This is a genomic window from Pseudoflavonifractor capillosus, assembly GCF_016902575.1.
In the GTDB taxonomy this organism is placed as follows: domain Bacteria; phylum Bacillota; class Clostridia; order Oscillospirales; family Oscillospiraceae; genus Enterenecus; species Enterenecus capillosus_A.
The window spans coordinates 57,672-111,661 of the sequence record NZ_JACSNZ010000004.1 but is presented as its reverse complement, the minus strand read 5'-3'; the positions used below and the strand labels follow the sequence as shown (position 1 = coordinate 111,661).

The 53,990-nt window shown below is 55.8% G+C and carries 65 protein-coding genes, 1 pseudogene and 1 riboswitch (2 of these 67 cut by a window edge); of the genes and pseudogenes, 26 read left to right on the top strand and 40 right to left on the bottom strand.

What is annotated here, in order from left to right:
- The 6 genes from H9X86_RS02885 to H9X86_RS02860 all read left to right on the top strand — a co-directional run.
- A protein-coding gene (locus tag H9X86_RS02885) for a DUF1576 domain-containing protein (RefSeq protein ID WP_204900075.1) crosses the window boundary here: on the top strand, window positions 1–837 show its 3' portion. It extends 504 nt beyond the left edge of the window; 837 of the gene's 1,341 nt are visible here — the last part of the coding sequence; its start codon lies beyond the left edge, outside the window; it ends in the stop codon at window positions 835–837.
- A gap of 185 nt (window positions 838–1,022) precedes the next feature.
- Complete coding sequence (locus tag H9X86_RS02880; RefSeq protein WP_204900074.1) at window positions 1,023–2,594, top strand: ABC transporter substrate-binding protein; 1,572 nt, start codon at window positions 1,023–1,025, stop codon at window positions 2,592–2,594.
- A gap of 8 nt (window positions 2,595–2,602) precedes the next feature.
- A complete protein-coding gene (locus H9X86_RS02875) occupies window positions 2,603–3,565 on the top strand; it encodes an ABC transporter permease subunit (protein ID WP_204900073.1) in 963 nt (320 codons plus the stop codon).
- Window positions 3,565–4,362, top strand: coding sequence for an ABC transporter permease (locus H9X86_RS02870; RefSeq protein WP_204900072.1), 798 nt, complete (start codon window positions 3,565–3,567; stop codon window positions 4,360–4,362). Before H9X86_RS02875 ends, H9X86_RS02870 begins: the two co-directional genes overlap by 1 nt.
- 10 nt (window positions 4,363–4,372) lie before the next feature.
- Window positions 4,373–6,028 carry an oligopeptide/dipeptide ABC transporter ATP-binding protein gene (locus H9X86_RS02865; RefSeq protein ID WP_204900071.1) on the top strand — a complete coding sequence of 552 codons (1,656 nt, stop codon included), beginning with the start codon at window positions 4,373–4,375 and terminating at the stop codon, window positions 6,026–6,028.
- Window positions 6,021–6,551, top strand: coding sequence for an FmdE family protein (locus H9X86_RS02860; RefSeq protein WP_204900070.1), 531 nt, complete (start codon window positions 6,021–6,023; stop codon window positions 6,549–6,551). The genes H9X86_RS02865 and H9X86_RS02860 overlap by 8 nt, the downstream gene beginning before the upstream one ends.
- A 52-nt stretch (window positions 6,552–6,603) precedes the next feature.
- Here H9X86_RS02860 and srtB read toward each other — a convergent pair whose 3' ends face one another.
- Window positions 6,604–7,383 carry a class B sortase gene (gene srtB / locus H9X86_RS02855; RefSeq protein WP_204900069.1) on the bottom strand — a complete coding sequence of 260 codons (780 nt, stop codon included), beginning with the start codon at window positions 7,381–7,383 and terminating at the stop codon, window positions 6,604–6,606.
- Between the two features lie 196 nt (window positions 7,384–7,579).
- On the opposite strand from srtB, the gene H9X86_RS02850 reads away from it, so the two are divergent.
- Window positions 7,580–8,035 (top strand): low molecular weight protein-tyrosine-phosphatase, encoded by a 456-nt coding sequence (locus H9X86_RS02850; protein ID WP_204900068.1) that lies wholly within the window; start codon window positions 7,580–7,582, stop codon window positions 8,033–8,035.
- Between the two features lie 91 nt (window positions 8,036–8,126).
- Here the strand turns inward: H9X86_RS02850 and hpf are convergent, their stop codons facing one another.
- The 9 genes and pseudogenes from hpf to H9X86_RS02810 form a co-directional block, all read right to left on the bottom strand.
- On the bottom strand, window positions 8,127–8,672 hold the full coding sequence (hpf, locus tag H9X86_RS02845; protein ID WP_204900067.1) for a ribosome hibernation-promoting factor, HPF/YfiA family: 546 nt from the start codon (window positions 8,670–8,672) through the stop codon (window positions 8,127–8,129).
- Between the two features lie 129 nt (window positions 8,673–8,801).
- Window positions 8,802–9,644, bottom strand: a complete 843-nt coding sequence (locus tag H9X86_RS02840) for a fumarate hydratase (protein WP_204900066.1) — start codon at window positions 9,642–9,644, stop codon at window positions 8,802–8,804.
- Between the two features lie 3 nt (window positions 9,645–9,647).
- The gene (locus H9X86_RS02835) at window positions 9,648–10,790 is read right to left on the bottom strand and encodes an amidohydrolase (RefSeq protein WP_204900065.1); all 1,143 of its coding nucleotides are present in this window, start codon (window positions 10,788–10,790) and stop codon (window positions 9,648–9,650) included.
- A gap of 188 nt (window positions 10,791–10,978) precedes the next feature.
- Window positions 10,979–11,476 (bottom strand): S1 RNA-binding domain-containing protein, encoded by a 498-nt coding sequence (locus H9X86_RS02830; RefSeq protein WP_510186719.1) that lies wholly within the window; start codon window positions 11,474–11,476, stop codon window positions 10,979–10,981.
- Window positions 11,477–11,509: 33 nt separating this feature from the next.
- Window positions 11,510–11,788 (bottom strand): FtsB family cell division protein, encoded by a 279-nt coding sequence (locus tag H9X86_RS02825; protein WP_204900063.1) that lies wholly within the window; start codon window positions 11,786–11,788, stop codon window positions 11,510–11,512.
- A gap of 211 nt (window positions 11,789–11,999) precedes the next feature.
- Window positions 12,000–12,260 (bottom strand): annotated as a pseudogene (yabQ, locus tag H9X86_RS12980) (spore cortex biosynthesis protein YabQ); the annotation flags it as partial.
- A gap of 3 nt (window positions 12,261–12,263) precedes the next feature.
- On the bottom strand, window positions 12,264–12,545 hold the full coding sequence (gene yabP / locus H9X86_RS02820; RefSeq protein ID WP_204900062.1) for a sporulation protein YabP: 282 nt from the start codon (window positions 12,543–12,545) through the stop codon (window positions 12,264–12,266).
- A gap of 54 nt (window positions 12,546–12,599) precedes the next feature.
- Window positions 12,600–13,733 (bottom strand): AI-2E family transporter, encoded by a 1,134-nt coding sequence (locus H9X86_RS02815; protein WP_346011418.1) that lies wholly within the window; start codon window positions 13,731–13,733, stop codon window positions 12,600–12,602.
- Window positions 13,734–13,817: 84 nt separating this feature from the next.
- A complete protein-coding gene (locus H9X86_RS02810) occupies window positions 13,818–14,696 on the bottom strand; it encodes a prephenate dehydrogenase (RefSeq protein ID WP_204900060.1) in 879 nt (292 codons plus the stop codon).
- 175 nt (window positions 14,697–14,871) lie between these two features.
- Between H9X86_RS02810 and H9X86_RS02805 the strand changes: the two genes are divergently transcribed.
- A complete protein-coding gene (locus H9X86_RS02805; RefSeq protein WP_204900059.1) occupies window positions 14,872–15,327 on the top strand; it encodes a PaaI family thioesterase in 456 nt (151 codons plus the stop codon).
- A gap of 51 nt (window positions 15,328–15,378) precedes the next feature.
- Here H9X86_RS02805 and H9X86_RS02800 read toward each other — a convergent pair whose 3' ends face one another.
- From H9X86_RS02800 to H9X86_RS02770, 7 genes are all read right to left on the bottom strand, one after another.
- Window positions 15,379–15,942, bottom strand: a complete 564-nt coding sequence (locus H9X86_RS02800; RefSeq protein WP_204900058.1) for a 3'-5' exonuclease — start codon at window positions 15,940–15,942, stop codon at window positions 15,379–15,381.
- 54 nt (window positions 15,943–15,996) lie between these two features.
- Window positions 15,997–16,350 carry an arsenate reductase family protein gene (locus H9X86_RS02795; RefSeq protein WP_204900057.1) on the bottom strand — a complete coding sequence of 118 codons (354 nt, stop codon included), beginning with the start codon at window positions 16,348–16,350 and terminating at the stop codon, window positions 15,997–15,999.
- Between the two features lie 2 nt (window positions 16,351–16,352).
- Window positions 16,353–17,132, bottom strand: a complete 780-nt coding sequence (locus H9X86_RS02790; RefSeq protein WP_204900056.1) for an EFR1 family ferrodoxin — start codon at window positions 17,130–17,132, stop codon at window positions 16,353–16,355.
- Between the two features lie 154 nt (window positions 17,133–17,286).
- A complete protein-coding gene (locus H9X86_RS02785; protein WP_204900055.1) occupies window positions 17,287–18,156 on the bottom strand; it encodes an NAD(P)H-hydrate dehydratase in 870 nt (289 codons plus the stop codon).
- On the bottom strand, window positions 18,149–18,421 hold the full coding sequence (locus H9X86_RS02780; protein WP_243416802.1) for a cysteine-rich small domain-containing protein: 273 nt from the start codon (window positions 18,419–18,421) through the stop codon (window positions 18,149–18,151). The genes H9X86_RS02785 and H9X86_RS02780 overlap by 8 nt, the downstream gene beginning before the upstream one ends.
- Window positions 18,418–19,761 carry a DUF2812 domain-containing protein gene (locus H9X86_RS02775; RefSeq protein ID WP_204900053.1) on the bottom strand — a complete coding sequence of 448 codons (1,344 nt, stop codon included), beginning with the start codon at window positions 19,759–19,761 and terminating at the stop codon, window positions 18,418–18,420. Before H9X86_RS02775 ends, H9X86_RS02780 begins: the two co-directional genes overlap by 4 nt.
- Window positions 19,758–20,081, bottom strand: coding sequence for a PadR family transcriptional regulator (locus tag H9X86_RS02770; protein ID WP_204900052.1), 324 nt, complete (start codon window positions 20,079–20,081; stop codon window positions 19,758–19,760). Before H9X86_RS02770 ends, H9X86_RS02775 begins: the two co-directional genes overlap by 4 nt.
- Window positions 20,082–20,246: 165 nt before the next feature.
- Here H9X86_RS02770 and H9X86_RS02765 point away from each other — a divergent pair, with 165 nt between their 5' ends.
- From H9X86_RS02765 to H9X86_RS02740, 6 genes are all read left to right on the top strand, one after another.
- A complete protein-coding gene (locus tag H9X86_RS02765; RefSeq protein ID WP_204900051.1) occupies window positions 20,247–20,630 on the top strand; it encodes a GntR family transcriptional regulator in 384 nt (127 codons plus the stop codon).
- On the top strand, window positions 20,627–21,349 hold the full coding sequence (locus H9X86_RS02760) for a hypothetical protein (protein WP_204900050.1): 723 nt from the start codon (window positions 20,627–20,629) through the stop codon (window positions 21,347–21,349). The genes H9X86_RS02765 and H9X86_RS02760 overlap by 4 nt, the downstream gene beginning before the upstream one ends.
- Complete coding sequence (locus H9X86_RS02755; protein WP_204900049.1) at window positions 21,346–21,834, top strand: hypothetical protein; 489 nt, start codon at window positions 21,346–21,348, stop codon at window positions 21,832–21,834. The genes H9X86_RS02760 and H9X86_RS02755 overlap by 4 nt, the downstream gene beginning before the upstream one ends.
- 15 nt (window positions 21,835–21,849) lie before the next feature.
- Window positions 21,850–22,587: an ATP-binding cassette domain-containing protein gene (locus H9X86_RS02750; protein WP_204900048.1), complete on the top strand. Its 738-nt coding sequence runs from the start codon at window positions 21,850–21,852 to the stop codon at window positions 22,585–22,587.
- Window positions 22,588–22,589: 2 nt separating this feature from the next.
- On the top strand, window positions 22,590–23,963 hold the full coding sequence (locus H9X86_RS02745) for a hypothetical protein (RefSeq protein WP_204900047.1): 1,374 nt from the start codon (window positions 22,590–22,592) through the stop codon (window positions 23,961–23,963).
- 101 nt (window positions 23,964–24,064) lie between these two features.
- A complete protein-coding gene (locus H9X86_RS02740; protein ID WP_204900046.1) occupies window positions 24,065–24,442 on the top strand; it encodes a desulfoferrodoxin family protein in 378 nt (125 codons plus the stop codon).
- Window positions 24,443–24,502: 60 nt separating this feature from the next.
- Here the strand turns inward: H9X86_RS02740 and H9X86_RS12445 are convergent, their stop codons facing one another.
- Genes H9X86_RS12445 through H9X86_RS02715 form a run of 5 tightly spaced genes read right to left on the bottom strand, consistent with a single transcriptional unit; the run spans window position 24,503 to window position 32,603 of the window.
- On the bottom strand, window positions 24,503–25,810 hold the full coding sequence (locus H9X86_RS12445; RefSeq protein ID WP_243416801.1) for an ECF transporter S component: 1,308 nt from the start codon (window positions 25,808–25,810) through the stop codon (window positions 24,503–24,505).
- The gene (locus tag H9X86_RS02730) at window positions 25,792–27,441 is read right to left on the bottom strand and encodes an ABC transporter ATP-binding protein (RefSeq protein WP_204900045.1); all 1,650 of its coding nucleotides are present in this window, start codon (window positions 27,439–27,441) and stop codon (window positions 25,792–25,794) included. The genes H9X86_RS12445 and H9X86_RS02730 overlap by 19 nt, the downstream gene beginning before the upstream one ends.
- Entirely contained in the window at window positions 27,414–28,304 is an 891-nt protein-coding gene (locus H9X86_RS02725; protein ID WP_204900044.1) for an energy-coupling factor transporter transmembrane component T, read from the bottom strand. The genes H9X86_RS02730 and H9X86_RS02725 overlap by 28 nt, the downstream gene beginning before the upstream one ends.
- 18 nt (window positions 28,305–28,322) lie before the next feature.
- Window positions 28,323–29,072: a DUF4430 domain-containing protein gene (locus tag H9X86_RS02720; protein ID WP_204900043.1), complete on the bottom strand. Its 750-nt coding sequence runs from the start codon at window positions 29,070–29,072 to the stop codon at window positions 28,323–28,325.
- A 24-nt stretch (window positions 29,073–29,096) separates the two neighbouring features.
- Window positions 29,097–32,603, bottom strand: coding sequence for an Ig-like domain-containing protein (locus H9X86_RS02715; RefSeq protein WP_204900042.1), 3,507 nt, complete (start codon window positions 32,601–32,603; stop codon window positions 29,097–29,099).
- A 106-nt stretch (window positions 32,604–32,709) separates the two neighbouring features.
- A riboswitch (cobalamin riboswitch) is annotated at window positions 32,710–32,899 on the bottom strand.
- Window positions 32,900–33,121: 222 nt separating this feature from the next.
- Here H9X86_RS02715 and H9X86_RS02710 point away from each other — a divergent pair.
- Complete coding sequence (locus H9X86_RS02710) at window positions 33,122–33,937, top strand: histidinol-phosphatase HisJ family protein (RefSeq protein ID WP_204900041.1); 816 nt, start codon at window positions 33,122–33,124, stop codon at window positions 33,935–33,937.
- A gap of 46 nt (window positions 33,938–33,983) precedes the next feature.
- Here the strand turns inward: H9X86_RS02710 and queF are convergent, their stop codons facing one another.
- Genes queF through queD form a run of 5 tightly spaced genes read right to left on the bottom strand, consistent with a single transcriptional unit; the run spans window position 33,984 to window position 36,829 of the window.
- On the bottom strand, window positions 33,984–34,469 hold the full coding sequence (gene queF, locus H9X86_RS02705) for a preQ(1) synthase (RefSeq protein ID WP_204900040.1): 486 nt from the start codon (window positions 34,467–34,469) through the stop codon (window positions 33,984–33,986).
- A gap of 13 nt (window positions 34,470–34,482) precedes the next feature.
- Window positions 34,483–35,172 carry a 7-cyano-7-deazaguanine synthase QueC gene (queC, locus tag H9X86_RS02700; RefSeq protein ID WP_204900039.1) on the bottom strand — a complete coding sequence of 230 codons (690 nt, stop codon included), beginning with the start codon at window positions 35,170–35,172 and terminating at the stop codon, window positions 34,483–34,485.
- A gap of 13 nt (window positions 35,173–35,185) precedes the next feature.
- Window positions 35,186–35,746, bottom strand: coding sequence for a GTP cyclohydrolase I (gene folE, locus H9X86_RS02695; RefSeq protein ID WP_204900038.1), 561 nt, complete (start codon window positions 35,744–35,746; stop codon window positions 35,186–35,188).
- A gap of 4 nt (window positions 35,747–35,750) precedes the next feature.
- Window positions 35,751–36,413, bottom strand: a complete 663-nt coding sequence (queE, locus tag H9X86_RS02690; RefSeq protein ID WP_204900037.1) for a putative 7-carboxy-7-deazaguanine synthase QueE — start codon at window positions 36,411–36,413, stop codon at window positions 35,751–35,753.
- Window positions 36,410–36,829, bottom strand: a complete 420-nt coding sequence (gene queD / locus H9X86_RS02685) for a 6-carboxytetrahydropterin synthase QueD (protein ID WP_204900036.1) — start codon at window positions 36,827–36,829, stop codon at window positions 36,410–36,412. The genes queE and queD overlap by 4 nt, the downstream gene beginning before the upstream one ends.
- Window positions 36,830–37,259: 430 nt before the next feature.
- Here queD and H9X86_RS02680 point away from each other — a divergent pair, with 430 nt between their 5' ends.
- The 3 genes from H9X86_RS02680 to galE are packed head-to-tail and all read left to right on the top strand — an operon-like array spanning window position 37,260 to window position 40,373.
- A complete protein-coding gene (locus tag H9X86_RS02680; protein WP_204900035.1) occupies window positions 37,260–37,922 on the top strand; it encodes an acyltransferase in 663 nt (220 codons plus the stop codon).
- Between the two features lie 32 nt (window positions 37,923–37,954).
- Complete coding sequence (gene glmM / locus H9X86_RS02675) at window positions 37,955–39,319, top strand: phosphoglucosamine mutase (RefSeq protein ID WP_204900034.1); 1,365 nt, start codon at window positions 37,955–37,957, stop codon at window positions 39,317–39,319.
- 34 nt (window positions 39,320–39,353) lie between these two features.
- A complete protein-coding gene (gene galE, locus H9X86_RS02670; protein WP_204900033.1) occupies window positions 39,354–40,373 on the top strand; it encodes a UDP-glucose 4-epimerase GalE in 1,020 nt (339 codons plus the stop codon).
- Window positions 40,374–40,396: 23 nt separating this feature from the next.
- Here galE and H9X86_RS02665 read toward each other — a convergent pair whose 3' ends face one another.
- The 7 genes from H9X86_RS02665 to H9X86_RS02640 all read right to left on the bottom strand — a co-directional run bounded on the left by H9X86_RS02665 (window position 40,397) and on the right by H9X86_RS02640 (window position 43,854).
- A complete protein-coding gene (locus H9X86_RS02665; protein WP_204900032.1) occupies window positions 40,397–40,981 on the bottom strand; it encodes a VanZ family protein in 585 nt (194 codons plus the stop codon).
- 243 nt (window positions 40,982–41,224) lie between these two features.
- Window positions 41,225–41,719 (bottom strand): S24/S26 family peptidase, encoded by a 495-nt coding sequence (locus tag H9X86_RS02660; protein ID WP_204900031.1) that lies wholly within the window; start codon window positions 41,717–41,719, stop codon window positions 41,225–41,227.
- Window positions 41,703–41,966, bottom strand: a complete 264-nt coding sequence (locus H9X86_RS02655; protein ID WP_204900030.1) for a PqqD family protein — start codon at window positions 41,964–41,966, stop codon at window positions 41,703–41,705. The genes H9X86_RS02660 and H9X86_RS02655 overlap by 17 nt, the downstream gene beginning before the upstream one ends.
- The gene (locus H9X86_RS02650; protein WP_204900029.1) at window positions 41,956–42,687 is read right to left on the bottom strand and encodes a hypothetical protein; all 732 of its coding nucleotides are present in this window, start codon (window positions 42,685–42,687) and stop codon (window positions 41,956–41,958) included. The genes H9X86_RS02655 and H9X86_RS02650 overlap by 11 nt, the downstream gene beginning before the upstream one ends.
- 105 nt (window positions 42,688–42,792) lie before the next feature.
- Window positions 42,793–43,029, bottom strand: coding sequence for a hypothetical protein (locus H9X86_RS02645; RefSeq protein ID WP_204900028.1), 237 nt, complete (start codon window positions 43,027–43,029; stop codon window positions 42,793–42,795).
- Window positions 43,026–43,151, bottom strand: coding sequence for a hypothetical protein (locus H9X86_RS12700; RefSeq protein WP_275961945.1), 126 nt, complete (start codon window positions 43,149–43,151; stop codon window positions 43,026–43,028). The genes H9X86_RS02645 and H9X86_RS12700 overlap by 4 nt, the downstream gene beginning before the upstream one ends.
- Before the next feature lie 499 nt (window positions 43,152–43,650).
- Entirely contained in the window at window positions 43,651–43,854 is a 204-nt protein-coding gene (locus H9X86_RS02640; RefSeq protein ID WP_087228682.1) for an alpha/beta-type small acid-soluble spore protein, read from the bottom strand.
- A gap of 205 nt (window positions 43,855–44,059) precedes the next feature.
- Here H9X86_RS02640 and H9X86_RS02635 point away from each other — a divergent pair, with 205 nt between their 5' ends.
- From H9X86_RS02635 to H9X86_RS02620, 4 genes are all read left to right on the top strand, one after another.
- Window positions 44,060–44,602 carry a hypothetical protein gene (locus tag H9X86_RS02635; protein WP_204900027.1) on the top strand — a complete coding sequence of 181 codons (543 nt, stop codon included), beginning with the start codon at window positions 44,060–44,062 and terminating at the stop codon, window positions 44,600–44,602.
- Between the two features lie 333 nt (window positions 44,603–44,935).
- A complete protein-coding gene (locus H9X86_RS02630) occupies window positions 44,936–45,346 on the top strand; it encodes a peptide deformylase (RefSeq protein WP_204900026.1) in 411 nt (136 codons plus the stop codon).
- Window positions 45,343–45,657 carry a TIGR04076 family protein gene (locus tag H9X86_RS02625; protein WP_204900025.1) on the top strand — a complete coding sequence of 105 codons (315 nt, stop codon included), beginning with the start codon at window positions 45,343–45,345 and terminating at the stop codon, window positions 45,655–45,657. The genes H9X86_RS02630 and H9X86_RS02625 overlap by 4 nt, the downstream gene beginning before the upstream one ends.
- Before the next feature lie 135 nt (window positions 45,658–45,792).
- A complete protein-coding gene (locus tag H9X86_RS02620) occupies window positions 45,793–46,242 on the top strand; it encodes a helix-turn-helix transcriptional regulator (protein WP_204900024.1) in 450 nt (149 codons plus the stop codon).
- Window positions 46,243–46,395: 153 nt separating this feature from the next.
- Here H9X86_RS02620 and H9X86_RS02615 read toward each other — a convergent pair whose 3' ends face one another.
- A complete protein-coding gene (locus tag H9X86_RS02615) occupies window positions 46,396–47,313 on the bottom strand; it encodes a LysR family transcriptional regulator (RefSeq protein WP_204900023.1) in 918 nt (305 codons plus the stop codon).
- Window positions 47,314–47,455: 142 nt separating this feature from the next.
- On the opposite strand from H9X86_RS02615, the gene H9X86_RS02610 reads away from it, so the two are divergent.
- The 3 genes from H9X86_RS02610 to H9X86_RS02600 all read left to right on the top strand — a co-directional run bounded on the left by H9X86_RS02610 (window position 47,456) and on the right by H9X86_RS02600 (window position 49,456).
- Window positions 47,456–48,037: a sugar O-acetyltransferase gene (locus H9X86_RS02610; protein ID WP_204900022.1), complete on the top strand. Its 582-nt coding sequence runs from the start codon at window positions 47,456–47,458 to the stop codon at window positions 48,035–48,037.
- Window positions 48,034–48,573 (top strand): flavodoxin family protein, encoded by a 540-nt coding sequence (locus tag H9X86_RS02605; protein ID WP_204900021.1) that lies wholly within the window; start codon window positions 48,034–48,036, stop codon window positions 48,571–48,573. The genes H9X86_RS02610 and H9X86_RS02605 overlap by 4 nt, the downstream gene beginning before the upstream one ends.
- 130 nt (window positions 48,574–48,703) lie before the next feature.
- Window positions 48,704–49,456, top strand: a complete 753-nt coding sequence (locus H9X86_RS02600; protein WP_204900020.1) for a carboxymuconolactone decarboxylase family protein — start codon at window positions 48,704–48,706, stop codon at window positions 49,454–49,456.
- A 52-nt stretch (window positions 49,457–49,508) separates the two neighbouring features.
- On the opposite strand, the gene H9X86_RS02595 is transcribed toward H9X86_RS02600, so the two are convergent.
- On the bottom strand, window positions 49,509–50,090 hold the full coding sequence (locus H9X86_RS02595) for a M48 family metallopeptidase (protein ID WP_243416800.1): 582 nt from the start codon (window positions 50,088–50,090) through the stop codon (window positions 49,509–49,511).
- A 212-nt stretch (window positions 50,091–50,302) separates the two neighbouring features.
- Between H9X86_RS02595 and yqeC the strand changes: the two genes are divergently transcribed.
- Window positions 50,303–50,977 carry a selenium cofactor biosynthesis protein YqeC gene (gene yqeC / locus H9X86_RS02590; RefSeq protein WP_204900019.1) on the top strand — a complete coding sequence of 225 codons (675 nt, stop codon included), beginning with the start codon at window positions 50,303–50,305 and terminating at the stop codon, window positions 50,975–50,977.
- Window positions 50,978–51,015: 38 nt separating this feature from the next.
- On the opposite strand, the gene H9X86_RS02585 is transcribed toward yqeC, so the two are convergent.
- The 4 genes in view from H9X86_RS02585 to yqeB are tightly spaced (at most 18 nt apart) and all read right to left on the bottom strand, a layout consistent with a single transcriptional unit that may run on beyond the window.
- Entirely contained in the window at window positions 51,016–51,996 is a 981-nt protein-coding gene (locus H9X86_RS02585; RefSeq protein WP_204900018.1) for an XdhC family protein, read from the bottom strand.
- A gap of 14 nt (window positions 51,997–52,010) precedes the next feature.
- Window positions 52,011–52,250, bottom strand: coding sequence for a putative Se/S carrier protein (locus H9X86_RS02580; protein ID WP_346011416.1), 240 nt, complete (start codon window positions 52,248–52,250; stop codon window positions 52,011–52,013).
- Between the two features lie 18 nt (window positions 52,251–52,268).
- The gene (locus tag H9X86_RS02575) at window positions 52,269–53,408 is read right to left on the bottom strand and encodes an aminotransferase class V-fold PLP-dependent enzyme (RefSeq protein WP_204900017.1); all 1,140 of its coding nucleotides are present in this window, start codon (window positions 53,406–53,408) and stop codon (window positions 52,269–52,271) included.
- A protein-coding gene (yqeB, locus tag H9X86_RS02570; RefSeq protein ID WP_204900016.1) for a selenium-dependent molybdenum cofactor biosynthesis protein YqeB crosses the window boundary here: on the bottom strand, window positions 53,405–53,990 show its 3' portion. Its footprint extends 251 nt past the window's final position; the window shows 586 of its 837 coding nt (coding positions 252–837); its start codon lies off the right edge, out of view — the gene reads right to left on this strand; it ends in the stop codon at window positions 53,405–53,407. Before yqeB ends, H9X86_RS02575 begins: the two co-directional genes overlap by 4 nt.

Below are 53,990 nucleotides of genomic sequence, written 5' to 3'. Positions count from 1 at the left end.
GTGTCCGAGTACGCCTTTCGCATCCAAAACGGTATGAATCTGTACAGTACCGGCTTTGCCTGCGGTTTGGTGGCCATGATCTTCGTGCCCATATTCAAGGCTCTGGGCCTGTCCCCCGCCTCCCATCTCATATGGTCTGGGGGAAACAATCTGGAATTTTCCATATTCCTGTCGTTGATCTGTATCAGCTTTATCCTCAGCGGTCTGTTTCCCCATCCCAAAGCCACCCTGATCGGCTACTGGAAACTGCTGCACACCTCAGGCCGTGCCCCCAGCGACTATCTGCGTGTATTTGGTCATGGGCCAGTATTGGTGAACATGGGAATCAACGGACTATTTGCCATGGTGTATATTCTGGTAACCGGCGGGGATTTGAATGGGCCAACTCTGGGCGGCATCTTCACCATCATCGGGTTTTCCGCCTACGGCAAGCACCTGTTCAACATCGCCCCTGTGATGATCGGTGTGCTGCTGGGCAGCACCTTTCTCCATGTCTCAGCCAACAATGAATCCTTGCAGCTTGCTTCCCTGTTCGGCACCGCCTTGGCTCCCTTTTCCGGTGTGTTCGGCTGGCCTTTCGGTATTTTGGCCGGAGTCATCCACTCCGCTGTGGTGCTTCAGGCCGGGCTGCCCTTGGAGGGCATGAATCTGTACAACAACGGCTTCTCCGCTGGGCTGGTGGCCCTGGTACTCTATCCTGTTGTCACCTCCCTGTTCCGTCACCGCCGACCCACCCTCCAAGACGAGGATCTATTTGAAATCTATGAGGATGACACCCCACAATCTCATGAAATCCTCACCGCTCACACCTATGATGGCATGGAGGACCCTGTTTGACATTGACAGAAATGTACTGATTTGATACAATGTATAAGATTGCCGAAGCAATCCGTGGGCTGTCAGAAGACGCCTATACTTGCACCACTCTCTACAATCACATTGGATGAACCAGAAGTTCATCAGGAGCACCAGCAGGTGCTCTTGATGAACTTTTTTTGTTACATTTACTCAGGAGGCTCTCTATGAACGCAAAACCCGTCATCCCCCTCGCTTGCGCCGCCGCTCTGGCCTTGTGCGCTGGCTGCACTTCCCCATCCACATCAACGTCCCCTGCTGCTTCCGGCACTGCGTATTCTGTGCCCACCCTCAAACTGGAGGGTGGCACCGACTGGGGTGCTCCCAACCCGTTTCTCTGTCAGCCCCGGGGACCCGGCACAGCCAAAATGAAGTTGGTGTACGCCAGCTTGCTGGAAAAGGACGAGAAGGGTGACGTGCCCTGGCTGGCAGAAAGCTGGAATGTGAATGGCAATGACTACACCTTCACCCTATTTGAAGACGCTGTCTTTCAGGATGGGGAAGCCCTCACCTCCGATGATGTGGCATTCACTCTGGACTACTACAAGGAACATCCCCCCGTGTCCAATCCTTTGGGCGTAGGCGAGGAGTTTATGGTAGACCACTACACAGTGGTGGATGACCATACCATCACCCTCACTGTGACCGAGCCAGACGCCGACACGCTTTCTAGCCTGGGCAGTTTTGTCATCCTGCCCCAGCACATCTGGTCTGAGGTGGATGATCCCTACTCCTACACCGGAGAGGGCTACCTGGTGGGCAGCGGAGCCTTCTGCTGCACCCAGTACGACGGGGCCACCGGGCTGTACGAGTTCACCGCCTACGAAGGCTGGTGCAATGGGAAACAGGGCACAGAGAAGATCCAATTCATCCCTGTCAGCGATCCCCTGCTGGCCTTTGATGCTGGAGAGTTGGACATCACCTCCCTCCCTGCCGATTTGAAAGATGCCTACCTCAGTGACCCCAACATAGGCCTGGTGGACAAAGCCAACGATATGGGCTACAAACTGCTCATCAACTACGAAAAATGCCCAGAGTTTCTTCAGCTTTCCTGCCGTCAGGCAGTATATGCCGCCATTGACCGTCAGAGTGTGGTGGACAATGTATTTCGTGGCGCAGGAACCGTGGGCAGCGCAGGCTATGTCCCCCAGGGCAGCATCTACTACAATGAAAATGTTGTGAAGTATGAATATAATCCCCAACAGGCCCAGGCAGTGCTGGGCAACCAAGGTCTATCTGTCACCCTCCTGTGCGGCAGCGATGCCGATGACCTGGCCATTGCAGAAATCATCAGAAACGGCCTAACCCAGGCTGGTATGACAGTCTCTGTCGCCTCCTACGACTCCGCCACCCGGGATGAGAAAATCAATCAGGGCAGCTACGAGTTTGCCTTGGTGGGCAACGGCGGTTGGGGCAACAATCCCCCCACCTATATGCGCACCCTCTTTTCCGACATCTCCAAGTTCTCCGGCACCAACCCCCACTCCATGGGTGCCATCGGCTATTCCAATGAAGAGATGACCCGTCTGGCGGAGGGGCAACAGGCCGAGACTGATTTTGACCAACGAGTTGAAATGTTCCAGGAGCTGGAGCTGCTGGTGAGTCAGGAGATTCCCATCCTGGTCATTGCCAACCAATCCACCTATTCCATGTATCGAAAGGACTATTACGACGGATGGATGAAAACCTACGCTTACCAACAAGCCGAACAAAACCGACTCTCCTACATGGAGCGCTGACCTCCCCTGTGGTACGCCGCATTGTGATGCTCCTTGCGTCCTGTACGGTCATCTATCTACTCAATTTCTTCATTCCACGCCTCATGCCCGGAGATCCCTTTGATTACACCGCTTCAGGCTCTGGTCAGGATGTGAGTGATGTCTATACGCAAGAGCAGAAGGAATTGCTGCGGGCATACTACGGCCTGGACCAGCCATGGCTCCAGCAGCTGGAGAACACGCTGGTGCGCAATCTCCACGGGGATCTGGGCCAGAGCATCCACTATAAACGCCCGGTGTCCGACATTCTTCTGGAACGTCTGCCCTGGAGCCTTTGGATGATGGGGTGTTCCCTGGTCTTGAGCCTCCTGTTGGGGGTAGGACTGGCCCTTTTGTGCGTGGGCACTGGGAAAGGCCGCATGGTTTTATCTCCAGTGCTCTCCACCCTGGCAGAAATCCCGCCATTTCTCACCGGAGTGCTGCTGCTGTTCCTGGTGGCAGCCCAGGTGCCCTGGATCCCTTTGTCCGGAGCAGTGACTCCCTTCGCCCAGTACGCCTCCCTTTGGCAGCGGCTGGGCGACATTCTCCTCCACAGTCTCATGCCCATTCTGGCTCTAACCCTGGTCACTTTCCCCAAGTTCTTTTTCACCGCCTGGGCCAGCTTTTCCTCCGTTCTCCATCAGCCCTACATGACAAACGCCAAGGCCAAGGGTCTGCGGCGGCGGCGAGTGTGGATCTTCTACCTGCTCGCCAACAGCATCGCCCCCATTGTCGCTCGTCTCTTTCTCTCGGTGGGAACCACTGTGGGCGGCACCATTCTGGTGGAAAATGTCTTTGCCTATCCGGGCCTGGGCACAGTGTTGAGGGAGGCCGTGACCTACCGGGACTACCCCATGATCCAGGGTGTGTTTCTTCTCTCTGCCCTGCTGGTACTGGTGAGCCTGACCCTGGCCGATCTGTGTAACCACACCACAGAACAGGAGGTGGGCTGATGAAAAAGTCTCTTCTCCTCCCTCTCATTCTCTTTATCGGGTTGACCCTCATCTTTCTCTGGGGGGTTACCTTCTACCCCTTTGATGCTGCACTTCCCTCTGGAGCCTCCCTCCAGCCCCCCTCTGCCGTCCACTGGCTGGGCACCGACAACCTGGGTGTGGATGTGTTCGCTCAAATCTCCGCCGGGTTTTTCCGTAGCGTGGGAATTGGAGCCATGACCGCCTTGTGTACGTTCTTGCTGGGAGGCGGGCTGGGAATTACCGCCGGTCTGGCAGGCGGATGGGTGGACAATGCCATTGGCCTGCTCATCCAGGTGTTCCTCTCCATTCCACAGTTGCCTGTGATGATCGTCCTGGGGGCCTTTCTGGGCCAAAATACCTGGAACGTCATTTGGATCCTATGCCTGTTTTCCTGGGCGCCGGTGGCCCAGGTACTGCGAGCAAAAACCCGCAGTGTATGTCACAGGCCCTATGTGGGCATGGCAAAGCTGTACGGCGGCGGACGGTTCTACCTGATGCGCACCCATCTGGCGGGAGATCTGCTCCCGTTGCTGTCTGTTTCAGCCCTGGGCGTGGTGGGAAAATCCATTTTGCAGGAGTCCTCTCTTGCCTTTCTCGGCCTATCTGACCCCCTGGCCCGCTCTTGGGGGCTGATGATTGCCCGAGCCACCCAGTTTCCCGGCATTTACCGCACCGATTTTTGGCTCTGGTGGCTGCTGGCACCGGTGGTGGCCATGGTGCTGTCCACACTGCTGCTGCGCCTGATGGTGCAAGCCATTCAATTACCCAAGACTTAGGAGGAATACCGTGCTGCTGCAAGTCCATAACCTCTCTGTATCCTACCCACAATTCCATCTGCATCCCCTGAGCTTTCACATAGCACAAGGGGAAATTCTCTCCGTCATTGGAGAATCCGGCAGCGGGAAGACTTCCCTCATCCAGGCCCTATCCGGTCTGCTTCCTCCGGAGGGCAAAGCCAGTGGGCAGGTGCTCCTTCACGGGACAGATTTTCTGGCCATGAGGGAAGCCCAGCGCCGTAAGCTGCGCATGAAAGTCCTCTCTGTGGTCTTTCAAAACTCGGTGGAATGGCTCAATCCCAAGCTGACCCTGGGTCAACACCTGAATGAGGTGTTGGCCCAGCTCTATCCCCCGGATATCTGTGCCACAAAAGCCCGGGAACTGATGGCACTGGTGGGACTGTCACCGGATGATCTGTCCCTCCGTCCCCACCAGTTGTCCGGTGGCATGGTGCAAAAATTTCTACTGGCCAATGCAGTTTCCCTGGACCCAGAGCTGGTTTTGCTGGACGAGCCCACCGCCAGCCTGGATCCAGACTCCTGTCAAACTGTTCTCTCCGTCATTCAACGCTTGCGCAGCTCCCTGGGCACCTCCTTTCTGGTGGTAACCCACGACATGGGCTTGGCCCGCCGACTGGGCGGGCGCACCATGGTGCTCTATCAAGGGCATGTGGAGGAAACTGGGCCAACCCAGGACATTCTGGAACGGCCCAGGCATCCCTATACCCGGGGCCTGCTCCAGTCTGCCGTATCTCTCAACCCCCTGCGAGATCTGTGGGGCATTCGTCCTAACACCACTCAGGAGGCGCAGGGAGGCCACTGCTGCCCCTTTTATGGGCGGTGTACGCAAAGCGTTTCCCTGTGCAAGCAGAGTGCCCCTGACCTCATCCATCAACCGGATGGCCGGGCACTTGCCTGCCATCGGGGCGGCATTGTGCCTCTGCTCTCCTGTCACGGTCTGTCTCATGCCTACGGGACAACCCAGGTGCTCTCAAACATAAACCTCACTCTATACGCCGGAGAGATCGTGTCCCTGGTGGGCCACTCTGGAGCCGGAAAGACAACCCTGGCTCACCTGCTGTGCGGTTTGCTTCCCCTCCATGCCCCCGGCACCATCCGGTTTCAGGATCAAGACCAGGATCTGCTCCACCTCCATCGACAGCCAGGTGGCATCCAGATGGTGCTTCAAGACAGCCAAGCCGCCCTCAACCCCCATATGACGGTGGCAGATGCAGTATCCGAGCCAATGCGTCTGGCCAGAGTATATGATCCCCAGAGAATGGCCAGAGCTATGGAGGACGTGGGACTGTACACCTGTGACAGCTTCTACCGGCGTAAGGTAGGGACTCTGTCCGGAGGTCAGCGGCAGCGACTGGCCCTGGCCCGAGCCCTCACCATGGAGCCAGCAGTGCTGTTGGCAGACGAACCCACTTCCATGCTGGATCCCTCCGCCAAGGCCAATCTGCTGCGAATGCTCAAAGGATTGCAGTATCGCCGTGGGTTTTCCATGCTGATGATTACCCATGACCTGTACAGCGCCTGCAAAATCTCTGATCACATCTATCAACTGGAAGGGGGAACTCTGCACCCGGTGGAGCCCACTCAGTTTCTTCTCAGCAAATTAGACTCTATCATTTCCATCAAGGAGGACACCCATCATGAATAATCAAACACTCTGGGACGCCTGTGTGGCATTTCATGGCCACGCCTGTGGCGGCCTTACCATCGGCTACAAGGCCGCTCTCTACGCTATGGAGCTGCTGGGGCTGAACCGTTCAGAGGATGAGTCTGTGGTGTGCATTACGGAAAACGATGCCTGCGGCGTGGATGCCATTCAGGTCATACTGGGATGCAGCATGGGCAAAGGAAATTTGCTCTTTCACCTCCGGGGCAAGCAGGCTTTCTCCTTCTATGAGCGCAACGGCGGGCGATCTGTGCGGCTGGTTCTGCGACCCACCCCCGACTTCCCTGACAAGGAGAGTAAATTTGACTACTTGCAAAGCACACCTGCATCAGAGCTGTTCGATGTGAAAGAGACGGTGCTCTCCTTGCCGGAGCGTGCCCTCCTCTTTGCCTCAAAACCTTGCAGCTGCTGTGGAGAACTCACCGCCGAGTCCATGCTGCGGCTGGAAAATGGTCGTCTGGTATGTCTGGACTGTGCACATCCATATCGGAGATTTGACATATAAGTGAAAAGCGGCTTGCGTCAGGCACACACCTGGCTCAAGCCGCTTAATTATCTCAATCTACATCCGCCTGTCGCAGCACACCGTGCAGAATAAAACGGGCATTTTCAAAGGCGGTGCTGCAAGTAGACAAAGTCACCACCCGATCTCCCACCTGAGGTTGTACCAGACTGGTAAACGCAGATCGCTGTTGCTGATCCTTTACCCAGGAATCAAAGTTCCCCTGTGTCAGATTCAGTTCCCAAGCGTTGGAGTCCACACTGCTGACATAGCCTGCGAAAAATTCCAGCATATAGGTGCCTTCAGGCGTCAACAGATATCCCACGGAATGTTGTTCGTAAAAGTCCTGTTCTCCATACAGCTTCAGGTCATGGAACATCGTATTGTTATTCATCCGATGGCCGTAAATGATGCTGTGGACATCAGAGAAATCCGGCGCATTGCGATAGTCCTCAAAAATAGCTCCTGCGCTATTCCACTGCTTGGTGAACAGACGGTTCAGATAATAGCTGTTGTCACTGCCCTGCACGATGGGGTAATTGACGTGGGTGCCGGGAATGTAAATCCACCCCACCACATCCGAGTTCATCTGTTGCAGGGCGGCAAAATCCACCACCGGGAACTGGGTCAGAGGATCCTGTGTGGGCTGCACAGACGGCTCCGCCCCTGCATCCGAGGGAGCGGGCGTGGGAGAGGGGATGGTGATAAACTGCTCAATATCATGATAGGCATCCTCGCCCTCTTTATATTCAGACATGATGCTCCAAATCTTCCAAGCTGATACCAGCATCACAACAACCAGGATTGCGCAGACAATGCGATATAACCATTTCATATGTGATCCCCTTTCCTGAGTCTTGGGTTTAACGGATTTATTCTACCACATTTTGAAAGAAACTTCAATGTCATTGTATGCACCTGGGTAGCTCAAGTCGTTTGCTTGATCCATAACATCATACACGGTGCAAAAGCCTTTGACCTATGATATAATAGCTTTGTACATACAATTCTTTTGAAGGGACATACAAAAGATGACCAGAATACTTTTCGTTTGCCACGGCAACATCTGCCGCAGCCCCATGGCTGAATTTGTCATGAAGCACCTGGTTTCACAAGCAAAGGAGTCAGAACAGTTCTATATTGCATCTGCCGCCACCAGCACCGAAGAAATCGGAAACCCCATCTATCCCCCTGCTGCCCGCACGCTGGCCTCCCACGGTATCCCTTTCGGCGGACATGCCGCCAGGCAGCTGCGCAGATCCGACTACCAGGATTTTGACTTGCTCATTGGCATGGATGACGCCAACATTCGCAATATGCAGCGCATATGCGGCGGGGATCCAGAAAACAAAATTCACCGTCTTCTGGACTACACCCCTCGTCCTGGACAAGTGGCCGATCCCTGGTACACCGGGGATTTCCAACAGACCTGGCACGATGTATGGGAGGGATGCACGGAACTTTTGGCGAAACTGCACCGAGATTGACCTGTATTCACCAACCTACAACACCCCATAGACAGAAAAAAACGGCTGCGGAGGAAACTCCGCAGCCGGACTTTTTCAGTATACAGGAAATTTAGCCCTCATCCTCAATGAGGCCATAACCGCCGTCATTGCGCTGGTACACCACGGAAAAAGCTCCCGTGTCATCATTCTTGAAGGCAAAGAACGTGTGGCCCAGCAGATCCATTTGCAAGATGGCCTCGTCCACCGTCATGGGCTTGATGGGGAATTTCTTGGTGCGAACCACCTCGAATTTACTCTCCTCCACCACATCGGGGACGAAAGAGGACTGTTCCTCCTGGGGGATGACTCGCGTAAAAGCATCCTGACGCAGACGCTTTTCCAGACGGGTCTTATGCTTACGCAGCTGACGCTCCATGGACGTGACGGCAGCATCCACCGATGCAAACATATCAGAGGTACTCTCCGCCACACGCAGAATCGTGGCCCCGGAGCGAATGGTCAACTCTACCTTGTTCCGATCCTTCTCAACGGAAAATACCAGATTTGCCTCGCTGTCCGTCTTGAAGTAGCGCTCCAGTTTTCCTACCTTTTTCTCTGCATAATTGTGCAAAGCCTTGGGCAGATGGACCTTCTTTTCAGTAAAGGTAAACTTCATGTGCTCAGCTCCTTTCGCCCTCCACCGGGAGGGCGTGTCATTGGGAGGTTCTCTCCTTGTAAGAGATTATAACACACTTCCCTACCAGACGCTATACCTTTATGAAAAATTCACAAATTCTTTTTCTCGTTACAGTGTTCCGCTGGAATGTCTGGTGACATGACAGCCCAGATTGACCACGCAGGGAAGCCCGGCAATGTGGGTGCCAAAGGGCTCAATGGCCACCGTAAGTGCTGTGGTTGTCCCCCCCAAGCCCTGGGGGCCGATGCCCAGGTGATTGATGCGCTCCAGCAGTCTCTGCTCCATCTCCCGATAGAACGAATCAACATTCCACTGATCCACAGGACGCAGCAAGGCGCGCTTAGCCAGGATGGCGGCCTTCTCTGATGTGCCACCCAGGCCCACACCCACTACCACAGGAGGACATGGATTGGAGCCAGCCAGAGACACCGCTTCCACAATGAAGTCCTCTACCTGCTGCTGGGTGACAGAAGGACGAAACATCTTCATCCGGGTCATATTTTCACTGCCAAACCCCTTAGGAGCCACAGTAATGGTGACGGTGTCCCCAGGCACCATCTGCAGGTGTACAATGGCCGGGGTGTTGCTCTGGGTATTGACTCGGCGCAGAGGATCTCCCACCACAGACAGGCGCAGATGACCCTGAATGTAGCCATCCGCCACTCCCTGGTTCACAGCCTGCTCCAGACTACCATCTACCAGATGGCAATCCTGTCCCCATTCTACAAACACCACTGCCATGCCGGTATCCTGACAGATGGGCAACCCCTTCTCCCGGGCAAACTCGAAATTTTCCTTCAGATCCCCCAAAACTGCCTGCCCCACCGGAGATGCCTCCTCTTTGCGTGCCTCACAGATGGCGTGGCACAAATCCTGGGGGAGCACCGTATTTGCCTCAATGCACAACTTTTTGACCAGTTCAGACAGCTGCTGACTTGTAATTTCCTTCATTTGTTACACCTCTTGTCCGTCTATAAAAACATGAGTGATACGACTGCGCCAGTCCAGCGGTGGGCCGTCCAGCACCACCAGATCTGCGTCCTTGCCCTGGGTGATGGATCCAATGCGGTGATCCACGCCGGCAATACAGGCCGCATTGATGGTAATGGCAGCCAGAGCCTCCTCCTCATCCATCCCCCAACGGGCTGCCATCGCTGCACACAGCAACAGCTGAGGTGCCGGTGTCTCCGGGTGGTCGGTGCAAATGGCCACCTGTACCCCGGCCTTCGCCAGGGCTGCCGTGTTGGCCAGAGACATCTGACGCAGTTCCCCCTTGGAGCGATCGGTCAAAATGGGGCCGGTGATCACCGACACACCTTCCCGAGCCAGATAGTCTGCCACCAGGTACCCCTCCGTGCCATGGACGATGGTATACTCAAGGCCAAACTCCTTGGCAATCCGTATTGCCGTGGCAATGTCATCCGCCCGATGGACATGAAAGTGGGCAGGAATTTGCCCGCTGACCACCCCTCGTAGTGCGTCCAAGCTGGGGTCAAAGTCCGGCATCTCCGCCTGCTCATCCGCACGGGCTGATTCCCACTTGAGATTGTACTCAGAGGCACGGGTAAGCATCTCCCGAATCACCGCCGCTGTCCCCATGCGAGTGGCTGGCCATCCACTGCGTCCCTTGGGATTCTCCCCCAGCGCAAACTTCATGGCCGCAGGGGCCCGTACCACCATCTCATCCACAATACGCCCCGCCGTTTTCATCAGCAAAGCCTGCCCCGCAATGGGATTGGTGGAACCCGGGTGCACCATCACACAGGTCACCCCTGCCTGTCTGGCCTCTTTCACATATGGATCCTGGGGATTGACGCCGTCCAGTACACGAACATAGGGCGTGCATATCTGAGACGTCTCGTTCAAATCTTCTCCGTCACAGCCGCATAGGCCCAGGTGGCAATGAATATCAATGAGGCCCGGCACAATATGTCCGCCCCTGGCATCTATGGCATCCTCCAAATCCACACCGGCAGGCATCTGACTCATGTGACCTACCTGACAGATCTTCCCCCGGTCTATCCGGATGTAGCCGCTGTCTATGATCTCACCGTCCATGGTGTGTATGACTCCGTTGAGAACGATCAACCCATTCATCCTCCCTTCGACATATTTCTTCGCTCTGATTTGCTATACTATATCTGCGGCATAACCGCAGCATGGGACTCTCCCATGCAGTCATTCCATTCTCCCGCGCGACAACTTCTAGGCTTCCCCCTTGGGGGAAGCCACTTTTTTATGCAAAAAACGGGGCGGGCTTTCGCCCGCCCCGTGAGAGCACTTCTTTAGCGGCGGCCCCGACGGCTGCTGCGCTTTTCGTTCATATGCAGCTCAGAGAGCTTGCTGTCTGAACTGGCCATAAACTGCTTGAGCTGATCCTCAAAACTTACCGGCCCCTTGGGCTGGGGCGGCGCAGCCTGAAAGCTGCTCACGCCAGGTCTGCGGCTGGGACGGCGCTCCCCACCGTTCTCTCCTCGATATCCCATGGGTCGAGGGTTGGCGCGACGCTCCGGACGGGCCGGAGGCGGAAGAGCCTGCTTCATCGACAGATTGATGCGATTGTTATCATCAATGCCGATGACCTTTACCTTCACGGTCTGCCCCTCATTGAGATGCTCATGAATGTCATTGACATACGAATAGGCAATCTCAGAAATGTGGACGAGGCCGGAACGATTTTCCGGCAGCGATACAAAAGCGCCAAATTTGGTGATCCCAGTCACCTTTCCCTCAAGAATGGATCCAACTTCAAACCCCATAGACTTTTCTATTCCCTCTCCCAATTTTTTCTGAGCAGTCACAGCTGCCCAATCTTTTTACTTGGACGTGTCCACAAAGCGGATCTCGTCCGGTTCTACCAATCCCAGCATAGCTCTGGCAATGTCAGCCAGATAGTTGGGATCACTGCTGTGCTCCATGTCGTCGGTAAGGGCGGCGTTCTCCTCTTGCTGTGCCTCTACCTGCTGGGCCAGTGCGTCTCTTTGTTCCTGAGCTGCCATCAGCTGACTTCTCATGGAAAGCAAAGCGATGACGCCAACCACCAGGAGTACCAGTACCAGCAGTTTTGTGCCAATGCCTGCGCGTTTGACTTTCACCTTGGACGGCCCCCTTTTCTACACGTGCATCAACATGATATACAACATTTATTTTATACCATTCCATCCAATTTTGAAAGTCTTTTTTTTGATTTTTCAAAACTTTTTTTATTCCCCGGGCAGTGTGCTCTGCCGGAGTAAGCAAAACACCAACTGCTCTGTATATCAGCTGGATGCTTTTCACGAAAACAGGGAGTGTAATTCGGCTCAGTGTCGTTAAATATACCACACCACCCAGCAAAAATGCCATTCCATGGTAGATCCGGATCACTCCTGTCCCCAACATCAGGGCATGAGCAAACACAGCCACCAATGTTCCCAGCCAAAACACCACATCCAAAATAAACCAGAGCCACCGCCATGTGCAACATCGACGAATGCCACGCATGGCATCATAGCATACACCCAGAACCAGACCCAGCAGGAAGCCCTGGCCCAGCACCTGAGCCTGGCCGACCACATCAACTCCCATAGATTATCTCAGCAGGCGTGAGAAAAAGCCTCCGGCTCGTTGTTCTGTCCCCTCCTCATAGGTCAGTGCGTCGATCTTTCCCTCAACTTTCAGATCGCCACCGTCTAAGGACAGTTTTTCAATGTGCAGGCCTTCCCCACTCACCACCAAAACGCCCTGGGTCGTGGATAACACAATGTTGGACTCGTCAAAGCGCTCAACATCCTCCACTCCAGACACAGTCAGGCTCCTGCGATCTTCCATCGTAACGTGATGTCTGGCCTCCGTTGCAACCTCATATCCCATGTAACCACTCTCCCTCATCTCGGATGAGTCATGTATATGGGGTTTGTCCCGGATCTATGCCTCTTTTTCTGAAAGTCTCTTGCGGAGATCGTACTTCAAAATGGTGTACACCACTGCGGTGACGGGGACGCTGACCACCAGACCCACGAATCCCAACAGGCTGCTGCCCACAGTCACAGCTGCAAGCACCCAGATACCGGGCAGGCCCAGGGAGGTGCCCACCACCCGGGGATAGATAAGATTGCCCTCCAGCTGCTGCAAAATCGCCAGGAATATCAAAAACCACAGAGCCTTGATGGGACTAATCATGGCCAGCAGCAGCGCTGCCAAAACAGCACCAATGTAGGCACCAGCCACGGGAATCAGCGCCGATACTCCGATGACAACAGAAATCAGCGGCGCATAGTCAAAGTGGAACAACACCATGCCCACAAAGCAAAGGCTGCCCAAAATACAAGCCTCTATCAGCTGTCCAGACACATATTTGGTAAAAGTATCCGCAGTCAGGCGCACGACCTCCAGCACATGTTTGGACACTTTCTCAGGCAGGTAAACCACCACCAGGCGGCGGCACTGGGCTGTGAGCTTTGGGCCGCCGGAGAGCATATACACAGAAAATACGAAAGAGATCACAGTCGTCACCACAGCAGATACCAAAGTGCTGGTGGCAGAAATCAGATGTGGTACTGTGCCGGTGAGGGTGTTCAACACCTGATTGAGGGCTTTGCCCAGGATCTCGTTGATCTTGTCAGACAGATTCAGGTTGGCCAAGGCATCCAGAGACAATCTATCCACCAGAAACTCGAAGAGATCTTGGAGGTTCCCGGCATACACGTTCATGTTGCCTATAAACCGCTGAATGCTCTTGGTTAACTCAGGCACCACCAGTGAGATGAGAATGCCAACCGCAGCGAACAAAATCACGTAGGCAGTTGTCACCGCCAGAGGCCGTGCAAACCTCTTCCATTTATTCCCCAACCCCCGGGCATAGACTCGCACAAAAAAGTTACACGGGCGGCTGAGAATAAAGGCGATGGCAAAACCGATGAAGATGGGTCGGAAAGCCAACAGCACACCGGAACCCCAGTCCAAAATCACATCGATTTTGACAATGACCACCACCAGCGCCACCGCATAGGTAATGAGTAGTATCAATTTTCGAAATAGTCCGTTGTCCAAATTCAGCACTCCTTTGCTGGCCTTACTCTCCCTCAGTTTATCATTTATACCCATCCCACGTCAACAAATACTCCTATTTAGATCTCTTTTCACTCAAAAGGAGTTGCGCACATCATCGCCTCTGGCCTGCTCCAGGTTCATCAGTTTCTTTCTGGCCGCTGAGTGGGTGAGCATGGCCGCCAAAAGCTCGTGATCCTCTGTCTCGATGGCACGGCGATAGGCAGCCAGACGCCCTTCCAGCCTGCGCACAGTCTGGGCCAGTGCCTCTCGATTCAGGCTGAACAGCTGTGTCCATAGCGGGACATCCAAGGCCGCTACACGGGTGCAGTCCCGGAAAGAACCACCTTCAAAGCCCCGACAGGAAAACAGCTCCTCATCATCACATACGGATAGAGCAATAATGTGCATGAGCTGACTGGTATATGCGATCATCTCATCATGGCGCTGAGGGGTGGTACGGATCACATCACGAAACTGACAGAACCGAGCCAGCCGTTCCACCAACTCGATGTGCTCCTGGCTCACTCCCTCCGGCGGGGTCATGATAAAGTGCGTGTTACGGAATAGCCCTGCCTCGGCATTGTCTATGCCCGAGACTTCCTTACCTGCCATGGGGTGGCAGCCGATGAAGTCCACGTTGTCCGGCAGGCAGTTAGCTCCCTCCATGATGGCCTGCTTAACGCCGCACACATCTATAATGACGCTGCCCGGTTTGAACCGGCTGCGATGCTCCTCCAAAAAGGACACAATTCCCTGGGGATCCTGGGCCAGAATCACGATATCCGCCCCTGGAAGTTCAGCAGCCGCATCGTAGGTCACTCGGTCCGCTGCTTTCCGCTCCACCGCCTTCTGATAGGTGGAAGCAGAGCGCACCACACCCACCACCTCGTAATTCTCAAACCCCTGCAGTGCCATGGCCATGGAGCCGCCGATCAAACCCAATCCCACAACTACAATGCGTTTATCTTTCATTGGTTTTCTTCCCTTCTGATGCGTCATCTTCCACGGCCGTAGCCATGGGTATCTCCTTTGTGTTGCAGTTTAGCACTTTCAAGCAGCAAAGTCAATTCATAATCTCACTTGCGTCCTGGGACCGCCTATGTTACTATACTATACAAACTTATTTTAATCAAAAGGAGCGACTTTTATGGCCTTTCAGATCACCACTTCCCAGTTTTCTCAGACAGTCCAGCACGCTCTGGACACCTTGCATCCCTCCTGTGATCCTGAAAAGCCAAATCTGAACCTGTGCCCACGTCTGATTTGTTGTGACGGGCCTTCCCTCACCCTGGAGCTGGAATACGACACCAAGGCCTGGACATCCAATCCCATGGGCATTGTCCACGGAGGTGTGCTGGCCCTGATGCTGGACAATGCCATGGGTCTGACCTGCTACTGCCTCTATGGCCACTTTACTCCCACCATTTCCATGAACCTCACCTATGCCCGGCCCGTACCCCTTAACGAGACGGTGCGGCTGCGGGTAACGGTAACCCTGGCGGGCAGCACCACAGCCCAACTCCAGGCACAGATTTTTTCTCCCACTCAGCCTCAGCGGACTATGGTCACCGCCACCGGCGTGTACTGCTCTCGCTCCAAGTGAATGTGAACAGGAAAACCCCGTCCAGGTTGGCATCAACCTGGCACGGGGTTTTCATCGTTTCTTTTCCGCACGAATGCGCTCCACGTCGTAGGTGCGCACAAAGCCGGACACATCTGCCCCAGTCTCCACACAGCGGAAGTAGATCTCACCGCAGGCCCTGCTGTCACTTCCGGCATGGTGATGATCCAGCTCCAGACCAAAGTAGTCACACAGCGTGTTGAGCTTATGGTTGGGGGATTGTGGAATCAGCCGTCGGCTCATTTGGCAGGTGCAGGCATAGGCAACCCGCTTGTGCCAGGTCAGCCCGTAGTCCCGCAAGCATTTGGCCAGCACCGACATATCAAACGGCGCATTATGGGCCACCAAAATCCCCTCTTCCAGGATGGGGCGTATGGTTTCCCACAGTTGGGGGAAGGTGGGCTCCTGGGCCACCATCTCCGGGGTGATCCCGGTCAATTCCACATTGAACGGCTCGAACTCCTCTTCAGGGTTGACCAGGGAATAAAATTCATTCACCACACGGCCATTCTCCATGACGGTGATACCGATGGCACTCATTCGGTCGTTGACGGAGTTGGGGGTCTCTACGTCAAAGGCTACAACTCTCTGGGACATCTCTCACAGGCCTCTCTTTATCTTTTCTACTGCAACTTTTGTGTCCCGTATGCCTCACAGCAGCTCTTGCCACTGTGCCTCCCGGAATCCAGTCAACACAACGTCATCTCCCACCACCAGAGGCCGCTTGACCAGCATCCCGTCGCTGGCCAGCAGCTGGTACTGCTCCTCTTCCGTCATATCAGGCAGCCGATCCTTCAGACCCAGTGCCTTGTAAGCCAGGCCCGAGGTATTGAAAAATCGCTTCAACGGCAGGCCGCTTTTTCTGTGCCATGCCTTGAGCTCTTCTGCGCTGGGGTTCTCCTCTTTGATGTTGCGGGCTACATAGTCCACCCCATGCTCATCCAGCCAGGCCTTGGCCTTCTTGCAGGTGGTGCAGGGGGGATATTGTAAAAACAATACACTCATGGTTACTCTCCTTTTTGTTGATTCTCTTTTCCCTGGTAGGGTGGGCAGAGATACCGCTGCTTGTTGCGGGTGGCCTTTCCGTACTCAATGGCCTCCACCGGGCACTTGGAAATACAGGCCATGCAGTGGGTACACGCATTCCCCCACACGGGTTTGCCCCCTTCCAGGTGGATGTTATTCAGAGGACACACATGCTCACACTTACCGCAGGAAACACAGGTGTCTTTGGCATAAAACTTCTTGGCTTTTGCATAAAACCGGTAGAACGCCCGATTCACAGGGCCGGATTTCAGACCATCCCACCTGCCCGTTTCAATGGGCGGGAAGGATGTTCCCTCCTCCATGCACTGGGCACCCTGCTCCAATGTGACAACCGCCTTTTGACGCATACGCTCCGCCTGCGCAGGGTCAGGTGGGGTAAACATCACCAGATAGTTGTCCGGCATCACCACCTGCAAAACACCACGGTACTTCATGGCCTTGCGCTGGCAAAGCTCCCGCAGCCTGGGCTCCACATCACCCACCTCACCGCCGCAGGTCATGACAAAGTACGCATCCCGGCTGCCGCTGAAATGCCCACTGAGCAAAAACTCCTCCACAACACGGGGAATCTGCCAGCAATATGTGGGCATCACAAACACCCAGGGCTTCTCAGACTGCAACTCTGCCGCCACACCGTGTCGGATATAGTAGAAGGTGTCCAGCAAGTCGTCCTTTCTGTGATCTGCCAGCCACTCTGCACAGAACTGGCTATTTCCTGTCGCCGAAAAATAAACGATCATATTCTTTCCTCCAAGGGATACTCCCTCTCTCCTTATGCACACAGTACTCGAATTTCACTCTGGTGTCAATGCACAGCAGCGAAAAAACTTCACATAATAGGGAGACCAACCGCCTGGAAATCTGTTACTTTTCAGAGGAATATTCCCCACAGGTTCAGCCTTCTGTCTGGGTGTGCGCTTTCAATATCCCGGCCACAGCCCTCAAGGTGTCATCAGGCAGCATCCCGAATTCCCCGCACAGAGCTGCTGCCGCATCTCCCGCAGCTCCATGACAGCACACCGCCCAAGCTACCAGCTCGGCGGGGCAAGAAACCCGTTCCGCTAGCTGTTTCTGCCCCAGGAAAGATGCGATCATCCCCGCCAGGATATCCCCGCTGCCTCCCTTGGCCATTCCCGGGTTGCCCGTGGTATTGCGCCATACCCGTCCCTGAGGCTCTACGGTGAGTGTTTCGCGGCCTTTGAGCACCACCACACACCCAGTGTCCCGGGCCAGCTGCCGAGCCTGCCCCACCCGGTCATGCAGCGGCAGGGCGCATCCAGCTAATCGAGCAAACTCCCCGTCATGGGGCGTCAGGACCGTCAGCTCCTTGCGCTGACGCAGCAGCTGTGTCCGCCCCTCCAAGGCGTTGAGTCCGTCGGCATCCAGCACCAGGGGCTTCTCCACCTGGGTTATCAGCTTTTCTATCAGCTGCTGGGCCCAGGGACTGCGCCCCATACCTGGGCCAGCCAAAATCACATCACAGGTTTTGGCCCGCTCCACGCAATCATCTGGATCCTCTGGCAGCGGGAAGGGCATTTCGCTGGAGCACCGGGTGGCCACAATGGGGTAGACATCTCGAGGAACACCCAGATACACCAGCCCCGCCCCGCTGCGCAGCGCCCCCTGGGCGGCAAACACCGGGGCTCCTGTGTAGCCTTCGCTGCCTGCCACAACCAAGATCTTTCCGTAGTTTCCCTTGTGGCTATCCCGCTGCCGGCGAGGCAGCTTTATCATTTCCTTGGAGACTGAGATGATCTCACCCATGATTTTCATCCTCCTTTTCCATCAGCTTCCCCACAATATAGGCGTAGTTTTCCCGCCGATGGGGAATGAGACAGCCGCTGCAATCCTTTACGCCTCCCGGAGTGTAGGTGAAATTGCCACCGCACTGTTCCCCCAGAAGATAGAGAGGGCAATAGCAAAACAGGCAGTTGAACTCCTCCGGGTGCTGGGTGGGATGACAGGGAAAGAACTCACAGCTTTTGTGGGAGAAAAATTCATAGTTGTGTCCTGCGTCCTTGTGGTTCAATGTAATCCCCCTCCCAGCTTCTCCCCCACCATGTTCATCTGCTCCTGGGTGGGCTCCCAGCCAAAACTGATCTCCACCACGCATTCCTCGTAGCACAGCAGATAGGTGCTCAGGCGGCTCTTGTCCGTCTTCCGGTATGCCTCCCGGGCCAGCCACGGGGCCGGGTCTATCTTCTGGTGGTCCTCCCAGAGCATTTCCTCCCGGCACAGGTTGTACAGCGCCGGAAACTTCACCAGGGTCACAGCATAGATCACCGTGTCCATGTCCTCTTCTGGCCCGGTTTCCTTCTCAGAAACCTGCCATCCCTGGTATTGCCCCAACATCAGAGATTCTTCTCCGTTTCGGCGAATCCAAAACTCCTGTTCTTCCACCTCACCCCGCAACTGCTCCACCGTCAGGGGTATGCCGTCGGGGTACTGGCTCCACCAGCTGTCCCCCGCATTGGCCGGAAACCACCCCAGGTGGGCAGACAGTGTCCCGACCCCGGCCAAGATAGCCACAAACAGTGCAAAGGAGGCCACCGCCGTGGCCGTTTCTGTGCGGTCTCTGGGGGCTTTCCCCTTTCTCATGGTGTCCCGCATCCAGGTCACCGCCCAAATTCCCATCAGGCTGGCCAGCCCGCATAGCAAGACCATCCCCAGAAAGCTGGCACTGTGATTCACCAGCAGGCTTCCTCCCAGCCAGAGGAGCACCGCCACCACCACAGTTCCACCCACCACACGGTGAGCTATGCTCCAGCGATGGGTGTCCGTCAGCTCTCCCCGCTGAGCCTCTCGCCTGGCTCTGTTCAGCCACAGGTAGTACCCCGCCAGCTTTGTTCCAACCATCACCCACAGCAGTCCACCTAGCAAAAGGCCATAGGTAAAGGGATAGCTGGACAGAAAGGCAATGGGGCTGCTCCACAGGTACCCCAGGTTCAGCAGAAGCAGCAGGGTCAGCCCCGCCATCCACAGCCAGCTCCCTCTCAGCACCGTTTTCTTGAAGACCCGGTGCATCCCCTCCACCTGGGTCATCGGGTCAGTCTCCATGGGAAGCGGTTCCTTCCCCCAGTTGTAATACACCTGGAAAAAGGGGGTAGTCACAGTGAGCTGCCAGCCGGTGTACGCCCCCAGCTCTGCCATGTTCTCCAGTTGCTGGCTGGGCTGGGGGTCATAGAGGTCCTGGGGCAGGTAGGTGATCCATACGTGGGCCACCCTGGGTTCTCCCCGCCGGAAGGTCCAACGCAGGCCAGAGGTGTCCTCCAACACCCACCCCTTTCGGGCCTCCCGCTCCAAAAAACCCACCACTCCGGTGCGGTCAAAAAAGGCGAAACTTTTCCAAATACGCTTGCGCTGTTTCATCCTTGCCCCTCCTCTCCCCTCAAACGCCGATAGTCCCGGACCTGAGCGCAGATACGTTTATACTCCTGATCCAACACCTGCTGTCCCTGGGCGGTGATGACATAGCTGCGCCGACGCCCCTCCACCTTGGTCTCCACAATGAACCCCGCCTCCAGAAACTGCTCCAGGAGGTTGTACAGCGTGCCTGATCCCACCCGTACCCGACCTTCTGTCATGGCGGGCACCTGATCCAAGATATCAATGCCACACCGCTCCTCTCCCAGACAGAGCAGCACATAAAACATCTGCTCCGACAGGGTGTGAAATTTTGCCCGTGCCATGTCTCTCACCTCTATTCTCGATATTCGAGTTTTCATACCTTTAGTATATTCTCGATCATCGAGATTGTCAAGTAAATTCTCTCTTGACTCCAAACCGTACTACGCATATAATACAGTTAGAAAGTGTACTATACAAGTAATACACTAGAAGGGATGTGATACACCATGGTGCGCTTTGACGACCTGCACCTCCGAGATGGGACTCCCATCTATTTGCAGATCATCCAGCACCTGAAAGCAGGGATTGCTGCCGGAACCGTACAGGATGGAGACGAGCTGCCCTCCCGGCGCACCCTCTCCGCCCTGCTGGGGGTCAACCCCAACACCATACAAAAGGCATTCCGGATGCTGGAGGATGAAGGACTCATCTCATCCCGCACAGGCAGCAAGAGCTGTGTGTGCCTCTCCCATGAGCAGTCCCAGGCCATGCAGGAACAGCTGCCTCACACCCAGACCCTGGAGTACATTGGGAAAATGCGGGCCATGGGCCTCACCCGCAGCCAGACCGTCTCCCTCATCGAGACCCTATGGAAGGAGGATGTTCCATGAAAAAAACCGTGTCCCTATTCTCTCTGGCCGCCGCCACCTCCTTTTGGCGCATTTTACTTCTTCTGGTGGCTTTGGCCGCAACTCAGCTTCTGGCAGCCTGGGCCATGCTGTTAAACCGCGTGGGCAGCTTGTCTTTGGAACAGATCCTGGATCTCCATGTCTATCGTTTTTCCCCGGCCGTGGCACTGACCCTGGCTACGGTGGCTCTCTTGGTTGGCTACGGCGGGTCTCGCAGCAGGGTCAACTACACCATGTCTCGGCTCTCCCTGTCGCCCCGCTCTGTGTTGCGCATCCATGTTGTGTACTGCACAGGGGTGTACCTGCTGTTCTGGCTGTTTCAGGTGACAGTGGTAATGGCTACCATGGTGCTTTATCACTCCATCATGGATCCCAGCGAAATCAGCCCACAGTTGGCGCTGCTCACTTGCTACCGCAGTGTCTATCTTCACCCCCTGCTTCCTCTGGCCGACTGGCCCTTCTGGGTTACCACCCCGCTGATTTGCCTGGGGCTGGGCGTGAACACCGCCATTGGCATGATGCGCAGTTGGGAGGGTAAGATTTACCTGCCTCCAGTGGTCTTCTCTCTGCTCACCGCCCTGTACGCAGCCAAACCCGGTGACTACGCCTGGGCCATCTGTCTGGTCTTTGTCCTGTGGACCGGTGTGTGCGTCAGTTATTATCAACACGTCACAGCCACAGCCCGGGAGGTGGTCACATGAAGCTGCAAGCACTGTTTCCCATGACGTTCTCCCCCCGAAAAGTGCTAAACAGGTTGGGCTTTGGCGCTCTAGCCGCCTCAGCGTGTGATCTCTACTATCTCTATCTGTACGCCCAGGCATCCGAAAATCTCTGGTACCATGGCGTAGACGGTGTGCGCTATCTCAAACCGGACGCATTCATGCCCTCCTTCTCCTCTCTGCTGGGCTTCAGCCTGTACGGCTGCATCATCGCCGTGCTGGCCATGATCCCTCTGGCTTGGCTGTTTTGGCACTCCCATTCCACAGGCTCCAAGAGCATCTACACCATGCGCCGCCTGCCCAACCGTTGGGAACTGGCTCGTCGCTGCTTCACCATTCCCATCCTGGCCGGACTCTGCTTTGTGGCTCTTGCAGCTGTCCTGCTGCTGCTGGACTTCGCCATTTATTGGTGGTGTACCCCCCGCCAGCTGCTTCCGCCATCCGCCTGGGACGCCTTTTGGAACTAAAGGAGGTTTACTGTTATGCTGGAACTGACCAACGTAAGCAAAAAATACCCGTTCTCTACCCAAGCTCTGTATCGTGTCAATCTGAGCATTGCCCCCGGAGAGATCGTGGGCCTGTTTGGTGAAAACGGCGCAGGCAAGACCACCTTGCTCAAGTGCATTCTGGGCCTGCTCCCCTGTGAGGGCTCCATCACCCTGGATGGAGCGCCCATTGACCACACCAACATTGCCCGGCTCAGCTTTGCCACCTGCGAGCACTCCTTTTTCCCAAACCTCACCCCCAAAGACCACCGGGAGTTCTACCGCTCCCACTTCCCCCACTGGAGGGATCAGCGGTTCCAAGCTCTCATGGACTTCTTCCAGCTGCCCCAGCATCGGCCTGTGCGCAGCTTTTCCACCGGACAGCAAAACCAGTTTGAAGTCATCCTGGCCCTGTGCCAGGGAGCGGAATACATTCTCATGGACGAACCCTTCGCTGGTAACGACATCTTCAACCGGGAGGATTTCTACAAGGTGCTGTTGGGGATTCTGGAGCCCACCGAGACGGTGATTCTCTCCACCCACCTGCTCACGGAAATCAACTCCTTTATCAGCCGTGCGGTGCTGCTGTGGGACGGCCAGATCGTGGGAGATGTATCTGCCATGGAGCTGGATGAACAGGGCCTCACGGCATGGGACTATGTGAAAGAAAAGTACCACTACGCCCCCGACCGGGTGAGCAGCACCTTGTCGGAGCTAACCGGAGAGGAGGATTGACCATGAAACGTGCCCTCTTTGCCTTCACCGCTCTGCTCACTGCCACTGCCGTGGTATTTGTAGCTGCCCTTGCCACCATTCTTCCCACCACAGAAGAGGTCACTTTCTCTGCCAATCCTCAGTATCTGGTGGGTGATTCGGCCAACGTCCAGGGCTTGCAGCTGGTGGCAGAAACCCAAATGGACGGGCAGCTGCACTGGACCACCACCTTTACTCCGGCGGAAACCCCCAGCTGTGAGAGCCAGTTCCGGTTCTCCGCCCAGTCTGAACCGGTTCTCTACACCCCCAGCACCACCGACCCCCAGCTTACCATCACCTCTTTTATCAGCGTCACTGCCACCACCGGAAATGTCTTTGACTATAACAGCACTTCTTATCCCGGCTATCGGGATATGGTACAGGACGTTGCCAGCCGTGCTCCTGCCCAGGGGGGCAGCTATACCGAGACCGTGATGCTGCGAGATTATCTGAAGTTCTATCCCATCTCCATTGAATGTTACGATTGGCAGCTCATGGGGTACTCCTCCTACCGGACCGTGGATCTGTCCAACGTATTTCCCATCCCCATCGCCGGAAACGAAACCGCAGAGATCACCGTCACCGTGCAGCCGGACGGTACCATCAGTGGTTTTTCCTTCTACTCTCCCGAAATGCCCTACATCACCGCCAAAGCCGTGTACTTCCAAGACGCCTTCTATGTACCATTCCCCTACGACGTGCTGGACATCGACCTGGATGACACCGCTGTCACGCCGGGGCTGTATCGTCTGCCCCTGATGCGCACCGAGGATGGTACCGGCATGATAGATGTGTCCAAGGTTGAGCTGGTAGCACCTATGGATGCTCCGGCCCAGGCCATGGCCCTGACCGGAAACGGCCAGCAACTGGCCCTGGTCACGTCTGCCACCGATAGCCACCCCAATCAGCTGACCCTCATTGATCTGTCCACGGGGGCACAGAGCCAGAAATTCGACTTGGACAATACCAACTGGGTGCTGTCTTTCTATGCCGCAGATGACCACATTGTCTATATGGGAACCCATCGGACACAGCAGGGTCAGCTGGGACAGTCCACCGTGGAGGCGTGGAGGCTGGAAGAAGATGGGACGTTCTTCCAGTTCATCTCCACCACAGTTCCGGACAACATGCCCCGCTACGGTGGGGCTTCCATCACCAGCATCCTGCGTGGCGATACCCTCTATACCCTGTCCCATCCCCGCAGTGGAGACCTCGCCTATATCACTTTGGTGGTATACGACCCACAGGGATGCCTATATGCCGCTGACCTGACCATGAGTCAGATTCAGGATTCCCTTGCAACCCACCATCCCATCACCCTGACGGATCTGCGGCTTGAATTTGTTCCCACAGACTAACAAAAAAGGTGTCCCAGGCCTGTTCATTTTTCTCCATACGTGGTATACTATCCCTTGGTGGGACATCCACCCAATTTAACTGGAAACAGGAGGGTTCATCTATGAAGACTCGATTCCTTCGCTGCAAGCACTGCGGCAACATTGTGGGCATGATTCACGACGCCGGTGTCCCCGTGGTCTGCTGCGGACAGCCTATGGAGGAGCTGGTTCCCAACACCGTAGAGGCCAGCGGCGAGAAGCACATCCCCGTGGCTACTCTGGAAAACGGCGTACTCACCGTTCAGGTTGGCTCCGTGGAGCACCCCATGGTGGCAGAGCACTATATTCCCTGGATCTATGTGAAGACCGGGAACGGTGGTCACCGCATTCAGCTCCAGCCCGGTGACGCTCCCCGTGCTGTCTTCCACCTGGGCGATGAGACCCCCGTGGCAGTGTATGCCTACTGCAACCTCCACGGCCTGTGGATGACCCAGCTCTAATCCCCCTCCTCATATGAAAAGGCGCAGGGACTGACTCAACCCGTCAGTCCCTGCGCCTTTTCATGTGGGCAGCAAGCCGTATTTCTTCCGAATGCGGGAGATTTTTTTCGTCATGGGGCGGGCACATACCAGCAAAAACACCACCGTGGACAACCCGTGGGTGATGTTCACCGGAACACCTGCCACATAGCAGGCCAGCGCCGACTGCCAGGTCAGGCTATCCAGCACAGACAGCGCCGTGGAGGTGTCCAGCAACACCCCATAGATCACCACGGTGGTCAGAAAACCAAACACGCACAGCCGCACCAGGTGTACAGTCCCCTGCCTTGCCCCCTTTTCAAAGAGTAGACCACCCAAAAATCCAATGACACCGAAGGCAAACATCTGCCAAGGTGTCCACGGCCCTTGTCCGAACAAGAAATTAGAGACGAAGCCTGTCATAGCTCCAGTGAGAAATCCCGCCTCAGCCCCCAGCCCCATGCCGGCCACAATGACCAGGGCTGTCACCGGCTTGAAGTGGGGCAGCATAAAGAACACCGCCCGCCCCGCTGTGGCTATCACCACCAGGGAGGAAATGAGCACCAGCTCCCTGGCCTGAGGTCTTCGATCCTCGAAGGCGGCAAAGAAGGGGAGCATCGCCGCAACAATGACACAGATGGAGATAAAGTAATAACTACGTCCCTTCAAAAACACGATGCCAAAGGCGATGAGCGGAGGGACAAGTACCAGAATCACTCCGGTGGTCAGCCAGGTTCTACGTCCCACACGCCTGTTTGTGGAGGCCGCAAGAGGCAATTCCATCCTCTGGGTATTCAGCATCCGCCCCGCCCCGGCCAGCAGCACCAAACCCGCCGCACCTTGGGCGCAGGCAAACCCGGTCAGCTGCATATGGCCGAACACAGTTAAGTCCCAGAATGTGTTGGATTGCCCCAGCGCAGTATTGACCCTACGACTGAGACAGATCAGCACCACCCCAGCCATCACAGCGGAAACACTCGCCAACAGTGCAGCCAGCCGTACCAGAGCGGTGGCTCTGCCCTTCCATCGCCAGGCCAGCAGGGCGGAAATGAGCAGGGCAAGCACGGACCCACCCGCTGTAACCCGGGCGGCATACAGCCAACCTCGGGCAGCCTGGTCCAGCACCAGAACATCGGGAGCAACCACACCGTACAGCCCTCCACGGGCCAGCTCTAAACTCTCTCCCACATTCCATAGGGTAAAGTTGTGTGTGAGGCCCCGATAAGCCAGCTCCGGCACCGAAAACCAGGGGGCAAAAAAAGCGTTTGCTGCCATAGCCAGACACAGCCACACCACCGCCATCACCCAGCTGTCCGCCCCGGCGGCGGTTTTCACTCGTTTTGTGTACATAAGCTCACAACATCCTCCACCGTGATTGCCCCATCAAACATCCCACGAGCCATCTGATTGGCTGCAGTGGTGTAAAAGTGATTGCCTGAAAAGAACGCTCTTGCCGGCTTTTGGCACACCAGCTGTCCCCGAAACAGCAGGCCGCAGGTGTGGGCATAGGCCGCACAGAACTCCACGTCATGGGACACCATCAAGATGGTTTTGCCCTGTGCCGTTAAATTCCCGAGAATATCTGCCAGGGTCTGCTTATAGCACCCATCCAGCCCCTTGGTGGGCTCGTCCAACAGGAGAATCTCCGGGTCTAGCAGCAGCACCTTGGCCAGGGCCGCCCGCTGCTGCTCTCCTCCAGACAGATCATAGGGGTGCTGGCCCAGCAGGCCCTCCAGCTGCGTCAGCCGGATCACCTGGGCCAGTCGTTTCTCCCGCTCCCCTTCATCCAGAGGCAGCTCTTCCAGCAGCTCCCGGAGATCCGCCTCCACACTGTCTCGCACAAAGAGACACTGGGGATTTTGGGGCAGAACCCCCAGCAGTCCCCGCTCCAGTGGTTTTCCTTTTTTTATTTCTGCGCCATTGACATAAATCTTGCCCCGATATGGACGATGTTCGCCAGAGAAGAGGGTCAAGGTTGTGCTCTTCCCCCCACCATTGTCCCCCATGAGGGCGTACAACTGTCCTCTGGGCACTTGGAGATTCAACCCTCGGAGCACATCCGCCCCATGGCGGTGGTAGCGGAACCACACTTCCCGGGCCTCCAGAGCCGCATCCACGGAGACTGGCTCAGTTGTTTCAGTCCAGGCCGGTTGGGGCCTATTCCGGTACTTTCCAAGCCACATTCGCCCCTCTTTCACCGTCAGAGGGCAGCATTCCCCGTCCTCCACCCGGCTGTAAATCTGCATGGGCACAGGACAGCACACCCTCAGGGGGTGGTGCGCCAAGGCACTTCCCACCTGTTGGGGGGAACCCTGGCACAATATCTTGCCCTCTTCCATGACCACCACTCGATCGGCCATGGGAAGCACCTGATCCAGTCTGTGCTCCACCGCCACCACCGTCAAGCCCAGCTGCTGGTTGAGCTGGTGGATGGTGTGGAGGAAGTCCGTGGCTGCCATGGGATCCAACTGGGAGGTAGGCTCATCCAACACCAGAATCTCCGGGTGCATAGCCATCACGGAGGCCAGGTTCAGCAGTTGTTGTTCTCCTCCGGACAACTCTTCCACCCGTCGGTCGAACCAGTCCTGAAGGGAGAAGTAGCTGGCCATCTCCGCCACCCGCAGGTGCATCTCACCCAGCTCCAGCCCCAGGTTTTCCAGACCAAAGGCCATCTCGTGCCATACCTTGTGGGTCACCAGCTGCTGCTGGGGGTTCTGCATCACATAGCCAATCTCCCCCGCCTGGGTGCGCAGGTCCACCTGGTGTAGGGGCCTGCCCTTGTAGAGCACCTCACCGGAGCGGGTACCATGGGGGGTGAGCACGGTTTTGAACTGGCGGATGAGGGTGGATTTCCCACACCCGGATTGCCCGCACACCACCACAAACTCCCCCCGCTCCACCTCTAGGTTCACGCCGGATAAGGCCGGAACGGACGAGCCGGGATAGGAGAAGGTCAGATTTTGCACATCCAATAACGCCATTTCAAATCCTCCACCAGGTTGAGTATCAGGGGCAGAGCGCAGAGCCCCCCATAGAGCACATAGCACAGGCACGCCCCAACTGTGGCAGCGTTCATCCGCCACATGGGGACATACAGCATGTGCAGCTGCCCTGTGAATGCCCCCGCCGCCACACCTGCAAAGCACAAAGCCATCCCCGCTGCCAGAACATTGGATCGGCCATCCCATCGGAAGGGGTGGTACATGGTTCGCCCCCGCAGGCCATACCCCCGGGCCCGCATGGAGTCTGCAGTGTCCACCGAGTGCTCCAATGTCCAGGTGACCAGGATGGACAAAACCCGCACGCCCTTTTTCAGCCGCTGCCAGGGGGTTCCCTCTCCCACATCCCGGCCCACACACCGCTGGGCTGCTGACACCTGTTTGGCCTGGGCCAGGAACATGGGAAGGAAGCGCAGCGCCATGGAAAAAATCAGGGAAAGGGCCGGGAATCCCTTGCCGAAGAGGTACACCACCTTGTCAGAGGTCATCACATCCTGCCAGGTGGCGCACCACAAAATCACCACGCCCATCATTCCACCGGTACTCAGCCCATACAAGATAGACTCCAAGGTCACCGGGTTCCCTGTGGGCAGATACCCCAAAACAGTAAGCCCCTGATGGGAAAACAGGGGGTTGACCACTGCCGAGAGGATCACCACCGGCAGAGCCAACAGGCACACCCGGGCAAGCCCCCGGCCACCCCGCAGGCACAAAAGGTAGCCGCATGCAGCCAGGCCGGAGAGAACCAGTAACACCGGGTGCATGTAAAAGAGGGTGATTCCCAGCACCAGGACATAAAACAGAAAGTTCACCCCAGGGTGGCAGCGGGAAAACTCGTCCTTCATGCCGCCTTCTCCTCCTTTTTACAGATCAAATCCCAGATCACAGGTATATCGGAACTGGATCTCGTCTCCATCTTTCACCGTATACTTACTTACCCCGTAGTTGGGCTTCACCCCATTGACATAGTACATCCAACCCGAGCCCGCCCCGCAGTCAAACTCATAGAGGTTGTGAATGCCCTCGATGTAATGACTGCCAAAGCCGGGCGTGTAGGAATATTCCATGTGAATGCCGTGACTCTGGGTCGCACGAAGAAGCACGTCAAACACCGACTCCCCCTCCTCAAAGGTCACAGCCGTACGGGCCAGAATCACTCCATCAGCAGGTACCAGGCTCTCTTTTCCAGGAGTCAAATCCTCCATGCGGTTGAGAATGGTTTTGCACTCGATGGAGAGATAGCAGGTGTGCACCGTCTGAGTAGGCTGGGGCGTAGCGGCCGGCTTCTGGCTGGGCTTGGGCGTGGAGACCGGCTTCTGAGCAGGCTGCGAGGTCGGGGTAGGCTTTTGAGTTGGCTGGGCCGTCGCCGCCGGGGCCGATGTGGACGACTCCGCCTTGTCCTGGCCTTGCGTGGGCTTCTTGGTTTGCTGTGGTTGGTCAGAGGGCGACAGTGATACCTCAGGGCTTTGACTGGGCTGCGTGGTCTCTGTCACTTCCTGGGTAGGCGTTGGGCTGACCTGCTGGGATGCCGTGACCTTTGTCCCACCACAGGCGGTCAGTGTGAGGAGCATCATGGCGCCCAGCAGACACATCCATCGTTTCAAATGCTTCATATTCTTTCCTCTCGTCTCAGCAGGTCAGTCCCGATTCTTTTTTTGACGGCCTGTCCATGCAGCCACGTACAGACCCGCTCCACTCATGGCAAAGGCCAGCAGATACACCGTCAATGCACTGGTATCTCCGGTGGGAGGCACCTGGCTGCCGTTCTCACTGCCACCTTGATTTTCCCCTGGCCTCTCATCGTCTGCCGTCTCGCCGCCTGTCTCGCCGTCATCCGTCACCTGATCTTCATCTCCCTCATTGTTGTTGGGAGGTGCAGGTGTCCACTGGGTCAGATCAAAGAGAGCATTTTCCCCGGCTGCAAATCGGCGATAGGCCTCCAAGGCGTAGCCAATCTGCACCGTGCCCATACCGTCAGGCTGTTGAGTACTCAAGAAAGTGGTAAACCCAGATTCCCGTCTAAACTGATCCAGCTTGGTGACCAGGTTATAGCTTCCGTGGGTGAATCCGTTATCTGGATCCAAGGGATCAATCCCCGCCACAGCCAGAGCCGTGAGCACCTGAGCGGCGGTACAGCCGTTGTCATCCCCCTCGTTGATGTAACCACAATCGGCAGTCATCTGGCTGCGCAGATACTCCAACGCCCTATCAAAGGCGCTGTGCACCTGATCCGTCTCTCTGTATGGAGCCAGGGCCTGGAGGGTCATGGCGGTGACATCCACACTCACTCGATCTGCGGAAGACAGGCCAAACCCGCCCTCAGCATTTTGGAAGGTCAGCAGTTTCTCAATGAGGGTCTCTCGGCTCCACAGCGCACCCTGGGGCACCTCATAATTCTTGGTGTCCAGTGCCAGCAGGGTGTACGCCATCATGTTGGAAGTCATGCGGTCCGAATTGGGGTAGCTGCACAGGGTCTGGATCAGATCCATCCCCTCCACGTCGGTGGGGTCTTTCCCCATGGCTAACAAGGCCACCACCACCCGGAAATAGTCGGTGGGCAGCATCCGTCCCCCGCTTTGCAGCTGCTGCACCACGCTGGCATAGTAGCTGTCCAGATCACTTTGGCTCAAGCTGGCTCCGGCTCGCAGCAGTGTGAACAGACTCCACTCTGCGCCATAGGTATAGTTCCCCTCCAGCTGCCCATCCAGGTAGGACAGCGCATGGGAAATGTTGTCCGTGACATACCGTTCAAAGTCCAGTTCCCCTCCCGCCTCAGGATTGGTGACTGTCACAGTGAACTGGATTGGTTGGGCCTGCATGGTGTCGTCCAAAGGCGTACCTGTCACCGTCACCGTTCCCTGCTCCAGCGCAGAGAGCACATGTCGGGTGGTCATCTGGCCAGGGGTACTGGTAACGTAGTCCACCACCTGCACCACCCCATCCTGGCTGTAACTCCAGGTAAAGCGCTGGTTGGTGGCGTTGGCGGGGGTGACCAGCAAATCCAAATCCACAGACTCAAACTGAGACAGGGTATACTCCGTCTTCTCCAGTTCCACCTGTTCCAGGGGGTACTTGTATGCAAAGCGAATGGTGATGTCCTGGGTGGCAGCGGGGTTGTCCACGCTGGTGATGGTAAACCGGGCAGTGCCCGCCTTCTTAGGGACAATGCCGTTGTTGTAGGTAGCCTGGAACTCCGCCACATCCGGATCGTGAGACACCCACACCACGTCCTTGACGGTGGCGTTGTAGGGTTCAATGTTGATCTCATACCGTCTCTCAGGGTCTGTATCATGGGAGGTAATGCCCACGTACTGATTTCCCAGACCGTTCCACCCCTCAATGTAGAACACCTCAGGGTAGGTCACCGTCAGCCCTGTGACGTCAATCCGCTGAGCGGTGGCCTGGAAGCTCACCGTGACCTGGGGATTGTCCGCCAGAGACACGGTAAATGTGTGCATGGACTGATCTTCGGCAAAAAACTCCAGGCCATTCTCCTCGTCCAAGGTGTAGATATACGAGCCTTCGGTGGAGGTGGTCTCCAGGGCCTGGTTGGGGATGGTGATGTACCCCCCGTCCAGACAACCCTTCACCGTCAGCTGCTGGGGCTGGGTGCCGCTCAAATGGATGGGCTCTTCCCCGCTCACCTCCCAACCGTCCTGATACAGCTTCAGGTCAGTGACCTGGGTGGGTACCACCTTCAAGGTGAAGGCAGCCAGCTCCTGGGCCACATACCAGTCGGGGTTCTTGTCGTAGACATGGGCAGAATATTCTCCCACCGTAGGGTAAAATACGCCGCCGGAGGAGATGTGCACCACCGAGGACTCCGAGGAACCGTCTTGTTCCAGGCAGCTCCAGTAGGTGCTTTGCCCCTCTGCTACGCCCTCCAGCACGAACCGTCCCTCATCCAGAGCGGAGAGGGTGAAGGTGTGGGTATCATCCCACTGGGTGATGCGCCCGTCCGTGTGTTGGAACACCACTGTGGGGGTGGTAGGCACTTCTCGGGGGCTGACTGTCACGGTACACACTGCGCTGCATGCACCAGCAGTTACGGTAACCTGGGCCGCTCCCCCCTTGTGGGCCACCACCATGCCGCTGTCATCCACGCTGACACAGTCGGGGTCACTGCTCTGCCACACCACAGAGTCGGTGGAGTCCGCCGGGGTCACCATGGCGGTAAGCGGCACCCCCTGGCCCTCCTCCAGGTCCAGTTGGGTCTTATTTAGGGTAATGGACTGGGCTACAATGCCCGTTACCGTCACGGTCACAGTCTCCTTCACCGCCTCATTGGCCTGGGCTGTGATGACGGTAGTGCCCTCTCCCACTGCCCGGATTACCCCTTGATTGGTGACCTGGGCCACATGGGTGTTCTCACTGTACCACACCACGGTGTCATTGCTCTCCTCAGGGGTCACCTGGGCGGTGAGCGTCTGGCTCTGCCCCACCATGAGGGTCAGCTCACTGGGAGTTACTGTAATGTCAGTGGCAGGAATCTTCTGGGCCAGAAGCTGGGTGACGATCTGGGTCTGCTCGTTCACCTGCTCCTGAGTGGCCGTCCCGTCCACGGCCACCTGCAACGCCTGCTCATAGGCCTGAGCATTGGCATCAATCTGAGCCTGGGTGAGCTGAGCCAGGCCGGACACCAGCTTGTCCTTATTGATTCCCAGAGCGCCCTGGGTGCCCTCTGAGGCAGGCGGAATGTAGTCAGGGGTGCCCTGGGCGCTGTCCTGGACGTAGATCAGGCGAATCACTTCTCCCGCCTGCACCTGGTACTTGTTACCCACCTTGGTGCTATCCACAAAGGGCCACCAGGCTTTTTTGCCCCAGTTCACTTCACCCACAGACTCCCCGTCCTTGGGCGCGACTGTGAATCCGTAGAGTGCACTGTATGTCACACTTCCTCTGTCCTGGTACCCTCTTTGCAAAACATCCAGCAGGACATCTCCCTCCTCCAGGGGCACCTGGGTAGGAGGAAGATAGTATTCCGTGTTTCCATTTTCATCTGCGTACTCTATGGTCACTGCCACAGTCTGGCTGGTACCCCGGGGCACCTCTAAAGCAAACGCCCCGGACACCAGGGTAAGCAACATGACCAGGGACACAACCAAGCTGAGTACTCTCTGTCCCCTCTTTCTCATCTTCTTCATTGTTTCAAATCCTTTCCTGGAGAATCTATGTAAAAAGCGGCTGCAACCCGTGGTTGCAGCCGCTTTTGGCAACACAAATACAAGGCCCGCCCATCGCCTTGGGCGCACCTTGGTCCCATCATATGCAGGTCTTCTGGCTCTGGCCTCATCGCCCTGGCCGTCTTCCCAGAAACACCCGTTTCCAGTGACATATTGGCCAGCACTCTTCCATTACAGCGGCGGCTCCGCACAGGTTTTTCACCTGTTTCCCTTTTCAATCTGCCCTAACACAGATCACACATGTGGTTTATTTTATTAAGCCTATTATACATGGAGATGGGAGCAAGGAAAAGAGTATTTTGACATTCGCCCCATTTATGGTGATTTTACCTCCTTTCCCCTGTTATACTCCCGTTCAACTGTCCTATTTTCACATAAAATATTTTTCCAGATCTATTGTCTTTTTTCTTGGGAAAAAATCCGTTATACTGAGGTTACAACAACGAATCGTTCACACGCAATAGAAAGAAGGTCACCCTATGCCGCCTTATTTGGCTGACTACCATACCCACACGCATCTCTCCGGGGATTCCAAATCACAGCTATGGGAAAATCTCAACGCCGCCTGTCAAGCGGGGATCCCTGAACTGTGTATGACGGAGCACTGGAACCTCCTCAACCAGCGGGGAGAGCACTTGCCTACCCACTACGACTTTGACGCCGTGATCCGGCAGTGGGAGGAGCTGAAGGACACCTGGGCAAGCCGCATCGAGGTGCGAGTGGGCATCGAACTGGGCAACAGCACTGTGGACACCGCCGCCGTCCAAGCCTGTCTGGACTTTCCTGAGCTGGACTTCGTCATCGGCTCCCTCCACTCGGTGAGTCTGGACATGGGGGGCGTGGGTATCTTTACCTATGCCAAGTCCTGCACCGACTCACAACAGGCCCACATGGTGCTGGAGGACTACATCAAGCAGATGGAGGCACTGGTGGACGCTGGCACCTTCGATGTGCTGGGCCATATCATATATCCCCTGCGTTACTTCAGCCCCAATCTTCACCTCTCTCTGGATCCTTGGCAGGAACAGCTAGACGAGATTTTGCGGCGGGTCATTCACAGCGGAAAAGGCATTGAATTTAATACCACCCAGGGCACCACCATCCGCCAGTGGGCACCTTTGCTCACCCGCTACCGGGAGCTGGGGGGCGAAATTCTCACCTTGGGCTCGGATGCCCACCGTCCCCAGTTCATCGGCGCAGGCTTCCAGGAGGCCGCCCAAATGCTCCAACACCTGGGCTACCGCTACGTGTGTACCTATCGCCAGAGAACCCCACAGTTTCACCCCCTGGGTTGACGAAATCCCCACTCGTTTATACCTCCAAACGAGTGGGGATTTCCCTTTATCGATTGTTCACATATTCCGGCATCAGATCATGGTTTGCCAAGCGATGGGCTGCAATCTCCTCCCACTTGGTGCCAGGCTTTCCATAGTTGGCATAGGGATCAATGGAAATGCCGCCCCGGGGCAGGAACTTGCCCCAAACCTCGATATACTTGGGCGAGAGCAGACGAATCAAATCCTTCATGATGATGTTGACACAATCTTCATGGAAGTCTCCGTGGTTGCGGAAGGAAAACAAGTACAGCTTCAGACTCTTGCTCTCCACCAGATACTCATCGGGCACATAGGAGATGATGATGTTGGCAAAGTCCGGCTGGCCGGTGATGGGACACAGGCTGGTAAACTCCGGGCAGTTGAACTTGACAAAGTAGTCGTTGCCCGGGTGCTTGTTCCCAAAGCGCTCCAGGACATCCGGATTATATTGGGTGTCATAGGTGGTGTGCTGGTTGCCCAGCAAGGTCAAAGGCTCGTTTTCTCTGGACATGTTGATCAACCTCTCACTTCTCACAAATTGCGGGGTCAGTGACACCGTTGGCCGCAAAGGCCTTGGCCCGGTCAATGCAGGTGCCGCACTTGCCACATGGCTGGTCTTTCCCCTCGTAACAAGACCAGGTAAGCTGGTAAGGCACACCCAGCTGCAACCCCAGCGCCACGATGTCCGCTTTGGTCTTTCCCACAAAGGGGGCCTCGATGTGCAGCTGCTTGCCTGACCCCTGGTAAATAGCCTCATTCATAGCCTGGTGAAACTCCTGGGAACAATCGGGATAGGCTGCACCGGCTGCATCATCGGCGTGAGCGCCGTAGTAGATGACGCTGCAATCCTTGCTCAAAGCCACGCTGGCCGCAGCAGAGAGAAACAACCCGTTGCGGAAGGGCACATAGGTGCTCACCGGTGTCTCGCCGCCAGTCTTTTGGATCTGTTGAGCGTAGCTCTCCTCTGGAATCTCCTCGTCAGACTGCCGGAGCAAGGAGCAGTTGCTGTACTGGAAAATCACGCTCAAGTCCAAGAACAGCTGCTCTACGCCGTAGTACTCTGCCACCGCCTTGGCAGCTTCCAGCTCTTTATCATGCTTTTGCCCGTAGGAGACCGACAGTGCCACTACGTGGTTTTTACCGTACTTCTCCACTGCCAGAGCCAGGGCCGTGGTGGAATCCACACCACCGCTGGACAAAACCAATGCGTTCATCTTCATCTCTCCTTTATCGCAGGTATATTTGCAGCGATGAATCATTCAAAAATCTGCCCCGCCGCTCCATGGTCACGGTTTTGGTTCCCGTCTTTTCTATCCCCCGGGCGCTGACACAGCTGTGGCACCCCTCCAGGATCACCGCAACATCTGGGCTGCCCGTAACCTCCGTCATAATGTCCGCAATGTCGCAGCCAATGCGCTCTTGCAGCTGGAGTCGCCGCCCCACCATATCGCAGATGCGGGCAATTTTGGACAGGCCGATGATCTTCCCGCATGGGATGTACGCCACGGTGGCCTTCATGTCGTACATCAGCGCCATGTGATGCTCACAGTAGGAAAACAGGTCAATATCCTTCATCACCACCACATGCTGGCTGTCCGAGTGTTCATCCTCAAACACCTTGCCGAACATCTGGGCGATTTCATGATTGGTGTAAGCCATGCCAGCAAACACCTCTTCATACATCTTAGCCACCCGTTTGGGCGTGTCTACCAATCCCTCCCGGTTTGGGTCGTCTCCCAAGGCGATCAGAATGCCCCGGATGTGCTCTTCAATGGCTTTGGTATCCATACTCTCACACCCCCCGCTGATTGGGATCCCAAATAACCTTGTGCATTTGGATCTGCAGCCGCACGTCATTGAGTCTATGGGCAATCATCTGCTCCACCATTTGTGCCGGTTCCACGGCCCCAAAGACCGGACTCAGATAGACGTGACAGCGCTGGGTGAGTTGGTGCTTCTGGATGATCTCAACCGCACGCTCCACGTCATCCAGGCCGCTGCACACAAACTTCACCGTGTCATGTTCATTCAAGAGTTGGAAGTTTTCCACCCGCATGGCCCCTTCGCAGCCGCTACCCGGCAGCTTGTAGTCCATGGTGAACACCGGACGGTTGCAGGTACAGAAGGGAGCCAAATCCACCGCTCCGTTGGTCTCAACCTCCACCCGCATCCCCGGTATCCGGGCCAATATTTCCAGCAGACGAGGCATCTCTGGCTGCAACAGAGGTTCCCCTCCGGTGAGGGTGACATTTTTCACCCCGGTGGATCGGATATACGCCCCGATTTCCTCGGGGGCTTGCTCCACAACCGGGCAGTCCGCCTCGTTGGCCCATTGGGTATCACAGTAACTGCACCGCAGATTGCACCCTTGAAAGCGGACAAATACCGCCAACTCCCCGGCTCTGGTTCCTTCCCCATTGATGCTGATAAATTTCTCTGCAACTTTCATGGTCAACCCTCATATGCTGCACAGTTGTTGGGTGTCTCGTATACTTCTACCCGGTGTACTGGATATCCCTTCTGCTGCATAAGCTGATAAATATAGCGGGAAAAATTTTCTGCTGTGGGTCGGAACTCCACCTCCACCAGCCGGAAGTTCTCTGCCCGGAGCGCTCCAACCGTCTCCGCCCGCAGGGAACCTGCTTCGTAGATCAAGCTGTGATCCAGTCCGTCACAAATCTCTTTCAGGCTCTGTTTCAAGGCGGAAAAATCCACCACCATCCCCCTGGTCTGGGTCTCTGTACTCAGATTCTGGTCCCAAATCTGTACCACCACCCGCCAGCGATGGCCATGGATGTTGCGGCATTTCCCTTGGTAGTCTTTCAAAAAGTGGGCAGCATCAAAACTCTGTTCCGTCCTCAAATAGTACATAATCTTCCCCCTCAACCACGCAAAAAGGCCCTGCGATTCCCGCAGGGCCTTTTTATCTCATGTCATTTGGACACAAAAAAGAAGCCCTAGTTTTGTTTAACGACAGGATGGTACAAATGAACTGTCGGCGTTTAGGCTCTATGCCCTTAACGCAGTTGTCATTATATTATTTTCCTGCGGATCTGTCAATGCCCATCCGAATTGACCGCCCCATTTCATACAATTCCGCCCCTATGAATATGATAGGGCCATACACCCCATTTCTTTCTCCTGGCCTTGCTCTTTGGGGAACAATTCATCCCTGGATATCTGGCATTTTGACAGTTCCACATGTAGGCACCGAGAGAATTTCAATGGTTTAGTCGGTTGAAAAACAGCGAGAATTAGACTATTATTATAGACGTTGAATCTATTACCGGAGGCAATGACAATGAATGTTAAGATTCTGGATCTTTTTGACCTCTCTCATACGATAGCTGCCGATTATCTGCGGCAATTTGAATATCCCTGGGAGGCCTTGGACGGAATTTCCCAGCTGATTATCAGCCTGGGTAATGGTCTGTCTCCAGAGGAATACGACCAGCCCCAGCCTCAGGTGTGGGTGCATCACACCGCCAAGGTGATGCCCTCTGCCTATCTGGGAGCCCCCTGCATCATCGGCCCCAATACCGAAGTACGCCATGGCGCCTTTATCCGGGGCTCTGCTCTGGTGGGTGAAGGCTGTGTGGTTGGCAACTCCGTGGAGCTGAAGAATGTCATTCTCTTCGACAGCGTCCAGGTGCCCCACTACAATTACGTCGGCGACTCCATTCTGGGCTACAAGAGCCACATGGGCGCTGGCTCCATCACCTCCAACGTGAAGTCTGATAAGACCCTGGTGGTCATCAAGGGCGATGAGCTGTTGGAGACCGGACGTAAGAAAGTAGGCGCCATGCTGGGCGATTTCGTGGAAGTGGGCTGCAACTCGGTGCTCAATCCCGGCACCATCCTGGGCCGCCACACCAGCGTCTATCCCACCAGCTGTGTCCGTGGTGTCATTCCCGAGGGCAGCATCTACAAAGACAAAGACCACATCACCCATCGTGAGGGCTGATGTATCCTGACGAAGAAAGCGAGGATTTTTCCATGGGAAAGTATTTTGGAACGGACGGCTTCCGTGGTAAGGCCGGTGTGGGACTCACCGCTGACCACGCCTACCAGATTGGCCGCTTCTTGGGCTTCTACTATGGCCGGGAGCACCGTGCCACCGTTGTGGTGGGTAAGGACACCCGCCGCTCCAGCTATGTGCTGGAGTACGCCATCAGCGCTGGCATGGCTGCTTCCGGGGCTGACGTGCATCTGCTCCACGTCACCACCACCCCCTCTGTGTCCTACATGGCCCGCACCTACCACTACGACTGTGGCGTGATGATCAGTGCCTCTCACAACCCCTTCTATGACAACGGCATCAAGCTTATTAACGGTGACGGTGAGAAGATGGACGAGGGTGTCATCTCCCTAATTGAAGATTATCTGGACGGCAAGCTGGTGCTGGATGGCCAGGCCATGCCTCAGCTCCCCATGGCCAGCGATGCAAACATTGGCTGCATCATCGACGACGTAGCCGGGCGGAACAGCTATGCCCAGCACCTCATCTCTCTGGCCCACCACTCCTTCCAGGGTAAGCGTGTGGCTCTGGACTGCGCCAACGGAAGTGCCTGGAGACTTGCCCCTCAGATTTTCGAGGCCTTGGGTGCCGAAGTGCACACCATTCACGCCGATCCAGACGGTTTGAACATCAACATGGACGCAGGTTCCACTCACATCGGCGCTCTCCAGCGCTACGTGGTAGAAAACCACATGGATGTGGGCTTTGCCTTTGACGGCGATGCTGACCGCTGCCTGGCTGTGGACGAAAACGGAAACGTGGTCACCGGCGACCACATCATGTATATCTACAGCTGCTACCTCAAGGGCCTGGGCCAGCTGGCCAATCACACTGTGGTCACCACCGTCATGTCCAACTTTGGCCTGTATAAGGCCTTTGATGAAGCTGGAATCACCTATGAAAAGACCGCCGTGGGCGATAAGTACGTCTATGAGAACATGGTGAAGAACGGTCACTGCCTGGGCGGTGAGCAGTCCGGCCACATCATCTTCAGTCAGTACGCCCGCACCGGTGACGGCATTCTCACCGCTTTGTTGATGATGGAGGCCATGCTGGCACAGGGTAAGACTCTGGCTGAACTGGCCGCTCCTGTGACCATCTATCCCCAGGTGCTCATCAACGTCCGGGTACACGATAAGAAAACCGCCCAGGACGATGCCGACGTGCAGGCTGCCGTCCAGGCAGTGGCGCAAACCTTGGGTGACTCCGGCCGCATCCTGGTACGGGAATCCGGCACCGAGCCTCTCATCCGTGTGATGGTGGAGGCCCCCGACCATGACCAGTGCCAGGCCCTGGCTCAGCAGGTGGTGGACGTGGTCATCGCCAAGGGCCACGCCGTGTAACTTCTCACTTCTATCAACAAAGGAGAACACTCATATGTCAATTCTCGTCAGTGGCGGCGCAGGATATATTGGCAGCCATACATGCGTGGAACTCATTCAAGCTGGCTATGAAATCGTTGTGGTGGACAATTTCGTCAACTCCTGTCCCGAGGCCATCCACCGGGTGGAGCAGATCACCGGAACTAGCATTCCCTTCGTGGAGGCAGATCTGTGTGACGCTGCGGCAGTGGAGCAACTCTTCACCCAGCACCCTGAGATTGATTCCGTCATCCATTTTGCCGGGCTCAAGGCCGTGGGTGAAAGCGTAGCAAAGCCCCTGGAGTACTACACCAACAACCTCACCAGCACTCTGGTGCTTCTCAACGCCATGCGAGCCCACAACGTGAAGAACTTTGTCTTCTCCTCCTCTGCCACCGTGTACGGTGATCCCGACACCGTCCCCATCAATGAGGACTTCCCCACCGGCGGCACCACCAACCCCTATGGCACCACCAAGCTGTTCATTGAACAGATTCTCAAGGATTACTGCAAGGCCGATCCCACCCTCAACGTGGCCGTCCTGCGTTACTTCAATCCCATTGGTGCCCACGAGAGCGGTCTCATCGGCGAGGATCCCAACGGCATCCCCAACAACCTGGTGCCCTACATCGCTCAGGTGGCCGTAGGCAAGCTGGAGAAGCTCCACGTCTTTGGCGGAGACTACCCCACCCCCGACGGCACTGGTGTGCGGGACTACATTCATGTGGTGGATCTGGCCCGGGGCCATGTAGCCGCCATCCAGAAGGTGTCCCAGAACTGTGGCTTGTTCATTTGCAACCTGGGCACTGGCAAGGGATACAGCGTGTTGGACATCCTCCACGCCTACGAGAAGGCCTGCGGCAAGGAGCTTCCCTACGTCATGGATCCCCGCCGTCCCGGTGACATTGCCGCCTGCTATGCCGACCCTCAGAAAGCCTTGGATGAGATGGGCTGGAAAGCTCAGTACGGTATTGAGGAAATGTGTGCTTCCTCCTGGAAGTGGCAGTCTGGCAACCCCAACGGATATAAAGCCTGATGGGCCTGTTGCTAAATAGAATTTTAAAAAATCAGGTCAAAGAAAAAGTTATCGAGAACCGTTGTCTTAATGGTTCCCGATAACTTTTTTAGCGCACAAAATTTTTGTTTTAGTCTGAAAACTGTATTTTGCAACAGGCCCATCACAAAACCAGTCAGACATACAACCAGAATTCCCAGCAGGGCCCCCGAGGTATCGATCCAGATATCCCGAACTTCACCACTACGTCCAGGAGTGAATAGCTGAATGGTTTCATCCAAAAACGCTGTGAGCATACAAAATCCCAGTCGGATGACTGCTCCACGTCCCTTCTGGGTATGGGCGCCAAGCCACAACTCAGTTGCCCACAGGACACCCAACAAGCCATACTCAGAAATGTGAGCCAGCTTGCGCAGAACAGTATGAAATCCTTCCGTCTGAAAATTCAATACGCTCAAAAACGGGGTCATCCATGTCAGAACCGATTCACTTTGCTGTGCGGATTGTGTGGCTGTGCGCATGGAGTTTCCCCAAATCAACAGGGTAAATACTCCAAGAGCGATGCATACAGTAAGCCACGCTCTGGAGTATCTACCTGCCAGCTTACACTTGGGCAATCTGTTTCTCATGATCTTTTTCCCATTGCTCCACTGCTTCCCGGTTCACCTCATCCGGATCCCGGAACGTGGGAACCAGATAACGCATCAAGGCAATCAGCTCATCCTTGGGCCGCTGTGCAGAGACGAAGTTATCGTCGGGAGTCCAATCTGACCCGTATCATGGCCCGCCTCAACCAACTGCTTCCGGCGGTACCGGTCTACCTGCTCTCCTGCAACATGGAGCCGGAAGCAGCCACGCTTGCCCACCAGACGTTATTTTCCTGAGCCGGATGCCAACAAGCTCTTCAGCTTGTACATGCCCCGTTTGAGTTTCGCCAGACCACGGCGCACCCATACCGTGTCGGTCCACACCACGGCATACACACGATAGCCACAGCAGGCACACGTATAGCTGCGGGCTCCCCGGCGGAATGCCCCAACCCGGGCAATGATCCACTCAGGACGCCCCGGATACTCATTCCAAAGCTGACCGTCTCCCCGCAGGATGTAGCCGTCTTTCTTCACCCCCACCACACGGTGGAGCACGTACTGTCCATTGGGTCGGCAATACAGAATCATGTCGTATTTTTTCACATTACAAGGGGAGCACATTTCCAAAATCACTTGATCCCTACCATGGCGAAACAGCGGAAACATGCTGTTGCCCTGGGCAGGGATCTTTACTTTGCCCTCTTGCTCCAGCTTAGCCGAAATCAGGGGCATGAGGCTGTGGAAGTCTACCCTCTGCCGATCACTGCACAAAGCCATTGGACTGAAGCTCACCCAAAAACTGTTCTACGCTCTCCTGGGCCTTTTCCTGGGAAACCTCATACTCTTGCAAAAGGGCCTGCACCAGCTGCTCCTGGGTGCACGCTTGCTCCAGCTGCTTCCACAAAAATGCGCCTGTCTCATTCAAGGTCACCATGCCGTTGAAATCCAAGGTCTCGTTCCCAGCAGGCACCACCACATAGCTGCCCGCCACCTCATAAAGCATAAAACCGTTCTTAATTTTCATGGTGTTTCTCCTTCCATATGGTTTGATAAGCCAGCCTCACCGCTTCCTGGCTGATGTTGCAGGACAGATGATAGACCGGGACCCGGCGCAAAATACCATCCAAGAGCTGCAGCACACGGATCCTCTGCCGGGCATCGGTTTTCACGCAGAAGACCTGGGGGAATACCAGCTCAAATGCCTCCTGGGGCGTCAGGGCACGGATGCGGTTTCCCGCTGCCTGCTGCAAAAACACCAGGGCCTTCACAGGCGCCTTGGCGTTGGTATGGATCACATGCTTTCCACTCCACGGAGAGCCATAGGCCCACACTTCATCCTGCCCAACACGCAGCACTGGCTTGTCATCGTTGATGCGTACCACCTGGTGCTGCTGAGACAGATACTGCTGCCATAGCCGGGCTTGGGTGGACTTTCCCGTGCCCGAGTCTGCAGAAAACAACACCGCCTCTCCCTCCACCGCCACCGCAGAAGTATGGAAGCACAGCCCTCCCTGCTCCAGGATCTGCTGCAAAAACTGAGCAAAGGTGTAGTTGTACTCCACCAATTCCGGAGGCCAGCCTTGGTCTGCCCCCTCCTGCCGCTGCTCCTGGGTCAGACACAGATCCAGGTCCGGGGTTGCCTCCCCCTGCACTTCATATCGTCCACACTGCCGCAGCATAAAGGGGGTGGTACAGTTCATGGTCACGCTGCAATCTGCGATGTTGTACATTTTTCTTTGTTCCATGGCTTCCGCCTCCCTTATCAGCAACAGCTTCTGACTTGTAAAAAGCAGTACCGGAGGGTTGTCTCACGCCGCCCGGCACTGCTCTCTCATTTTTATTTCTTTGCGTTACTCCCCAAATTCCACATCTTCGTTGGGGATCTCCTGGCCGTCCACCCCGACGGTGGGAACAGCTTCTTCCTCTTGGGTGACTGGGTTCTCCGTCACCTGGGGAGAAACCGTTTGGGTCTGAATAGCCTCAGGGCTGGTGCTCTCCTGCTGAGACTGGGGGACTGCACAGGCAGTCAGCCACAGGAGCATACACAGCGCTGCAGCTAACACGCCGTATTTTTTGTTATCTTTCATCCCCACGGATCAATTTCAGGACCTTCTATGTCAGGACTGCTGGTCATACCGACTCCATTCATAATATCCTCATACTCAAACTGGGTCACCTTCAACTCAGGTTTCACAAATGCCTTCTTCATGTGGGCTTCGCTCCTTGTATGTTTTCTCATGCCACTGGCTCAGTGCGAGGTGCAGCCTTACGGTACCGGTTTCACTTCCCACACGTCACATGGCAAATTAGCGCCCATAGTACGAAATTTTTCTTTCCATGTCAATGGTCATTTTGTCAATCTATCATTCCACTTAACTTCAAGATGATTCCCTATCGGGATACTTGGTATTCCAAACCCATGGACATTTGATAATTTTCAAAGGTATGGAAAAAATTGTGTCACAAACCCTAACGTGCCATTTCTCAAATTTTCCTGTGTTCAGATAGGTTTTCTGGGGAACAGGCCCCCACCCTCTCCTCTGATGATTACTTGCTGAGTCTGATACTGACCACAAATACATGGCCCGGACTTGTCCGGTTTTGCCTGCTATATTTGGTTGTCGGCACGGGACAGATGTCCTTCAAGCAAGAAAGACCCGACGGGACGCAAAGTGCCCGACGGGTCTTTCTCTTCTCGATTGACCTTATTACTTCAGGCCGTTCTCATAGGCCTCGATCATCTTCTTGACCATCTGACCACCCACGGAACCGGCCTGACGGCTGGTGAGGTCGCCGTTGTAGCCGGCCTTCAGGTTCACGCCCACCTCGTTGGCTGCTTCCATCTTGAACTTATCCATGGCCTCACGGGCACCGGGAACCACCAGCTTGTTAGAACTGTTGTTGCTAGACATATCGTTGTCCTCCTTCAAACTTGTGTTGGATTTGGAATCCGAGCATAGTTTGAGCATCTGGCAGTTTTATATTCGCCATTTTATCTGGAAAAATTCAGCATTTCATCCATACTCTATGCAATAAATACGCCCTGCACTTGACTGCTCCATACACTTGCAGTACAATCAGCCATAGACAAAAACAGAGTGCTGAACGATATAGGAGATGTATGGTATGGATTACGAGTTAAATCAAAATTTCTTTCAATCTCTTTTACAGCCGGGGGAATTTGTGCTCTGGCACGGTGCGCCCGGCCCCGGAAAGCTGAATTCCTATGGGCATGTGCCCATTCTGTTTTCCATCATCTGGCTTGGCTTTTCCCTAGTCTGGGAAGCTGCGGCCGTGATGAGTGGAGTCATCATCATGATCTTGTTCGGCCTTCCTTTTATCCTGATTGGCTTGTCCATTACTTTTGGCGGACCCATTCGGAATGCGAAATTGAAGGGAAAAGTGTTTTATGCTGTAACCGATCAGCGGCTGCTCATCAAGGAAGGAAATGAAATCAGTATGTTCACCCCAGACATGCTGCCCCCCATGCAGATTCGCATGAACAAAAATGGTACAGGAAGCATTTACTTTGAGGAAACCTACTACTCTCACCGAAACGGAAACCAGTATCATTGCCTGTGTTCTTTGCAAAACCTCACCGATGTGGGCCGTGCGCAAAGCGCTCTGACCACTATGTTATCCAAAAACAAGGTGCAGTAAATTGTCCTAAAGACCCACATAGATCATCTCACCAGTCCGGCTGTTCACAAAGTGCAGCCGGACTGCGCCATTTTCTTTATCACTCCATGGCTATGGCCCCAAACAAATCATAGGCTCGTGCAATGTCCTTCAGTGAATCTATCCTCCGATAGTTTTATGATAGTTACTTTTAGAGTTGAGTATCAATATATCGAATAAACTCAAACTCCAGACAAATATTTTCTTAATTTTCTTTAATGTTTTTGTGTGGCAGCAAGACCGCCACTTGCTTGCCGCTTTTTCCCGAAACGTGTATAATAAGGCAATCAGTTCACAACATAAGGAGATCCCATTATGATTCGAGATATTTGTAAAGATGAGGCTTTTCTGTCTCAGAAAGCTGACCTTGCCACGTCAGAGGACATTCAAATTGCCCATGACCTACTGGAAACCCTGGAACACCACAAGGAAGGCTGTGTGGGCATGGCTGCCAACATGATCGGTGTGAACAAGCGGATTATCGTCTTTGACAACGACGGCAAATACATGGTCATGTTCAATCCGGAAATCATCAAGAAATCCCAGCCCTATCAGGCTGAAGAGGGCTGCCTCTCCCTCACCGGAACCCGCCCGGCTACACGATGGAAATCCATCAAAGTGCGCTGGCAGAACGAGAAGTTTCAGGAACGTCTGAAAACCTTTACCGGATGGACGGCCCAGATCATCCAGCATGAAATTGACCATTGTGAGGGTATTATCATATGAAAAAGTGCAAAATCACCGTTATGCGCATCACTCGGTATGAGGACTTGATGGCTGAGTATGAGAATCCAATCTCCCACGCCTGCGACATGGAGGTGGGACAGGTTTTCATCGCCAATGGTTGGGAAAAGCCGGAAGGTTTTTGCCAGAGCGCCTGGGACACCCTCTCCCCCTTCGTGTTGGCCCTGAGCCACTCAGCGGAAAACCTTTACGACGGCTGGATGAAAAACCCCAGATCTGTCATGCTTTCCTGCAACGACGGCTTCCGTCCTGTGAGTTTTCTGGTGGAGACTTTGGACGAGGACGCAGACTGAGGAGAAAAGAAATCCAGACCGTTTCCCTCTTTCAATGTCACGAAAACGGGCGAAAGTGGTGGCTTTGCTTGGTGGATTTTTCAAAGATTGCTTGGTATACTGGATGGCAGAAAACCAATCCAGGAGGAAAAATTCATGAGTTTAGGAAGCAGTCTATACCACGCTCGAAAAAAGAGCGGCCTATCTCAGGAAAATGTGGCGGAAAAACTGGGAGTCAGCCGTCAGACCATCTCCAAGTGGGAGACCGACGAGACCCTGCCCGACATTCGCCAGTCCAAGGGACTGGCCACACTTTACCACATGACCCTAGACGAGCTCATCGAATACGACTTGGACGAGCAGCAAGCCCAGCAGATGATCGACAGCATCAGCGAGGAGGCGCAAGCCCGCATCGACTGGAACAAAGTCTGGAGCAAAAAATATCCCGTGCTGGCCACCTATCACAAGACGGTGCGCATCCACGACTACGCCCCTGCTTTACAGGAGATGCTCACCCAGCTACAGGTGGACTATGGTTACAACCACACCGACGCCCTGCTGGTACTCAAGGATATTTTGGCGAGGGTATGGAAGGGGCAAGTGTAATTCTCAGTGGCGTATCTTTTCTCGCTGCTCAATAACTTAGCCTACATTCTGAAAAAGCAATCCCCCCATTCTGTGTCACCCGGTTCATAGACACAGAATGGGGGGATTTTGTGTAGTCGTTCTTGTTCGCCAAGCGTGCGAAAGACAGCTGTGTTACATCTGCACGGGGCCTGGGGCTTTAATCGTTTCACGATATTGCGTCAGTTGTTCCTGCAGCCGGCCCAGAAATATCTCCGACGCCTTCGAAAAAACCTGGGACTTCTTCCATACCAGATACATCCCCAATTCCAGCCTGGGCTTTAGGGGCCGGAAACAGAGATTGCTGCCCATGGTATTCACCAGCTTATCCAATGTAAAGGCATAGCCCATTCCCTCATCCACCATCAAGGTGGCGTTATAAATGAGGTTATAAGTGGCCACGGTGTACAGTTCCGATGGTTCCTTTCCGAACCAGCGGTACAGCCCACTCTTGTTGTCCACCTGACGAGAGAGAATCAAAGGCATATCCCACAGATCCTCAGGGGAAACGGTGTCCTGCTGTGCCAAAGGGCTATCCCGCCGCATCAGCACCCCCCAAGTGTCCTTCATGGGCAGCTCCATGTAGTGATATCTATTTTTGTCCATGTCCCCCAGAAGAACACCAAAATCCAGCACCCCCCTGTCCAGGCGCTGACACACATCCACGGCATCCCCGCTGACAATGTGAAAATGGATCCCAGGATAGTCCTTTTGAATCTGATTTGCCACTCTGGCAATTTGGCGCACTCCGTCAGTTTCTCCAGTGCCAATGTAGATATCTCCACTGACCGTATTGTCTGATTGCATGACCTCATGTTCCATACGATCCACCAGTTCCAAAATCTCCTCGGCCCTCTTTCGCAGCAGCAGCCCCTCCTCGGTGAGTGTAATCATCCGATTGCCCCGGATCATCAACTGCTTGCCCAGCTCATCCTCCAGCTCCTTCAACTGACGGGACAGCGTGGGCTGAGTGAGGTGGAGCGATTGGGCTGCCGCCGAAATATTCTGCTCCTTGGCCACTGCCAGAAAGTACCGTAACACTCTCAACTCCATCCACATCACCTCCAATGTCATAAAGCATAACACAAACTTAGTATAGCTTTCAAGCATAGCAAGGCATACAGTATAGGTATTTGTTATCTGAGTTTACAGGTGTTACAATGAGTTTATAAATCTTATCTATCAGGAGTACACGATGAACTTAGAGGAATTTTTGAAATATCTCAACAGCGGCAAGCCAGTACAAGGGGGCGGTGAAGTCCACCTGTTCATGCACCGCGTCAGCCAGGAAGCCCTGCGTCTCACAGCAGAGATCAACGGCAGCTACCATGAGCCGGAGAAACTGCGGGCTCTCTTCTCTCAGCTGATTGGCCAGCCAGTGGACGAGAGCTTTGGCCTATTCCCGCCCTTCTACACCGACTGCGGAAAGAACATCCATATTGGCAAGAACGTATTTATCAACACTGGCTGCAAGTTCCAGGATCAGGGCGGCATTTTTATTGAGGACGGCGCCCTCATCGGCCACAATGTGGTGCTGGCCACGCTGAATCACGCCAAGTTTCCAAAAGACCGCGGCACGATGATTCCTGCCCCCATCCACATCGGCAAATCCGTCTGGATCGGTGCCAACGCCACCATCCTGCCTGGTGTGACCGTGGGCAACGGCGCCATTGTGGCAGCCGGATCGGTGGTGACCAGGGATGTCCCGGAAAACACCATTGTGGGCGGTGTGCCAGCAAAAGTCATGCGACACTTGAGCGAGGAGGAATTACAATGAGTAAAAAAGTTTTGGTCATCTCCACCAGTCCCCGGGAAGGCGGCAACTCGGATACTTTGGCTGATGAATTTGTCCGGGGTGCCTTGGATGCCGGAAACGATGCAGAGAAAATCTCCTTGCACGGCAAGGCCATCGGATTCTGCAAGGGCTGTCTGGCCTGTCAGCGCACCCAGCGCTGCGTCATCCACGACGATGCGGATGCCATCGCTCAAAAAATGCTGACCGCTGATGTCATTGTCTTTGCCACCCCCATCTACTATTACGGTATGTGCGGCCAAATGAAGACACTGCTGGATCGGGCCAATCCCCTGTTCACTGCCGATTACGCCTTCCGAGATATCTACCTACTGGCCGCCGCAGCGGAGGATGATAACCACACCGTAGACGGAGCTGTCACGGGCCTCTGCGGCTGGGTCGACTGCTTCGAAAAGGCCCGCCTGGCCGGAACAGTCTTTGCCGGTGGTGTGGCTTCCGTGGGCGAGATTCAAGGACACCCCGCCCTAAAAAAAGCCTACGAGATGGGACGAAATGTGTGAGAAGGAAACGTCATCGAAAATCACTGTGGGAGATCACGAGCTATTGGCCACCTTCCGACCCGGTGATGTGATTCTCTATCAGGGCAAACAAATCACCATCACTTTTTCTCTTACATAGGAGGTATTCAACATGGCAGTAAAACAGACAGCTGGCAGAGATGCGCTGGGGACGTTTGCCCCCAAGTTTGCCCAGCTCAATGACGATGTGTTGTTCGGCGAGGTCTGGAGCCGGGAGGATAAACTCTCCCTACGGGATCGTTCCCTAATCACAGTGGTGTCCCTCATGGCCCAGGGTCTGGTGGACAGCTCCTTCCAGTACCATTTGACCACCGCCAAGGAAAACGGCATCACCCGGCAGGAAATTGCAGAGATCCTGACCCATGCAGCCTTTTATTCCGGTTGGCCCAAAGCCTGGGCGGCTTTCCGCATGGCCAAAGAGGTCTGGGGTGAAGACACAGGGTCCGACGAAATGGCTATGCACCAGAAGGAAATGGTGTTTCCCATTGGTGCGCCCAACGACGGTTTTGCCCAATACTTTGTGGGTCAAAGCTACTTGCACCCCCTTTCCACCAGCCAGGTAGGCGTGTACAATGTGACCTTTGAGCCAGGCTGTCGCAACAACTGGCACATCCATCATGCCCATCAGGGTGGTGGTCAAATACTGGTCTGTGTGGCTGGTCGTGGCTGGTACCAGGAGTGGGGAAAGCAGGCACAAGAGCTGCGCCCAGGTGACGTGGTCAATATCCCACCCCAGGTAAAACATTGGCATGGCGCTGCCCGAGACAGCTGGTTCTCCCATTTGGCTCTGGAGGTCCCCGGTGAACACTGCCGCAATGAGTGGCTGGAGGCCGTCACCGATGCGGAGTATGGTAAGCTCGGCTGAATAGATATCACCGTCCATCGGGGCAACCACTCCCGTGGGCCGGATGGTGTAGCTATGGTTTCATTCTCCCGATGATGCCATGCTCATGTTCCTTCAGCCACTTGCGATACTGAGCATAGTTTGGCATGTATGCCTCCACCTCTGCCCAGAATGCCGGGGAATGGTTGAGTTGCTTGCGGTGGCACAGCTCGTGCACCACCACATAGTCCCGCACTTCTTCCGGGCAGAGCATCAATAGACAATTCAAGTTGAGATTGCCCTTTGAGGAGCAAGACCCCCACCGGGTCTTTTGATTGCGGATGGTCACCCGGCCCACCGTCACCCCCATTTGGGAGGCATACTTTGCCACACGGCTTGTCAGATCCACCACCGCAGCCTCTGCCAGTGTTTGGAGGTCTGCATGAGTCAGGGGTGGTTCCATGCTCTGCTGACGCTCTCTCATGCGTTCCAAGTGCTTCTGGATCCAGCCTGATTTTTCGATCAAAAACCGACGGATGTCGCTGTCCTTCATCCGTGCCGGCGCCCGCACGAACACCTGCAAGTCATGGGTTATCTCCACTGCCACTGTCCGCCGTTGGGTGCGGACAATCTGCACCTTTCCCATCATTTGCTCCGTCCAAGGTCCCTCTTTCATCGTTCCTCGCACTCCCCCCAAATTCTGTACCACCCGGTACTCCACCGCAGGTGAGCTAAAGCCTTAAAATCCTACACATCGTACCATTTCTCTCCCAAGTTTTCAATATTTTGCTGCACTTACCCCACTACCCCCTCCTTGCACTTGCAATCCTGCTTGGAATATGGTTTGATAGTTGCAACTATATCACTGTGAAAGTGAGGGATGTATCCATGTTCATTCCCCTCAGAGGTGCTGGCATGGTAGCTGTCATCGGTGCCGGCGGCAAGACCACCACGCTGGGCCTGCTGGCCCAGGCCCACAATCAAGAGCGAGTGTTGCTCACCACCACCACCCACATTCGCCCCTTCCCCCCCGCCGTATGCCAACGGCTGCTCTATGACCCTACCCCCCAGGAGCTGGAGCAGGCCCTGTCTCTGCCCGGAGTTACCTGCGCTGGAGCCAGAGCCGGAGAACACAAGCTATCCGCCCTGTCCCCTGCTTTGATGGAGCTGGCTCGGGAGAAAGCCCAGTTGGTGGTATACGAGGCGGACGGGGCGCGGATGTTGCCACTCAAGCTGCACCGCTCCTTTGAACCTGTCATTTTGCCCCACACCGACCTGTGCATCGTGGTAGCCGGTCTATCTGCCTTGGGTCAAAGCGTCCAGGACTGTGTCCACTGCTATGACCTGAATCCACACTGGGCACAAAATCCCCAGCAGCCGGTGGACGCAGATGTGATATTTCATTGCATCCGGGACGCCATGCAGGCGGGCAGACTGCCCATGGAGAAATACCACGTGCTGCTCAACCAGGCGGACACCCCCCAGCAAGCCCAGGTGGCCCAACAGCTGCATGACACCCTCACTGCACAGGGCATTCCCTGCACCATCCGACCCGCACCATAAGCAGAAGGCCCGTCCCACAAATGGGACGGGCCTTCTGCTTATACCACTTCAAACAACACGTCAATGTCTCCCCCGCAGATCATGCCGGAGCGTCCCGCCTCTCCCGAGCGCATCTCATAGCTTTTCAGCATGGTCCGGGGGGCCTCCATCATGGCCCGCCCGGCACAGGTGGCCTGATACTCCGCCAAGCCGCCGCCAATGGTGCCCACGGTGCTGCCGTCAGCGCCGAGGAACATCCGGGCCCCCACATCTCTGGGGGCAGAGCCTGTCTTGCGCACCACAGTGACCATCACCCCCTTGGCTCCAGACAGCAGTACCTCACGCAAGTCCTGGGGCAGAATACTGCCCCGGCCGCTGCTGCGGGTGGCGATCCACTCAGCGGCGATGGACACGGCGATCTCCTCCGGGGTCTGGGCGCCAATGGACAGCCCAATGGGGGCGTGTACCCGCTCCAGTGCCTCTGGGGTCACCCCCTCCCCCATGAGCAGCTGAAAAATAGCCTCATTTTTGCGTTTGCTCCCAATCATGCCCAGGTATGTGAGGGGATGTTTTACCGCCTCACGAAGACACACCGCATCTGCCCCGTGGCCCCGGGTGACAATCACCACAGACAGGTCCTGATACCCATTCCAGTCAAACTCCCGGGACAAATAGGGCCCAAAGGGGGCACACACGGTATGGACGCCAGGAACAAATCGGGCAGGATCAGCAAATTCCTCCCGGTCGTCCACCACCATCACATCGTAGCCCAGCATCACACCCAGCTGAGCCACCGGCACCGACACGTGGCCGCCGCCGCAGATGAGCAGGGTCTTTTCCCGGCGCAGACACTCCACCAGCACCGCCCTGCCCCGGTCATCCAACGTCTGACAAGGGGGCTGAAGCCCATGCCCCAGCCACGCAGGGGCATGGGTGGACTGAACGGCCTCCCCCAAGGTGTCCTCTTCCAGTGATGTCACACGCCACACGATGCCGCCCCTCTCCAACTCCTGGGCCAGGGCTTGATATCCACTTTCCACGTGCGTTTCCTCCCTCATATGGTCAATATCTGCATCCGCTCCACCTCAACCCCCGCCTGCTCCAAGACCATGCGCAGGACATGTTCACGCTCCGGCGGCCCGCTCCAGGCCAGGCCGCACCCAGCGCTAATCTGCTGGGGTACAGGAATCAGGCGGCCTTCCAGCCCCTGGCCTTTGGCCAGGGACTCGGTTTTCAGCGCCTCTGCCGTGGTGTGAAAGGTCACCACCAGGCGCAGCTGCGGCTTTCTCAACATGATCGTCTCTCCAGTTCTTCACAGTCTCCGGGCCAGTCGTTTCACTGCCTCCACTGCCTGCTCCACCTCGTCCAAGGTGTTTAGATGGGAGAAGGAAGCCCGCACAGCCCCCTGTTGGGTGGTACCCATGGCCTCATGGATGAGGGGAGCACAGTGGGCGCCTGCCCGGGTACAGATGCCGAACTCCTGGGCCAGCACATCGGAGACCACCCCGGCATCCTCCTCTCCCAGGTTAAAGGCCACCACAGCGGTGCGCTGCAAGGCATCCAAATCCCCGTACAAGGTCACACCGGGAATGTCCCGCACTTCTTGGATAAAGGCGGAGGCCAGAGCCATCTCTTGTCGGTACAGTTTCTCCCGGCCGTGGTGTTGAATATAGTTCACCCCTGCCAACAGCCCCGCTAAGCCGTGGGCGTTTAAGGTTCCCGCCTCAAGCCCCTCTGGCAGCTGCGTGGGGTGGTGGTGCTGGTAGCTGTGCACTCCGCTGCCCCCCACCACCATGGGACGCAGGGTCACATGGGGAGCTACACACAGCCCTCCGGTGCCCTGAGGGCCCAGCAGACCCTTGTGTCCGGTAAAGCACACCACCGAGGCACCCATGGCCTGCTGATCCACTTCCAGCACCCCGGCGGACTGGGAGGCATCTACCACAAAATACAGGCCGTGCTCCCGGCAAAATGCCCCGATCTTTTTGACATCCAACACGTTTCCCGTCACATTGGAGGCGTGGGTGCAAACCACGCCTTTGGTGTTAGGGCGCAGGGCACGGACGAAGTCCTCATAACAGATCATTCCCTTGGCATCTGCGGGGAGAATGGTCAGCTCCAGCCCCTGCTCCGCCAGATGATAGAGGGGGCGAAGCACCGAATTGTGCTCCAGCGCCGTGGTAATCACGTGATCTCCCGGCCCAAACAGGCCGCAGATGGCGGTGTTCAAGGCAGCGGTGGAGTTGGGGGTAAAGCAGACCCGGGCGGGGTCGGCCACCCCCAGCAGCTGGGCCACCGCCTCCCGACAAGCCCACACCCTGCGGGAAGCAGCCAGCGTCAAGGGGTGGGCACCACGTCCGGGTGAGCCCAGCGTGTTCATTGCCTCAAACACTGCCTGGGCCACACAGGGTGGCTTCAAAAAAGAGGTGGCTGCCGAATCCAGGTAGATCATTCCCTCACGCCCCCTCCCAGCAGCGCCCGGGTAAGCCCCCGCTGCCAGGCCAGATGGAAGAGTGCCTCCAGCACCCCGCCGGCAATGGCCCTTGCCTTGTCCGAGACGGTGGTGCAGTTCTCCCGCTCCTGGAGCCGTGGGTCAATATCCGCAATTTTCAGCCCCCGGGTCACCGGGAAGTTCTCCCGGATGAGACCCCTGAGCACTCCGTCAATGGTGGCAGGCACTGGAACCTCCCCCACCATAGCCAGGGTCTGCCCCGCTTTCACGATGTCGCCAATGGCGGCACAGGGAGTAAGAATACCGTCTGCCGGGGCGTGGATCACCCGTTCCCGGTCATAGCCGCCAATATTCCCCGGCACTCCGGTGTTGGGATGGGCGCTGCCCGCATAGAGCACCCGGCCCAGACGGTGGCCCCGCTTGGTCTCCACCACCGCATCCACATCCACGCCGGCGGTGAACCCCGGGCCAAGAGCCACGGTGATGGGAGCCATATCCCGGGTTGTGCCCAAGTTTCGCTTAGCGAGAATGGCATCCACCAGGGCAATGGGTTGAATTTTGACCAGACTCTCCCCGGTCTCA

Excerpts from the sequence above, each read along its gene's own strand:
- H9X86_RS02740 (WP_204900046.1), top strand. The coding sequence starts at position 24,065 with ATGAAGACTCGATTCCTTCGCTGCAAGCACTGCGGCAACATTGTGGGC.
- H9X86_RS02720 (WP_204900043.1), bottom strand. The coding sequence starts at position 29,072 with ATGAAGCATTTGAAACGATGGATGTGTCTGCTGGGCGCCATGATGCTC.
- H9X86_RS02805 (WP_204900059.1), top strand. The coding sequence starts at position 14,872 with ATGGCCTTTCAGATCACCACTTCCCAGTTTTCTCAGACAGTCCAGCAC.
- H9X86_RS02760 (WP_204900050.1), top strand. The coding sequence starts at position 20,627 with ATGAAAAAAACCGTGTCCCTATTCTCTCTGGCCGCCGCCACCTCCTTT.
- H9X86_RS02755 (WP_204900049.1), top strand. The coding sequence starts at position 21,346 with ATGAAGCTGCAAGCACTGTTTCCCATGACGTTCTCCCCCCGAAAAGTG.
- H9X86_RS02620 (WP_204900024.1), top strand. The coding sequence starts at position 45,793 with ATGAGTTTAGGAAGCAGTCTATACCACGCTCGAAAAAAGAGCGGCCTA.
- H9X86_RS02665 (WP_204900032.1), bottom strand. The coding sequence starts at position 40,981 with ATGAGAAACAGATTGCCCAAGTGTAAGCTGGCAGGTAGATACTCCAGA.
- H9X86_RS02575 (WP_204900017.1), bottom strand. The coding sequence starts at position 53,408 with ATGATCTACCTGGATTCGGCAGCCACCTCTTTTTTGAAGCCACCCTGT.
- H9X86_RS02655 (WP_204900030.1), bottom strand. The coding sequence starts at position 41,966 with ATGAAAATTAAGAACGGTTTTATGCTTTATGAGGTGGCGGGCAGCTAT.
- queD (WP_204900036.1), bottom strand. The coding sequence starts at position 36,829 with ATGTACTATTTGAGGACGGAACAGAGTTTTGATGCTGCCCACTTTTTG.
- srtB (WP_204900069.1), bottom strand. The coding sequence starts at position 7,383 with ATGAAATGGTTATATCGCATTGTCTGCGCAATCCTGGTTGTTGTGATG.
- H9X86_RS02680 (WP_204900035.1), top strand. The coding sequence starts at position 37,260 with ATGAATGTTAAGATTCTGGATCTTTTTGACCTCTCTCATACGATAGCT.
- H9X86_RS02615 (WP_204900023.1), bottom strand. The coding sequence starts at position 47,313 with ATGGAGTTGAGAGTGTTACGGTACTTTCTGGCAGTGGCCAAGGAGCAG.
- H9X86_RS02660 (WP_204900031.1), bottom strand. The coding sequence starts at position 41,719 with ATGGCTTTGTGCAGTGATCGGCAGAGGGTAGACTTCCACAGCCTCATG.
- H9X86_RS02605 (WP_204900021.1), top strand. The coding sequence starts at position 48,034 with ATGAGTAAAAAAGTTTTGGTCATCTCCACCAGTCCCCGGGAAGGCGGC.
- glmM (WP_204900034.1), top strand. The coding sequence starts at position 37,955 with ATGGGAAAGTATTTTGGAACGGACGGCTTCCGTGGTAAGGCCGGTGTG.
- H9X86_RS02725 (WP_204900044.1), bottom strand. The coding sequence starts at position 28,304 with ATGAAGGACGAGTTTTCCCGCTGCCACCCTGGGGTGAACTTTCTGTTT.
- H9X86_RS02810 (WP_204900060.1), bottom strand. The coding sequence starts at position 14,696 with ATGAAAGATAAACGCATTGTAGTTGTGGGATTGGGTTTGATCGGCGGC.
- galE (WP_204900033.1), top strand. The coding sequence starts at position 39,354 with ATGTCAATTCTCGTCAGTGGCGGCGCAGGATATATTGGCAGCCATACA.
- yabP (WP_204900062.1), bottom strand. The coding sequence starts at position 12,545 with ATGGGATATGAGGTTGCAACGGAGGCCAGACATCACGTTACGATGGAA.
- H9X86_RS02800 (WP_204900058.1), bottom strand. The coding sequence starts at position 15,942 with ATGTCCCAGAGAGTTGTAGCCTTTGACGTAGAGACCCCCAACTCCGTC.
- H9X86_RS02850 (WP_204900068.1), top strand. The coding sequence starts at position 7,580 with ATGACCAGAATACTTTTCGTTTGCCACGGCAACATCTGCCGCAGCCCC.
- H9X86_RS02635 (WP_204900027.1), top strand. The coding sequence starts at position 44,060 with ATGTATGGTATGGATTACGAGTTAAATCAAAATTTCTTTCAATCTCTT.
- H9X86_RS02580 (WP_346011416.1), bottom strand. The coding sequence starts at position 52,250 with ATGTTGAGAAAGCCGCAGCTGCGCCTGGTGGTGACCTTTCACACCACG.
- H9X86_RS02640 (WP_087228682.1), bottom strand. The coding sequence starts at position 43,854 with ATGTCTAGCAACAACAGTTCTAACAAGCTGGTGGTTCCCGGTGCCCGT.
- H9X86_RS02610 (WP_204900022.1), top strand. The coding sequence starts at position 47,456 with ATGAACTTAGAGGAATTTTTGAAATATCTCAACAGCGGCAAGCCAGTA.
- H9X86_RS02715 (WP_204900042.1), bottom strand. The coding sequence starts at position 32,603 with ATGAAGAAGATGAGAAAGAGGGGACAGAGAGTACTCAGCTTGGTTGTG.
- queF (WP_204900040.1), bottom strand. The coding sequence starts at position 34,469 with ATGTCCAGAGAAAACGAGCCTTTGACCTTGCTGGGCAACCAGCACACC.
- H9X86_RS02785 (WP_204900055.1), bottom strand. The coding sequence starts at position 18,156 with ATGGGTGAGATCATCTCAGTCTCCAAGGAAATGATAAAGCTGCCTCGC.
- yqeC (WP_204900019.1), top strand. The coding sequence starts at position 50,303 with ATGTTCATTCCCCTCAGAGGTGCTGGCATGGTAGCTGTCATCGGTGCC.
- H9X86_RS02730 (WP_204900045.1), bottom strand. The coding sequence starts at position 27,441 with ATGGCGTTATTGGATGTGCAAAATCTGACCTTCTCCTATCCCGGCTCG.
- H9X86_RS02790 (WP_204900056.1), bottom strand. The coding sequence starts at position 17,132 with ATGATCGTTTATTTTTCGGCGACAGGAAATAGCCAGTTCTGTGCAGAG.
- H9X86_RS02765 (WP_204900051.1), top strand. The coding sequence starts at position 20,247 with ATGGTGCGCTTTGACGACCTGCACCTCCGAGATGGGACTCCCATCTAT.
- H9X86_RS02840 (WP_204900066.1), bottom strand. The coding sequence starts at position 9,644 with ATGAAGGAAATTACAAGTCAGCAGCTGTCTGAACTGGTCAAAAAGTTG.
- H9X86_RS02595 (WP_243416800.1), bottom strand. The coding sequence starts at position 50,090 with ATGAAAGAGGGACCTTGGACGGAGCAAATGATGGGAAAGGTGCAGATT.
- H9X86_RS02860 (WP_204900070.1), top strand. The coding sequence starts at position 6,021 with ATGAATAATCAAACACTCTGGGACGCCTGTGTGGCATTTCATGGCCAC.
- H9X86_RS02710 (WP_204900041.1), top strand. The coding sequence starts at position 33,122 with ATGCCGCCTTATTTGGCTGACTACCATACCCACACGCATCTCTCCGGG.
- H9X86_RS02650 (WP_204900029.1), bottom strand. The coding sequence starts at position 42,687 with ATGGAACAAAGAAAAATGTACAACATCGCAGATTGCAGCGTGACCATG.
- H9X86_RS02880 (WP_204900074.1), top strand. The coding sequence starts at position 1,023 with ATGAACGCAAAACCCGTCATCCCCCTCGCTTGCGCCGCCGCTCTGGCC.
- H9X86_RS12445 (WP_243416801.1), bottom strand. The coding sequence starts at position 25,810 with ATGTACACAAAACGAGTGAAAACCGCCGCCGGGGCGGACAGCTGGGTG.
- H9X86_RS02795 (WP_204900057.1), bottom strand. The coding sequence starts at position 16,350 with ATGAGTGTATTGTTTTTACAATATCCCCCCTGCACCACCTGCAAGAAG.
- queC (WP_204900039.1), bottom strand. The coding sequence starts at position 35,172 with ATGAACGCATTGGTTTTGTCCAGCGGTGGTGTGGATTCCACCACGGCC.
- H9X86_RS02600 (WP_204900020.1), top strand. The coding sequence starts at position 48,704 with ATGGCAGTAAAACAGACAGCTGGCAGAGATGCGCTGGGGACGTTTGCC.
- H9X86_RS02745 (WP_204900047.1), top strand. The coding sequence starts at position 22,590 with ATGAAACGTGCCCTCTTTGCCTTCACCGCTCTGCTCACTGCCACTGCC.
- H9X86_RS02630 (WP_204900026.1), top strand. The coding sequence starts at position 44,936 with ATGATTCGAGATATTTGTAAAGATGAGGCTTTTCTGTCTCAGAAAGCT.
- H9X86_RS02870 (WP_204900072.1), top strand. The coding sequence starts at position 3,565 with ATGAAAAAGTCTCTTCTCCTCCCTCTCATTCTCTTTATCGGGTTGACC.
- H9X86_RS02750 (WP_204900048.1), top strand. The coding sequence starts at position 21,850 with ATGCTGGAACTGACCAACGTAAGCAAAAAATACCCGTTCTCTACCCAA.
- H9X86_RS02775 (WP_204900053.1), bottom strand. The coding sequence starts at position 19,761 with ATGAAACAGCGCAAGCGTATTTGGAAAAGTTTCGCCTTTTTTGACCGC.
- H9X86_RS02770 (WP_204900052.1), bottom strand. The coding sequence starts at position 20,081 with ATGGCACGGGCAAAATTTCACACCCTGTCGGAGCAGATGTTTTATGTG.
- hpf (WP_204900067.1), bottom strand. The coding sequence starts at position 8,672 with ATGAAGTTTACCTTTACTGAAAAGAAGGTCCATCTGCCCAAGGCTTTG.
- H9X86_RS02835 (WP_204900065.1), bottom strand. The coding sequence starts at position 10,790 with ATGAATGGGTTGATCGTTCTCAACGGAGTCATACACACCATGGACGGT.
- H9X86_RS02645 (WP_204900028.1), bottom strand. The coding sequence starts at position 43,029 with ATGAAAGATAACAAAAAATACGGCGTGTTAGCTGCAGCGCTGTGTATG.
- H9X86_RS12700 (WP_275961945.1), bottom strand. The coding sequence starts at position 43,151 with ATGAAGAAGGCATTTGTGAAACCTGAGTTGAAGGTGACCCAGTTTGAG.
- folE (WP_204900038.1), bottom strand. The coding sequence starts at position 35,746 with ATGGATACCAAAGCCATTGAAGAGCACATCCGGGGCATTCTGATCGCC.
- H9X86_RS02625 (WP_204900025.1), top strand. The coding sequence starts at position 45,343 with ATGAAAAAGTGCAAAATCACCGTTATGCGCATCACTCGGTATGAGGAC.